Source organism: Paenibacillus sp. Pae15 (genome assembly GCF_024519685.1).
Lineage (GTDB): Bacteria > Bacillota > Bacilli > Paenibacillales > NBRC-103111 > Paenibacillus_G > Paenibacillus_G naphthalenovorans.
Window position 1 is genome coordinate 1 of the sequence record NZ_JALJRM010000030.1, and the last position, 57,671, is coordinate 57,671.

59 protein-coding genes, 1 tRNA gene, 1 rRNA gene, 1 pseudogene and 1 riboswitch (1 of these 63 running past the window's edge) are annotated in these 57,671 nt (G+C 51.0%); of the genes and pseudogenes, 1 reads left to right on the plus strand and 61 read right to left on the minus strand.

What is annotated here, in order from left to right; genetic code table 11:
• The 52 genes and pseudogenes from NR121_RS20390 to NR121_RS20645 form a co-directional block, all read right to left on the minus strand.
• A 16S ribosomal RNA gene (locus NR121_RS20390) occupies positions 1-132 on the minus strand; the annotation flags it as partial.
• 351 nt (positions 133-483) lie between these two features.
• Positions 484-1,980 carry a lysine--tRNA ligase gene (lysS, locus tag NR121_RS20395; protein ID WP_062411112.1) on the minus strand — a complete coding sequence of 499 codons (1,497 nt, stop codon included), beginning with the start codon at positions 1,978-1,980 and terminating at the stop codon, positions 484-486.
• A gap of 86 nt (positions 1,981-2,066) precedes the next feature.
• On the minus strand, positions 2,067-2,543 hold the full coding sequence (greA, locus tag NR121_RS20400) for a transcription elongation factor GreA (protein WP_054819645.1): 477 nt from the start codon (positions 2,541-2,543) through the stop codon (positions 2,067-2,069).
• Between the two features lie 200 nt (positions 2,544-2,743).
• Positions 2,744-3,736 (minus strand): tRNA dihydrouridine synthase DusB, encoded by a 993-nt coding sequence (gene dusB, locus NR121_RS20405; protein ID WP_054819646.1) that lies wholly within the window; start codon positions 3,734-3,736, stop codon positions 2,744-2,746.
• A 41-nt stretch (positions 3,737-3,777) separates the two neighbouring features.
• Positions 3,778-3,987: a helix-turn-helix domain-containing protein gene (locus tag NR121_RS20410; RefSeq protein ID WP_062410356.1), complete on the minus strand. Its 210-nt coding sequence runs from the start codon at positions 3,985-3,987 to the stop codon at positions 3,778-3,780.
• Positions 3,969-4,493, minus strand: a complete 525-nt coding sequence (gene folK, locus NR121_RS20415) for a 2-amino-4-hydroxy-6-hydroxymethyldihydropteridine diphosphokinase (protein WP_062410355.1) — start codon at positions 4,491-4,493, stop codon at positions 3,969-3,971. The genes NR121_RS20410 and folK overlap by 19 nt, the downstream gene beginning before the upstream one ends.
• Positions 4,490-4,864, minus strand: coding sequence for a dihydroneopterin aldolase (gene folB / locus NR121_RS20420; protein WP_054819648.1), 375 nt, complete (start codon positions 4,862-4,864; stop codon positions 4,490-4,492). The genes folK and folB overlap by 4 nt, the downstream gene beginning before the upstream one ends.
• A 40-nt stretch (positions 4,865-4,904) precedes the next feature.
• Positions 4,905-5,669, minus strand: a complete 765-nt coding sequence (gene folP, locus NR121_RS20425; protein ID WP_249929678.1) for a dihydropteroate synthase — start codon at positions 5,667-5,669, stop codon at positions 4,905-4,907.
• Between the two features lie 34 nt (positions 5,670-5,703).
• Complete coding sequence (pabC, locus tag NR121_RS20430) at positions 5,704-6,591, minus strand: aminodeoxychorismate lyase (RefSeq protein ID WP_054819650.1); 888 nt, start codon at positions 6,589-6,591, stop codon at positions 5,704-5,706.
• Positions 6,588-7,169 (minus strand): aminodeoxychorismate/anthranilate synthase component II, encoded by a 582-nt coding sequence (gene pabA, locus NR121_RS20435; RefSeq protein WP_054819651.1) that lies wholly within the window; start codon positions 7,167-7,169, stop codon positions 6,588-6,590. The genes pabC and pabA overlap by 4 nt, the downstream gene beginning before the upstream one ends.
• Entirely contained in the window at positions 7,166-8,728 is a 1,563-nt protein-coding gene (locus tag NR121_RS20440; RefSeq protein WP_174351234.1) for an anthranilate synthase component I family protein, read from the minus strand. The genes pabA and NR121_RS20440 overlap by 4 nt, the downstream gene beginning before the upstream one ends.
• A gap of 112 nt (positions 8,729-8,840) precedes the next feature.
• The gene (gene cysK / locus NR121_RS20445) at positions 8,841-9,779 is read right to left on the minus strand and encodes a cysteine synthase A (protein WP_062410350.1); all 939 of its coding nucleotides are present in this window, start codon (positions 9,777-9,779) and stop codon (positions 8,841-8,843) included.
• Positions 9,780-9,895: 116 nt separating this feature from the next.
• Positions 9,896-10,834: a peptidyl-prolyl cis-trans isomerase gene (locus NR121_RS20450; protein WP_054819652.1), complete on the minus strand. Its 939-nt coding sequence runs from the start codon at positions 10,832-10,834 to the stop codon at positions 9,896-9,898.
• Positions 10,835-10,904: 70 nt separating this feature from the next.
• Complete coding sequence (hslO, locus tag NR121_RS20455) at positions 10,905-11,777, minus strand: Hsp33 family molecular chaperone HslO (protein WP_137671173.1); 873 nt, start codon at positions 11,775-11,777, stop codon at positions 10,905-10,907.
• A gap of 51 nt (positions 11,778-11,828) precedes the next feature.
• Positions 11,829-12,596 carry a type III pantothenate kinase gene (locus NR121_RS20460; protein WP_054819653.1) on the minus strand — a complete coding sequence of 256 codons (768 nt, stop codon included), beginning with the start codon at positions 12,594-12,596 and terminating at the stop codon, positions 11,829-11,831.
• Positions 12,593-13,471 (minus strand): carboxylating nicotinate-nucleotide diphosphorylase, encoded by an 879-nt coding sequence (gene nadC / locus NR121_RS20465; protein ID WP_054819662.1) that lies wholly within the window; start codon positions 13,469-13,471, stop codon positions 12,593-12,595. The genes NR121_RS20460 and nadC overlap by 4 nt, the downstream gene beginning before the upstream one ends.
• Positions 13,464-15,077, minus strand: coding sequence for an L-aspartate oxidase (nadB, locus tag NR121_RS20470; protein ID WP_256831842.1), 1,614 nt, complete (start codon positions 15,075-15,077; stop codon positions 13,464-13,466). Before nadB ends, nadC begins: the two co-directional genes overlap by 8 nt.
• Positions 15,078-15,119: 42 nt before the next feature.
• Positions 15,120-16,058, minus strand: coding sequence for a quinolinate synthase NadA (gene nadA, locus NR121_RS20475; protein WP_256831844.1), 939 nt, complete (start codon positions 16,056-16,058; stop codon positions 15,120-15,122).
• A 288-nt stretch (positions 16,059-16,346) separates the two neighbouring features.
• The gene (gene ftsH, locus NR121_RS20480) at positions 16,347-18,323 is read right to left on the minus strand and encodes an ATP-dependent zinc metalloprotease FtsH (RefSeq protein WP_256831845.1); all 1,977 of its coding nucleotides are present in this window, start codon (positions 18,321-18,323) and stop codon (positions 16,347-16,349) included.
• Between the two features lie 72 nt (positions 18,324-18,395).
• On the minus strand, positions 18,396-18,935 hold the full coding sequence (hpt, locus tag NR121_RS20485) for a hypoxanthine phosphoribosyltransferase (protein WP_054819654.1): 540 nt from the start codon (positions 18,933-18,935) through the stop codon (positions 18,396-18,398).
• A gap of 18 nt (positions 18,936-18,953) precedes the next feature.
• Positions 18,954-20,378 (minus strand): tRNA lysidine(34) synthetase TilS, encoded by a 1,425-nt coding sequence (tilS, locus tag NR121_RS20490; protein ID WP_074729809.1) that lies wholly within the window; start codon positions 20,376-20,378, stop codon positions 18,954-18,956.
• 68 nt (positions 20,379-20,446) lie between these two features.
• Entirely contained in the window at positions 20,447-21,355 is a 909-nt protein-coding gene (locus NR121_RS20495; protein ID WP_054819657.1) for a serine/threonine protein kinase, read from the minus strand.
• Positions 21,339-22,115, minus strand: coding sequence for a vWA domain-containing protein (locus tag NR121_RS20500; RefSeq protein WP_062410343.1), 777 nt, complete (start codon positions 22,113-22,115; stop codon positions 21,339-21,341). Before NR121_RS20500 ends, NR121_RS20495 begins: the two co-directional genes overlap by 17 nt.
• Before the next feature lie 146 nt (positions 22,116-22,261).
• A complete protein-coding gene (gene spoIIE / locus NR121_RS20505; protein ID WP_062410342.1) occupies positions 22,262-24,757 on the minus strand; it encodes a stage II sporulation protein E in 2,496 nt (831 codons plus the stop codon).
• Between the two features lie 346 nt (positions 24,758-25,103).
• Positions 25,104-25,177 (minus strand) — tRNA-Met (locus NR121_RS20510).
• Between the two features lie 143 nt (positions 25,178-25,320).
• Complete coding sequence (locus NR121_RS20515; RefSeq protein ID WP_054819659.1) at positions 25,321-25,797, minus strand: S1 domain-containing RNA-binding protein; 477 nt, start codon at positions 25,795-25,797, stop codon at positions 25,321-25,323.
• 121 nt (positions 25,798-25,918) lie between these two features.
• On the minus strand, positions 25,919-26,248 hold the full coding sequence (locus NR121_RS20520) for an FtsB family cell division protein (RefSeq protein WP_062410341.1): 330 nt from the start codon (positions 26,246-26,248) through the stop codon (positions 25,919-25,921).
• Positions 26,249-26,288: 40 nt separating this feature from the next.
• On the minus strand, positions 26,289-26,870 hold the full coding sequence (yabQ, locus tag NR121_RS20525; RefSeq protein ID WP_062410340.1) for a spore cortex biosynthesis protein YabQ: 582 nt from the start codon (positions 26,868-26,870) through the stop codon (positions 26,289-26,291).
• Positions 26,867-27,151 (minus strand): sporulation protein YabP, encoded by a 285-nt coding sequence (gene yabP, locus NR121_RS20530; RefSeq protein ID WP_062410339.1) that lies wholly within the window; start codon positions 27,149-27,151, stop codon positions 26,867-26,869. Before yabP ends, yabQ begins: the two co-directional genes overlap by 4 nt.
• Before the next feature lie 193 nt (positions 27,152-27,344).
• On the minus strand, positions 27,345-27,623 hold the full coding sequence (locus NR121_RS20535; protein WP_054819661.1) for an RNA-binding S4 domain-containing protein: 279 nt from the start codon (positions 27,621-27,623) through the stop codon (positions 27,345-27,347).
• Positions 27,623-27,895: an HU family DNA-binding protein gene (locus NR121_RS20540; protein ID WP_010501443.1), complete on the minus strand. Its 273-nt coding sequence runs from the start codon at positions 27,893-27,895 to the stop codon at positions 27,623-27,625. The genes NR121_RS20535 and NR121_RS20540 overlap by 1 nt, the downstream gene beginning before the upstream one ends.
• Positions 27,896-27,971: 76 nt before the next feature.
• Positions 27,972-29,474, minus strand: a complete 1,503-nt coding sequence (gene yabN, locus NR121_RS20545; RefSeq protein ID WP_062411110.1) for a bifunctional methyltransferase/pyrophosphohydrolase YabN — start codon at positions 29,472-29,474, stop codon at positions 27,972-27,974.
• A 45-nt stretch (positions 29,475-29,519) separates the two neighbouring features.
• Positions 29,520-31,280 carry a putative polysaccharide biosynthesis protein gene (locus NR121_RS20550; protein WP_256831847.1) on the minus strand — a complete coding sequence of 587 codons (1,761 nt, stop codon included), beginning with the start codon at positions 31,278-31,280 and terminating at the stop codon, positions 29,520-29,522.
• Positions 31,281-31,400: 120 nt separating this feature from the next.
• Entirely contained in the window at positions 31,401-31,943 is a 543-nt protein-coding gene (gene spoVT / locus NR121_RS20555) for a stage V sporulation protein T (RefSeq protein ID WP_054819640.1), read from the minus strand.
• A 235-nt stretch (positions 31,944-32,178) separates the two neighbouring features.
• Positions 32,179-33,270, minus strand: a complete 1,092-nt coding sequence (locus NR121_RS20560) for a peptidylprolyl isomerase (RefSeq protein WP_054819639.1) — start codon at positions 33,268-33,270, stop codon at positions 32,179-32,181.
• The gene (mfd, locus tag NR121_RS20565) at positions 33,257-36,781 is read right to left on the minus strand and encodes a transcription-repair coupling factor (protein ID WP_062410336.1); all 3,525 of its coding nucleotides are present in this window, start codon (positions 36,779-36,781) and stop codon (positions 33,257-33,259) included. Before mfd ends, NR121_RS20560 begins: the two co-directional genes overlap by 14 nt.
• A 104-nt stretch (positions 36,782-36,885) precedes the next feature.
• Positions 36,886-37,116 carry an anti-sigma-F factor Fin gene (gene fin / locus NR121_RS20570; protein WP_062410335.1) on the minus strand — a complete coding sequence of 77 codons (231 nt, stop codon included), beginning with the start codon at positions 37,114-37,116 and terminating at the stop codon, positions 36,886-36,888.
• Between the two features lie 151 nt (positions 37,117-37,267).
• Positions 37,268-37,828 (minus strand): aminoacyl-tRNA hydrolase, encoded by a 561-nt coding sequence (gene pth / locus NR121_RS20575; protein ID WP_054819644.1) that lies wholly within the window; start codon positions 37,826-37,828, stop codon positions 37,268-37,270.
• A 221-nt stretch (positions 37,829-38,049) separates the two neighbouring features.
• Entirely contained in the window at positions 38,050-38,691 is a 642-nt protein-coding gene (locus NR121_RS20580) for a 50S ribosomal protein L25 (RefSeq protein WP_054819638.1), read from the minus strand.
• Between the two features lie 106 nt (positions 38,692-38,797).
• Positions 38,798-40,204: a bifunctional UDP-N-acetylglucosamine diphosphorylase/glucosamine-1-phosphate N-acetyltransferase GlmU gene (gene glmU, locus NR121_RS20585; RefSeq protein ID WP_054819643.1), complete on the minus strand. Its 1,407-nt coding sequence runs from the start codon at positions 40,202-40,204 to the stop codon at positions 38,798-38,800.
• A 134-nt stretch (positions 40,205-40,338) separates the two neighbouring features.
• Positions 40,339-40,623, minus strand: coding sequence for a septation regulator SpoVG (spoVG, locus tag NR121_RS20590; protein WP_054819642.1), 285 nt, complete (start codon positions 40,621-40,623; stop codon positions 40,339-40,341).
• A gap of 122 nt (positions 40,624-40,745) precedes the next feature.
• Positions 40,746-41,135 carry a RidA family protein gene (locus tag NR121_RS20595; protein ID WP_054819637.1) on the minus strand — a complete coding sequence of 130 codons (390 nt, stop codon included), beginning with the start codon at positions 41,133-41,135 and terminating at the stop codon, positions 40,746-40,748.
• A 7-nt stretch (positions 41,136-41,142) separates the two neighbouring features.
• On the minus strand, positions 41,143-41,985 hold the full coding sequence (gene purR, locus NR121_RS20600; RefSeq protein WP_062410332.1) for a pur operon repressor: 843 nt from the start codon (positions 41,983-41,985) through the stop codon (positions 41,143-41,145).
• 135 nt (positions 41,986-42,120) lie between these two features.
• Positions 42,121-42,975 carry a 4-(cytidine 5'-diphospho)-2-C-methyl-D-erythritol kinase gene (ispE, locus tag NR121_RS20605; protein WP_062410331.1) on the minus strand — a complete coding sequence of 285 codons (855 nt, stop codon included), beginning with the start codon at positions 42,973-42,975 and terminating at the stop codon, positions 42,121-42,123.
• A 286-nt stretch (positions 42,976-43,261) separates the two neighbouring features.
• A pseudogene (locus NR121_RS20610) lies at positions 43,262-43,441 on the minus strand (small, acid-soluble spore protein, alpha/beta type); the annotation flags it as partial.
• A gap of 151 nt (positions 43,442-43,592) precedes the next feature.
• Positions 43,593-43,865, minus strand: coding sequence for a biofilm formation stimulator Veg (gene veg / locus NR121_RS20615; protein ID WP_054819635.1), 273 nt, complete (start codon positions 43,863-43,865; stop codon positions 43,593-43,595).
• Positions 43,866-44,086: 221 nt separating this feature from the next.
• On the minus strand, positions 44,087-44,965 hold the full coding sequence (gene yabG, locus NR121_RS20620) for a sporulation peptidase YabG (protein ID WP_062410330.1): 879 nt from the start codon (positions 44,963-44,965) through the stop codon (positions 44,087-44,089).
• A gap of 81 nt (positions 44,966-45,046) precedes the next feature.
• Positions 45,047-45,973, minus strand: coding sequence for a 16S rRNA (adenine(1518)-N(6)/adenine(1519)-N(6))-dimethyltransferase RsmA (gene rsmA / locus NR121_RS20625; RefSeq protein ID WP_054819634.1), 927 nt, complete (start codon positions 45,971-45,973; stop codon positions 45,047-45,049).
• Positions 45,970-46,524, minus strand: coding sequence for a ribonuclease M5 (rnmV, locus tag NR121_RS20630; protein WP_174351228.1), 555 nt, complete (start codon positions 46,522-46,524; stop codon positions 45,970-45,972). Before rnmV ends, rsmA begins: the two co-directional genes overlap by 4 nt.
• A 108-nt stretch (positions 46,525-46,632) precedes the next feature.
• On the minus strand, positions 46,633-47,772 hold the full coding sequence (locus tag NR121_RS20635) for a resuscitation-promoting factor (RefSeq protein ID WP_174351227.1): 1,140 nt from the start codon (positions 47,770-47,772) through the stop codon (positions 46,633-46,635).
• 281 nt (positions 47,773-48,053) lie between these two features.
• Positions 48,054-48,237: riboswitch (cyclic di-AMP (ydaO/yuaA leader) on the minus strand.
• Between the two features lie 224 nt (positions 48,238-48,461).
• On the minus strand, positions 48,462-49,229 hold the full coding sequence (locus NR121_RS20640) for a TatD family hydrolase (RefSeq protein WP_054819633.1): 768 nt from the start codon (positions 49,227-49,229) through the stop codon (positions 48,462-48,464).
• Positions 49,230-49,265: 36 nt separating this feature from the next.
• A complete protein-coding gene (locus tag NR121_RS20645; RefSeq protein WP_256831848.1) occupies positions 49,266-50,552 on the minus strand; it encodes an HD domain-containing protein in 1,287 nt (428 codons plus the stop codon).
• 384 nt (positions 50,553-50,936) lie between these two features.
• Here NR121_RS20645 and NR121_RS20650 point away from each other — a divergent pair, with 384 nt between their 5' ends.
• Positions 50,937-51,191 (plus strand): AbrB/MazE/SpoVT family DNA-binding domain-containing protein, encoded by a 255-nt coding sequence (locus NR121_RS20650; protein WP_010501678.1) that lies wholly within the window; start codon positions 50,937-50,939, stop codon positions 51,189-51,191.
• 458 nt (positions 51,192-51,649) lie between these two features.
• On the opposite strand, the gene rsmI is transcribed toward NR121_RS20650, so the two are convergent.
• The 9 genes from rsmI to NR121_RS20700 form a co-directional block, all read right to left on the minus strand.
• Positions 51,650-52,546 carry a 16S rRNA (cytidine(1402)-2'-O)-methyltransferase gene (rsmI, locus tag NR121_RS20655; protein ID WP_171006035.1) on the minus strand — a complete coding sequence of 299 codons (897 nt, stop codon included), beginning with the start codon at positions 52,544-52,546 and terminating at the stop codon, positions 51,650-51,652.
• Positions 52,537-53,331: a tRNA1(Val) (adenine(37)-N6)-methyltransferase gene (locus NR121_RS20660; RefSeq protein ID WP_054819631.1), complete on the minus strand. Its 795-nt coding sequence runs from the start codon at positions 53,329-53,331 to the stop codon at positions 52,537-52,539. The genes rsmI and NR121_RS20660 overlap by 10 nt, the downstream gene beginning before the upstream one ends.
• Before the next feature lie 62 nt (positions 53,332-53,393).
• Positions 53,394-53,777 carry an initiation-control protein YabA gene (locus NR121_RS20665; RefSeq protein ID WP_054819630.1) on the minus strand — a complete coding sequence of 128 codons (384 nt, stop codon included), beginning with the start codon at positions 53,775-53,777 and terminating at the stop codon, positions 53,394-53,396.
• A 37-nt stretch (positions 53,778-53,814) separates the two neighbouring features.
• Positions 53,815-54,618, minus strand: coding sequence for a PSP1 domain-containing protein (locus tag NR121_RS20670; RefSeq protein ID WP_062410323.1), 804 nt, complete (start codon positions 54,616-54,618; stop codon positions 53,815-53,817).
• A gap of 2 nt (positions 54,619-54,620) precedes the next feature.
• A complete protein-coding gene (gene holB / locus NR121_RS20675; protein ID WP_137671184.1) occupies positions 54,621-55,598 on the minus strand; it encodes a DNA polymerase III subunit delta' in 978 nt (325 codons plus the stop codon).
• A gap of 67 nt (positions 55,599-55,665) precedes the next feature.
• Entirely contained in the window at positions 55,666-56,112 is a 447-nt protein-coding gene (locus NR121_RS20680) for a YaaR family protein (RefSeq protein WP_062410321.1), read from the minus strand.
• A 20-nt stretch (positions 56,113-56,132) separates the two neighbouring features.
• On the minus strand, positions 56,133-56,462 hold the full coding sequence (locus NR121_RS20685; protein WP_062410320.1) for a cyclic-di-AMP receptor: 330 nt from the start codon (positions 56,460-56,462) through the stop codon (positions 56,133-56,135).
• Between the two features lie 119 nt (positions 56,463-56,581).
• The gene (gene tmk, locus NR121_RS20690) at positions 56,582-57,220 is read right to left on the minus strand and encodes a dTMP kinase (RefSeq protein WP_256831850.1); all 639 of its coding nucleotides are present in this window, start codon (positions 57,218-57,220) and stop codon (positions 56,582-56,584) included.
• Between the two features lie 12 nt (positions 57,221-57,232).
• A protein-coding gene (locus tag NR121_RS20700; RefSeq protein WP_306274599.1) for an aminotransferase class I/II-fold pyridoxal phosphate-dependent enzyme crosses the window boundary here: on the minus strand, positions 57,233-57,671 show its end. The gene runs 1,049 nt beyond the window's last position; 439 of the gene's 1,488 nt are visible here — the last part of the coding sequence; the start codon falls outside the window, past its right edge — the gene reads right to left on this strand; it ends in the stop codon at positions 57,233-57,235.

Sequence of the window (57,671 nt, forward strand, 5' to 3'; positions counted from 1 at the left end):
GTTGCCTACGTGTTACTCACCCGTCCGCCGCTCCAGGGGGGTTCCCGTAAGGGAGCACCCCTAGCGCTCGACTTGCATGTATTAGGCACGCCGCCAGCGTTCGTCCTGAGCCAGGATCAAACTCTCCATCAAAGAAAAGCTGATTAGCTCATTATCTACTACTGGCGAGAATCTTTCGATTCTCTATCTTTACACTCACTCGTTGTTCAGTTTTCAAAGGGCAATTTTATGCGCCGTTTTTCGACTCTGTTTTTTCAACCTCGTCGAAAGCGACTTGATTAATATATCATATTCGCCTAGCTGAATGCAAGCATTATTTTTTCGCTGCATCCATTTCGCGGTTGTCTCTATCATCTTCAACAACACGCGCCATAGAAGCTGCAAGAGATAATATAACAAATTGTTCAAACCGATGCAACTGGTAGATTTGCCCGCATAAAAATACCTCCGCAGTACACTGCGGAGGTAACCTCTGAGTTCCTTTTATTCGCCTTGACGCTCCCGCATCAGCGGGAACAGCAGTACGTCGCGGATGGATGGCGCATCGGTCAGCAGCATGACCAATCGGTCGATGCCGATACCTAACCCGCCTGTAGGCGGCATACCGTATTCCAGCGCACGAATAAAATCCTCGTCCATCTCGTGCGCTTCGTCATTACCTTGCTCCCGTTCCGCCAGCTGGGCTTCAAAGCGCTCGCGCTGATCGATCGGATCGTTGAGCTCGGTGAATGCGTTGGCGTGCTCACGGGCAACAATAAACAGCTCGAAACGGTCAGTAAACCGCGGATCCTGATCATTCTTTTTCGCCAGCGGAGAAATCGCCACAGGATGGCCCGTAACAAATGTAGGCTGGATTAAGGTCTGTTCTACGAATGTCTCGAAGAACTGATTTACGATATGGCCGTAGGTCATCATTGGCTCTACCGGCACCTTATGCTCCTTTGCGAGCCTATGGGCTTCCTCATCACTTATATCGGCGCTGAAATCAACGCCTACGACTTCTTTAATCGCCTCTACCATAGAGACTCGTCTCCAAGGAGGAGATAAATCAATTTCCTGGCCTTGGTACGTGATCTTGGTTGTGCCCAATACTTCCTGAGCGATATGCGCAATCATTTCCTCGGTCAGCTTCATGATGTCTTTATAATCCGCATAAGCCTCATACAGCTCGATCATCGTAAATTCCGGGTTGTGCCTTGTAGAAATCCCTTCGTTACGATATACGCGTCCGATTTCATACACCTTCTCCATGCCGCCTACAATCAGCCGCTTCAAATGAAGCTCAATCGCAATTCGCATGTAAAGCTGCATGTCCAGCGCATTATGGTGCGTAATGAAAGGGCGCGCGGCCGCACCGCCGGCAATGGCGTGCAATGTCGGCGTTTCCACTTCCAAATAGCCGCGTGAATCCAAATAACGGCGCATCGATTGAATGATTTTGGACCGTGTAATAAAGGTTTGCTGAACGTCCTGATTCATAATCAGATCGACGTAACGCTGGCGGTAACGGAGCTCGACATCCTTCAAACCGTGGTATTTTTCCGGGAGGGGCAGGAGCGACTTGGAGAGTATCTCCACCGATTTGGCTTTAACAGACAGTTCTCCGGTCTTGGTCTTAAATACCGTCCCCCGGATCCCGATCAAATCACCGATATCCAGCAGATTGTAGGCACGATATTTCGTTTCGCCTACCGCATCGGCACGGACATAAATTTGAATTTTACCCGTAATGTCCTGAAGATGCGCAAAGCCCGCTTTGCCCATTTCCCGCTTCTGCATGATCCGTCCGGCAATGCTCACTTCGGCGGACAGCGCTTCAAGCTCTTCTTGCGTCTTGTCCTCATAAGCTTTGAAGATGTCACCCGCATGATGAGTTCTTTCGAATTTTTGACCAAATGGGTCGATTCCCATGCCGCGCAGCTCGTCCAATTTATTACGGCGGATTTTCAGCAGCTCGTTCAATTCCAATTCCACAGTCATGTTTCCAGCTCCTTGATTCTTGAAATAAACGGAAATACTCATTCGATAGGAAAAAAAGCCTCCCAAGGAAGCTTTTCTATCCCAAATTACTTCTTAATGTCTACGATTTCATATTGGATGACGCCAGCAGGTACGTTTACGTCAACGATAGCCCCTTTGCGTTTGCCAAGAATGGCTTTGCCCACAGGGCTTTCATTGGATATTTTATTCTGGAAGGGATCGGATTCCGCCGTACCTACAATGGAATATTCCACAATGTCTCCGAATTCGAGGTCCTTCAGAATGACGATGGACCCGACGTTCACCGCATCGGTATCGACTTCATCATTGTTAATGATTCGCGCGTTGCGCAGCATTTTCTCCAAAGTAATGATCCGGCCTTCTACAAACGCCTGTTCATTCTTGGCATCCTCGTATTCGGAGTTCTCGCTGATATCCCCATAACCGATTGCTATTTTAATCCGTTCTGCCACCTCGCGGCGCTTAACGGATTTTAGATGCTCCAGTTCTTCTTCGAGCTTCTTCAAACCTTCCTGCGTGAGAATGACTTCCTTTTCGGCCATTGTTATTTATCTCCCGTCGTGTGAAAGATTTTCATATTTCGAGCTCCATCGAGTATGAATTCACTTATAATTACTAAATGAACGCAGCTGCTACTCACGTCCTTGGCCTGCCGCCATTTACTATTGACTGATTATATTTCAACCCCAATCAAATGTCAATGTAAACCAAGCATCCCGTTATCGTCCATTTTCACTTTTGTTTAGTGGGTAATTGCCGTCCGATCCTCAAGTGATTCAGCATAATCCTCCAAAAGCCGGACCATCTCATCCCGCTTCGTCTGCTCCATAATGGCATCTTTGATTCGTGCTCCGCCATGAAGTCCTTTTAGGTACCATGCCAAATGTTTACGCATTTCTTTGACCGCCACCGCTTCGCCCTTTAAAGCAATCAAACGATCCAAATGCAGGACGGCAATGCGGATTTTTTCCTGCGGGCTAGGTTCATCAGGAAGCTCCCCGCGGGTAAGATACTGGATGGTGCGGTACAGCATCCATGGGTTGCCCAAAGCCGCCCGTCCGATCATCACGCCGTCCACACCGGTATGATCCAGCATTCGCTTGGCATCCTCCGGGGTAAAAATATCTCCGTTGCCGATGACTGGAATCGATACGGCCTCTTTCACCTCTTTAATGATATCCCAGTTGGCGTGACCCGTATACATTTGCACCCGGGTTCTCCCGTGTACGGACACCGCAGCACCCCCGCCGTTCTCCACGGCCTTGGCATTCTGTACGGCATAGATATGATCGTCATCCCAACCAATCCGCATTTTTACCGTGAGCGGTTTACTTACCGCCTTCGATACGGTAGAAACCATTTGCTCGATTTTACCGGGATCCAGCAACCATCGCGCCCCCGCGTCACATTTTGTGATTTTGGGGACAGGACAGCCCATGTTGATATCTATAATATCGGCGTTTGTGTTCTGATCGACAAATTTTGCCGCCTCCAGCAGCGTTTCCGTATCTCCACCAAAAATTTGCAAACTGAGCGGTTTTTCGCGCTCATCGACGTACAGCATTTCCATGGTGCGGTGATTGCCGTGCAGAATCGCCTTATCGCTCACCATTTCGGCACATACAAGGCCGGTACCGAACTCTTTGGCGATCAAGCGAAAGGCCGGATTACACACCCCTGCCATAGGGGCCAATACCACGTTGTTCGGTGCAGTAACATTACCTATGGTTAGCATGAGTCTGTCTCCTTTCCAATTGGATTAAGAATAATATGTTTTTAGCCCGTCGGGGAAGACAACTCTTCCGGATCGATACCGAGCGCTTCGGATATTTTGCGAATCATTTTGGGATCGGCTTTGCGGGTTCCACGCTCGATCGAACCGAGTACGGCAATTGATACTTCGAGCTTCTGCGCCAATTCGTTCTGCGTATACCCCTTTAATTTACGAAAAGCGCGGATGCGCTGAGCTAATGCATTTTTTTCCACAATCTGACGCCTTCCTTTCCTTCCATCCGATCAAGCCGCCTGGTCCATTGTTCCGCCCGTACCGGGTCCCGAAGCGACATCACTTCAACGAGCGGCACAAGCACAAAGGCACGTTCCATCATGCGCGGATGCGGCAAAATTAAATCGGGACAGTCTTGAGAACGATCTCCGAACAGCAGCAAATCCAAATCGATCGTTCGGGGCCCCCATCGGATATCCCGCTTGCGGTGCAGCTGCAGCTCGATGTCCAACATGCGTTCAAACAACGGTTGGGGCTCCAGCGTCGTGCTAATCTCCACTACCTGATTTAAAAAAAGGGCCTGGTCCACATACCCGACCGGATCGGTCTCATATAATCCCGATTCACCGGTTACTTGTACTCCTGGGGTGTCCTGCAAGAGCCGCACGGCTTCCCGCAAAAACCTCTCTCTGTCTCCCATGTTGGAGCCCAAACCGATGTAGGCGTATACGGAAGACCCACATGTGCCTGTGTTGTGTGAATTCATTGAATAGGAGCCCGCTTTCTGTGAATTTCAACCGTTACACCGTCAAAAACAATGGCAAAAGGCGGGTGGGGCTTCACCACGCGAACGGTAATTTCATTTATACTAGTATAAGTTTGCAAAAGTTCAGATGCAATATCTTCGGCTAAAGCCTCAATCAGCTTGAATGTCTTCTGCTCGACAATTTGTTTGATGAATTCGTATATTTCAGCATAGTTCACCGTATCTTCAAGCTGATCGGAACGACCGGCCTTATCGAGCGGAAAGTAAAGCTCCGTATCTACATAGAAGCGTTGGCCCAGCTTGTTTTCTTCGGGAAAAACGCCGTGGTGCCCGAAAAAGGACATTCCTTTTAATATCAATCTGTCCTTCATTACCTCTTGCCTCCTCTTATCCGGAGAAGTTCTTTGTTTCTTAACGCTGGCGCAGGATCGCGTCGGTCATCAACGCTACCCGTTTCATGGCCTGTACATCGTGAACCCGCATGATGCGGCATCCCTGGGCAATGCCCAGCGCAACCGTTGCCGCCGTACCTTCGACCACATCCCCCGGAGGAAGATTCAGCGTATGGCGGATCATGCTTTTGCGGGATGTGCCGAGCAGTACCGGATAGCCCAAAGCTACGATCCGGTCCAAATAGTTCATCAGCTGCAAATTTTGTTCATATGATTTGGCAAAACCGATACCCGGATCAAGAATAATTTGATCCTCGCGGATTCCTGCGGCTTGTGCCCTCTCAACCGTTAGACGCAAGTCATCTATGACATCTTGGATAAAGTTAGCATATACCGCTTCGGTGCGATTATGCATTAGAATGATCGGACATCCGTATTCAACGGCAACTTCAGCCATCGCGGCATCCTTTTGCAAACCCCAAATATCGTTGATGATGTTAGCCCCCGCTTCCAAAGCCCGTCTGGCTGTTTCCGCCTTGTACGTATCGATGGAAATCGGTGCGGTAATGCCCGCTTGCCTGATCGCTTTAATCACCGGGATCACCCGGCGCAGCTCCTCTTCCAGAGGTACGGGATCAAACCCGGGCCGCGTGGACTCACCGCCGATATCGAGGATGTCTGCACCTTCCTGAAGCATGTGCTCTGCGCGGGCCACCGCTGCGGACGGATCGATGTAGCGCCCGCCGTCCGAGAATGAATCCGGGGTGACGTTCAATATTCCCATAATCCATGTGCGGTCATTCTGATCACGATCGTTTTTAAACACGGTCATTCCTCCTTGCCGCCGCTTTCCTGTAGACTTGAAGCAGCTGCTGTGTTATCGGCCCGGCTGTTCCCAGGCCCACACGATGAGCCGCGCCGGTTTCGTCGAACAATGTCGTGACAGGAACAAGCTCTTGTACGGAATTGGTCACGAACACCTCATCGGCTTCAAGCAGATCAGCCCAATCGTACAGGCCTTCCGATACGTCTATTCCTTCACGTTGGGCTGCAGCCATGACAAATCGCCTGGTAATCCCCGGCAGCAGTCCGGTTTCCACCGCAGGTGTATACAGCCCCCCATGCCGTACGAAAAATATATTGCTCACGATGCCCTCGCACAGGCGGCCTCGCGTGTCCAGAAATAATCCCTCCGCCCCGGCCGCCCAAGGATATCGTTTCATTTCTTTTTTGGCCAACACGTTATTCATATAATGCAGCGATTTTAGCCTGACCACACCTTCCGGCGTATTGCGCCGCAGCCGGAGCAGCTGCAGCGCTTTCCCCTCATGATAAACAGCCGGATCCATAGGAGGCAGAGGCTTTACATAAAGTACTTCTTCCGGCTTTTCGTAGGTCCCTGAGGGCAAGCCGAGCGCTCCCATCCCGGCCGTTACCGTCAAACGAAAATAAGCATCGGGAAGCTGATTCACTTCCAGAAGTCTGGAAATCCTTCGGCTCCACGCTTCCAAATCCGGTTCATAGTCTATATCAAGCTCCCTGCAGCCTGAAGCCAGACGCTCCAAGTGCCATTCCAGTAAAAAGGGATGGCCTCCGTATGTTCGAAACGTCTCGAACAAACCCAGGCCGTAAAGAAAGCCGTGGTCGTATACGGAGACCACAGCCTGGCTTTCTTCTATGCATTCGCCGTTTACATCGATAATCACGCCTGGCCCACTGCCGTTTCTTTCAAAAAGTTCCGAAGCATTTGGTGCCCGTGGTCTGTAATAATCGATTCCGGATGAAATTGCACCCCTTCAATCGGGTATTCTTTATGGCGGAGCCCCATAATCTCGCCTTCCGCCGTGTGTGCACTGATTTCCAGGCAGTCCGGCAGTGTTTCCTTCTTGACGATCAGCGAATGATAACGCGTCGCGGTAAAAGGAGAGGGAAGGCCCTTGAATACCCCTTTGCCGTCATGGTAGATGGCCGACGTTTTACCGTGCATCAGCCGCTGTGCACGAATCACATCTCCGCCGAACACTTGTCCGATCGATTGATGGCCGAGGCAGACGCCGAGTATCGGAATTTTCCCTTTGAAATGCTCGATCAGACTAAGACTGATCCCCGCTTCATTCGGTGTGCAGGGTCCCGGGGAAATGAGAATATGGTCCGGCTTCAGCGCCTCTATACCTGCAAGATCGATCTCGTCGTTGCGGCGCACCTCTACCTTTTCTCCCAGCTCGCCTAAGTATTGAACCAGATTGTACGTAAACGAATCATAATTATCGATAACTAATATCATGGTTTCGCCCTCCCTTGGTTTATTGGTTTCCGTTCGCTGTATTGAATCGCCTTCCACATGGCTTTCGCTTTATTGATGGATTCCGTGTACTCTTTTTCCGGGACGGAGTCGATCACAATCCCTGCTCCGGCCTGTACGTAGCCGATGCCTCCGGCAGCAACCAACGTTCGGATGACGATATTAAATTCCATATCCCCGTTGTAGTCAATCCAGCCGATCGAACCGGTATAGGGCCCTCTCCTCACAGGTTCAAGCTCTTCTATAATTTCCATCGTCCGGATTTTCGGTGCGCCTGTAATCGTGCCGCCCGGGAAGGTTGCGGCAATAACGTCAAAGGCGTCCCGCCCCTCCGCCAACCGTCCCTCTACTTGAGACACGATGTGCATGACATGAGAGTAATATTCGATGACCATAAAATCTTTAACCCGTACGGTACCGAAAGCGGATATTCGCCCAACGTCGTTGCGCTCCAAGTCGACCAGCATAATATGCTCCGCCCGTTCCTTCTCATTGTGGATCAGCTCATCCGCCAGCCGCCGGTCTTCTTCAGCGGTAGCTCCCCTTGGACGGGTTCCTGCGATGGGACGGGTACGAACTGTTCCCCTGTCCAGCTGTACAAGAAGCTCCGGAGAGCCGGAAACGAGATGAAAATCGCCGAAACGAAGCATGCCCATATAAGGAGAAGGATTCACAAGCCGGAGCCATTCGTAAATCTCCTCCGGCGCCGCTTCCAGCTTCTTATGTTGGCGCACCGACAAATTGACCTGAAAGACGTCTCCCGCACCGATATAATCGCGAATGCGGCGGACGGCACGGATATAATCTTCTTTGGGAAAATCCGCCGTAAGCCCGGGAATGGCCTCAACGTCTACCTGAAGATCGTCCTCTTCCATTGTACGCCTCCGCTCGTCAAGCCTCTCCAGCGCCTCCGGATTTGAATTTAAGGATATAATTCGGTCCCATACGCGTTTCATATGCTCCGCCGCTTGCTCCGCCTCAAGATAGCGGCGGAGAAGCCATTCGGCCTCTCCCCTGTGCTCAGCGGGACAGTAGGTGTTCACCGAGCAGTACAGCATCTGCTCCTCATGATCGATGATCCACAGCTCGTCTACCCGCATAAAGGCGTAATCGGGTATAGGCAAATCGGCTTTGGCACGCGCCGGCAGCCGTTCAATCGTGCGAACAACATCATATCCCCAGAAGCCGAGACAGCCGCCTACCCACTTGGGGGCGCCTTCGACGACAGGCGAGTGAAAGGGCGCCATCCATCGCTTCACGAGCTCCAGCGGAGCACCGTACCATCGCGATTCGCTGCCATCCTCCCCGATCACCGTCGCGGCTCCCTCCGTTCCACGGATGGAAGAAGCCGGCTTTAGGCCGAAAAAGCTGTAACGGCCCCCTTTGCCGCTCTCCAGCACAAAGGATTCCGGCCCCGCCTGTTCCCAGGCCTCCGCCCAAGACAAGGGCCGCGTTTCATCCAAAGGAAAGCTCCTGATATAAGGAAGCACGGAGTGGCTGCGTGCCCATTGCTGCCACTGCTCATATGAAGTCAAAATCATTGCCATCCGGCCCCCTTTCCATCGTCTCAATAAGATATTGGGATTAGTATACTTGAAAAGCCAAATAAAAAAAAGCCCGCTCAGCCAAGCCGAGCAGGCGTATGATGCCCTTTTAGTCTTCGAATTGATACAGCGGTGTAGACAGATAGCGCTCACCGTTACTTGGAATAACCGCTACGACACGCTTGCCCGCGCCAAGCTCCTTCGCCACTTTCAGTGCGGCGAAAATCGCTGCCCCGGAGGAGATACCACCCAGAATGCCTTCTTCTTTGGCCACACGGCGGGACGTTTCGAACGCTTCTTCGTTCTCAACCGTAATCACTCCGTCGTACACTTCCGTATTCAGGATATCAGGCACGAATCCGGCCCCGATACCTTGAATCTTGTGCGGACCCGGCTTGCCTCCGGACAATACAGGAGATGCCGCAGGCTCAACGGCATAAATCTTAATGTTCGGGAAGTTTTCCTTCAGAACGCTGCCGGCGCCTGTAATCGTTCCTCCCGTTCCGATCCCTGCGATAAAGGCATCCAGCTTACCGTCGTGGGATTTGATCGCTTCCACGATTTCCGGACCCGTTGTTTCGCGGTGGATTTTGACGTTCGCTTGATTCTTAAATTGCTGTGGCATAAAGTAGCCAGGGTTCTCGGCAACAATCTCTTCCGCGCGCTTAATCGCACCCTTCATGCCTTCTGCTCCAGGTGTCAGTACCAGTTGAGCGCCGTAAGCCCGGAGCAGGTTGCGTCTTTCAATAGACATGGTTTCAGGCATAACCAGAATCGCTTTGTACCCTTTGGCCGCAGCGACCATCGCCAAACCGATACCCGTGTTGCCGCTGGTCGGCTCCACAATGGTATCCCCCGGCTTAATGAGCCCCTCTTGCTCTGCTACATTGATCATGCTAATGGCAATCCGGTCCTTTACACTTGCACCCGGGTTTTGGAATTCGAGCTTAACGTAAATTTCCGCGCTTCCTTCCGGTACGACGCGGTTCAATTTCACAAGCGGCGTATCCCCGATTAATTCAGTTACATTTTGTACTAGTTTGGCCATTCCGTTCTCCTCCTCAAGTTCGCATCAAATATCCGAGTATTTTGCTAGGTATTATGTCTTTATCTTATCAACCCTTAAGGAGGTTGTCAATACACATTTTTTGAGGATTCGATCTTTTAAAATGACTCGCGAATCGTCACATTCCACTTCTTCCGTAGGTTCTCCAGCGTTTCCTTTAAAGGCGGAGCTTCGCGTAAAGCAAGCTCCTTGCGCACTTGTTCGCGCAGGACTTCCGGGCTGCCCTTTGACTGCTCCTTCCGATCCGCCACACGAACAATCACATACCGCCCATCGGCCTCCACCGGTTTGCTGACTTCTCCCGGTTTTAGCGAAATGGCCGCTTTCATTACAGCCGGATGGATGAACGGATCGTCATCATCGAGCCACCCTAAATCTCCTCCGCTATCCCGCGTGGCATCGTCAAGCGAACGCTCCCTGGCCACTTGGGCAAAGCTCTGGCCCTTGGCCAAGTCGTCCAGCGCTCTTTGCGCCTGTTCCCGATTCGCGGATACAATATGCTGCAGCTTAAGCTGTACACGCGGCTTAAACTCTTCTTGATGAGCAAGCATGTAAGCTTCTACTTCTTGATCCGTAATGACGATGCCTTGAATCGTAATTTTGTCGCCCAGCAATTTATTGTATACATCCTTCTTTAAAGCCTCGGGGGTAAATCCCAACTGCTCTTTCATCAATTCGTAAAACTGGCTTTCACTGTCATAGCCTTGCTGCATTCGTTCCAGTTCCTGCTGAATCTCGCTTTCGCTCACCACAATCCCCTGCGTCTCAGCTTCGGCACGTATAACTTCCTGATCTATCATTTGGTTCAGCTGCTGATTTCCATACTTTTGGATCAGCTGCTCCTCTACTTCTCCGATGGTGATGTTCTTGGTTCCGACTGTGGCGACAATGCGTGTCTCTCCGCCATTCTGAGATTGGTCCGGATGTTTGTCTGAATCGGGTGGTTGTAAGGTTTGGGCCATCAGTACGGAGGAGAGGATAACAACAGCGGTCAGCAAAACAACGATCAATCCCCATAACACCTTAACGTTTCGCATATCCTATCCCCTCGTATTGTCGCTCTCTATATAGTCGGACAGAGCGCCTCCGCCCGATCGTTCTCCTGGCTTACAAGGCCTGAATCAGGACTTTCAAATCATCTTCGCCGAAATGATACTTTTCATTGCAAAAATGGCACACCACTTCCGCCTGCCCATCCTCTTCCAGCATTTGCTCTATCTCATAGCGCCCCATACTGATCAGGGTCTGCTTTACACGTTCACGCGAGCATTTGCACTGGAATCGGACATCATCTCTGCGTTCAAGCACTTTGGCCCCGGGAAGCAAGGTTTCCAGAATGGATTCCAATGAATCTCCCCGGTCCAGCAGCTTAGTAATGGGGGGAAGAGTGCCAAGCTCTTTCTCGATTTGATCGATTTCCTCGTCTTTAAGCCCTGGAAGCAGTTGGATGATGAAGCCGCCTGCCGTTTTTACGGTATAGTCGACATCCACAAGCACCCCTAAAGCGACAGCCGACGGGGTCTGTTCCGATTTAACAAAATAATAGGTGAAATCTTCAGCCAATTCCCCGGAAACAATCGGTACGCTTCCGCGGTAAGGCTCTTTCAAGCCAAGATCTTTGGTTATATACAAAAAACCATCGGTACCGACGGCCCCGGCCACATCAAGCTTGCCGATGGAATTCAGCGGCAAATCAACACCCGGATTGTCTACATACCCGCGCACTTCACCTTTGGCATTCGCATCCGCGACGATCTGGCCGATGGGGCCGCCGCCTTTCACTTGCACCGTCAGCTTTTCTTCACCCTTCAGCATCACACCCATCATGAGAGCTGCCGTTGCCGTGCGCCCCAATGCCGCTGTAGCGGTAGGCGTTGTAAGATGCCTCCGCCGGAGCTCTTCTACAATCCCGGTCGTTTTCACGGCAAACGCCCGTACTTTTCCTTCATACGCCGTTGCCCTGATCAAATAATCCTGCATAATGCCGCTCCTTCTCTATCTACCAAATATGGCTTTGTTACACATAAAAATTTACCCGACATTCCGTTCATAAATGATTTGCAGCCCCTGCAGTGTAAGCAAAGGGTCCACCAGCTCAATGGTACGGGATTCGCTTGAAATTAACTCCGCCAAGCCGCCGGTCGCAATAACCTTCGGCTCTGAACCGAATTCCTGCCTGATCCGGTCCACGATGCCATCCACCTGACCTGCAAAGCCGTAAATAATGCCCGCCTGCATGGAAGCAACGGTGTTTCTTCCTACCACGCTTTTGGGTTTGGTCAGCTCAATCCGGGGCAACTTGGCCGCTCGCTGATACAGGGCTTCGGTCGAAATTCCAATCCCTGGCGCAACGGCGCCTCCGACATATTGTCCGCCTTCATCAATATAATCAAACGTGGTGGCCGTTCCAAAATCGACCACAATACAGGGGGAACCATACAGCTCGATGGCTGCCACGGCATTCACAATCCGGTCCGCTCCCACCTCTTTTGGATTCTCATAGCGGATATTCAGACCGGTCTTGATCCCCGGCCCTACGACCAGAGGCGTTTTCTTTAAATATTTTAAACATAATTGCTCCAGCACAAACATAAGCGGCGGTACGACCGAAGAAATGATAATCCCTTCTACCTGCTCCAGGCGAATATCCGCATGGCGGAACAGATTCACCATCATCATTCCGTATTCGTCCGTGGTGGCCGACCGATTCGTGCTGAGCCGCCAGTGATGCAGCAGCTGCCTGCCCTCGTAAATACCGACTACGATATTCGTGTTGCCCACGTCCACCACCAGAATCATGCACGATCCTCCTTCTTCCCCTTCTGTTCATTCAAATCCAGGCTGATATCCAGTGACTGGACAGAGTAAGTCAGCCTGCCCACGGAAATCACATCGACGCCGGTCTCAGCGATCTCACGCACATTGTCCAACGATACATTTCCTGACGCTTCTACAATGATATGCGGAGCCCGTTGTTTAATGAACAGCACCGCTTCCCTCATTTGTTCCGGCCCCATATTATCCAACATGATGATATCCGGCTCCGCGCCTAACGCTTCGTTCAGCTGCACGAAATTCTCCACTTCGACTTCAATCTTCATCGTGTGGGGAATGCGGGCCCGGGCGGATTGAATCGCCTTCGCGATGCCTCCGGCACCCTTGATATGATTGTCCTTGATCATCACCGCGTCGTATAAACCGAACCGGTGGTTATGCCCTCCGCCGACGCGAACCGCATATTTCTCCAGCATGCGGTGGCCCGGAGTCGTTTTGCGCGTATCGACCAGCCGCGAGGGACGCCCTTCCAGCCGTTCGACAAACTGGTTTGTTCGGGTGGCAATACCCGACATGCGCTGCAACAAATTGAGCGCTAGCCGTTCCCCCAGCAGAATGCTGCGGGTACTTCCGCTAACCTCCGCAATGACGGTTCCTTTGGAGACGGCGTCCCCATCGCTCGCTTTAGCCTCAAACCGAAGCTGAGGATCAACCAGAGCAAAAACCGCCTTCGCGACGGGAAGGCCTGCCACAATACCGTTATCCTTCACATGAATGATCCCTTTGGACATTGAATCGGAAGGGATGGTGGTCATCGTCGTGACATCGCCCATGCCGATGTCTTCTTCCAGCCATCGCTTAAGACTTTCATTCAGAACGGTTTGATTCAACTCAAACATCATCGCTTCTCCCTTCCTTGATTCCGTTCACGCGGTTGAACACGGTATGCTTGCGCCATACCAGGTCGTCCCTTTCAGGGAAATCTTCTCTGTAGTGTCCCCCGCGGCTTTCCTCCCTAATCAATGCAGCCTGGGTTGTGAGCAGCCCGCATATGAGGAGATTGGCAAACTCGTACTCCTCCCGCTTGGACAGGCAGCTGTCCAAAAAGGACAGGTGACGCTTAAGCTCTTCGTAACCCTTAGCCAATCCTTTCGCATGCCGCTTTAGACCTGCATAGCGAAGCATCAGCTTCTGAAGCTTCAGCTTCTTCTCCACCACCGGCTGAATCGCGTTATCTTTTAAGGGCCGCTGCTCCCGGACGGGCGGTACCGTTTCTAAAGGAGACAGCTGATCAATCCGTTCTACGATCCGCCGCCCGAAAACAATCGCCTCGGACAAGGAGTTGCTGGCAAGCCGATTGCCACCGTGAACACCGGTTGAGGATACCTCCCCGCATGCGAACAACCGCTTCACGGTGGTTTCTCCGTATAAGTCCGTCGCTACTCCGCCCATCATGTAATGGGCCGCCGGCGCAACCGGAATCCAGTCCGATGACAAGTCCAACCCGTAATTCAGACAGAAATCATAGATGGTCGGAAAACGGTTCTTCACGGTTTCATGTGATTCGTGGGTAAAGTCGATGTAAACGAATGTGGACTTCGTCTCCTCCATCTCACTGACAATGGCACGTGCGACAATGTCCCGCGGAGCCAGCTCCAATTGGGGATGGTACCGCTCCATAAAACGCTCTCCTTTGATGTTGCGAAGTACCGCGCCTTCTCCCCTTACGGCCTCCGAGATCAAAAACCTCGGCGCCCCCGGGTAGCATAATGCCGTCGGATGGAATTGTATAAATTCTACGTCGCGTATGTCCGCTCCTGCACGATAAGCGATGGCAATGCCATCGCCTGTGGCAATCTCGGGGTTCGTCGTGTAACGAAACAGCTGTCCGGCCCCGCCGGTGCAAAGAATCGTCGCATTGGCGCCTACGAACACCTTTTGTCCGTCCGGCCTTTGCACCAACGCACCGTAACACGTTCCGTCATCGGTGATCAAATCGATAACAAAATGATCATCCCAGATCTCAATGTTCTTCTCCTGCTTCGTTTTCTCCGAAAGGGCTCGTACGATCTCAGCGCCGGTTGCGTCGCCCTGAGCGTGCAGAATACGCCGTTGGCTGTGCGCCCCTTCCTTAGTTAAGGCAAAACGGCCGTCCTCCATATCGAACTCGGTACCCATACGGATCAAATCCGTAACGCCTGCAGGACCTTCATGAACCAGCACGTCCACCGCGGCCGAAGAACACAGCCCCGCTCCGGCAATGAGCGTATCCTGCCGGTGATAGGCAGGAGAATCCTCATCCGATATAACCGCCGCGATTCCCCCTTGAGCATACCGGGTATTGCTGTCCAGCAGCGATTTTTTCGTCACCATCAATACCTTATGCTTTTCCGATGCTTTCAGAGCGGTAAAAAGACCGGCGATTCCTGCGCCGATCACGATGACATCCGTATAAACATGAGGAAGCTTCTCCAAATCAAAATTAACCAAGTACCGCGGTATCATTGATTCCCAACCCCACCCGTCCAAGAAGAGAAGTAGCGCATGCTACTTGACCTGCAACATGCGCTCCAAGGATGCTCTGGCCTGATCGGCCACGTGTTGTGGCACATAAATTTGGGGGCTGTTCGTCTCCAAACATTTGACCACCTTTTTCAAATTGTTGACTTTCATATTAGGACAAACCAAATACTTCGTGGCAAAATGGAATTTCTTGTTCGGACTGTCCATTCGCAGCTGGTAACCGGTTCCATCCTCTGTGCCGACGATAAATTCCTGGCAGTCGGATTCTTTGCAGTATTTAATGATCGCCGTTGTGCTGCCGACAAAATCGCCAAGCTTTACGACCTCCGGACGGCATTCCGGATGAACCACAAATTGAGCATTCGGATACTGCGCTTTCATTTCCTCTACATCTTTGACGGTCAACATGTCATGTGTGTTGCAATATCCTTCCCAAATAATCATTTTTTTGTCCGTAAATTTGGAAACGTAATCCCCCAGATTTTTATCCGGAACCCAGATGATTTCATCGGAATCGACCGAATTGATCACCTTGATCGCATTCGCCGACGTACAGCAAATATCCGTCTCCGCTTTAACCTCGGCCGATGTGTTGATATACGCAACGACCTTGGCATTCGGATGCTTTTTCTTCAACTCCCGAAGGCCATCCACATTGACCATGTCCGCCATCGGACAGCCGGCCCTTTCATCGGGAATGAGCACTGTTTTGTTCGGAGCCAGAATCTTTGCGCTCTCTCCCATAAAATGCACGCCGCAAAATACAATAACGTCGGCATCGGTAGATGCGGCCTTCTGCGCCAATAAGAAAGAATCGCCCCGAAAATCAGCCACTTCCTGGATTTCATCCCGTTGATAATAATGAGCAAGAATAATGGCATTACGCTCTTTTTTCAACTGGGCGATTCGTTCCTTCAGCTCTTGCTGCTGCTCCTTTTTTCGCTCCAATGCTAATGCTTCCATGAGGTACCATCCTTTTCTCAGCCCCTGCAGCCGGTATGAAAAATTCATTCATTGACTAGAGCAGTCTGGTGAAAATGTTCACAAAGCTTATAAAGATTTACACCTAATTTACACAACTGATAAAGCTATGTCAATGTTTAAATCACCTGAAAAACCCGGAAAAAATCCACAATTCCGGAACCCCTGTTCATCCGTACCCGGTCATAAGTCCAGTTTCGCAAAAAGCCGTCATGGACCCCTGTGAAATACAAAAACCGGTGCTGTTTCCAGCACCGGTTTAGCGTATGGTTATTTATCTTTATCTGGGTCTTTGGAATATATTTTATCCAAATCCGATTGACTTTCTTTGCTTTCCTGCGAGGGCTGACTTTGGATGTTCACTTTCACTTCCTCGGATTTGGCTTCAGAGGAACCGTCTTTCTCCAAAGGCGGCAGCGAACCTTTTTCGATCAGCTCTTTAATTTGATCCTTCTCAAGGGTTTCCCTCTCGATCAAGGTTTCCGCTACAAGACGAACCTGGTCTTTATATTGGGTAAGAATTTCTTTGGCCCGTTCATAGCAAGCGCGGATCATCGCTTGCATCTCCTGGTCAATTTCATAAGCAATCGCATCGCTATAGTTTTGCTCGTGCCCAAAATCGCGGCCCAGGAAGACCTGACCCTGCGATGTGCCGAACTGCATCGGACCAAGCTTGTCGCTCATTCCGAATTCCGTAATCATGCGGCGAATAATGCCGGTAGCTCGTTGGAAGTCGCTATAAGCGCCGGTTCCGATTTCTCCGATGAACAGCTCCTCGGATACCCGGCCTGCCAGAAGTCCGGTGACTTTATCGAGCAGCTCGGACTTCGTCTGCATCATTTTGTCTTCGCCTTCCTTCGGCAGCATCATCACGTAACCGCCTGCGCGGCCGCGCGGAATGATCGTGACCTTATGCACCACATCGGCATTCTCCACATGAAGACCTACAATGGTGTGGCCCGCCTCGTGGTAAGCGACCATTCTCTTCTCCCGCTCGCTGATCAGCCGGCTTTTCTTCTGCGTCCCGACGATGACACGGTCGAAAGCCTCCTCGATCTCAGACATCGAGATATCCTTCCGGTTGCGGCGGGCTGCGATCAGCGCTGCCTCATTAAGCAGATTCTCAAGATCCGCACCGGTAAATCCGGTCGTATAGCGGGACAGTTGATCCAGCTTCACGTCCTTATTCAGCGGTTTGTTGCGGGCGTGTACCTTCAGGACGGCTTCACGGCCTTTCAAATCCGGACGATCTACTGTAATCTGGCGGTCGAAACGACCCGGACGGAGAAGGGCCGGATCGAGAATATCCGGACGGTTTGTCGCAGCGATAATAATAATCCCTTCGTTTGCGCCAAAACCGTCCATCTCAACCAACAGCTGATTGAGCGTCTGCTCGCGTTCGTCATGCCCACCGCCCAAACCGGCTCCGCGCTGGCGACCCACGGCATCGATCTCATCTATAAAAATAATACAAGGGGCGTTCTTTTTTGCATTCTCGAACAAATCGCGCACGCGGGATGCACCGACACCGACGAACATTTCGACGAAATCGGAACCGCTGATGCTAAAGAACGGCACACCGGCTTCACCGGCCACAGCTCTGGCAAGCAGCGTCTTCCCTGTACCCGGAGGCCCGTTCAACAGAACCCCTTTCGGAATGCGGGCACCCACTGCCGCAAATTTGCGGGGATCCTTCAGAAATTCCACCACTTCTACCAATTCTTGCTTCTCTTCATCGGCTCCGGCGACGTCCTCGAAAGTGACGCGTTTTTTCTCTTCATTATAAAGCCTTGCTTTGCTCTTGCCGAAGTTCATCACCTTACCGCCGCCACCTTGGGCTTGATTCAGCAAGAAGAAGAACAGAATGAAGATGATCACGAACGGGATGATGGAGGTGAGGAAACTGATCCAAACATTGTCCCCTTCCATTCTCTCGATGTAAACGTTCCCCGGGGGAATGTCGCTGGATTCAATCAAACGGAAGATTTGTGGGTCATACGGCGCACGGGATTCGAAATTTTTATTATTCGACGATGGCGCATTTTTATATGTCCCCCGAACTAAATACGTTTGAGCATCGTACTTGACGATGATCGATTCGACATTCTTTTCCGTTAAGGTCTGTCGGAGTTGATCGTAGCTGATGATGTCTTGTTGCTCATTCTGAGTGCTGATAAAATGAACGATTCCGACGGTAACCAAAAAAATGAGCAGATAAAAGCCTGTATTGCGAATAATGCGATTCATTCCCTACCTCCTCTCAGGCAAACGGCAACTTTGTATATTGTACCACAGCAAGTCTTGGCTTCTCAAGAAATGCTAATGGGAGTACACTTCCGGCTTCAATATGCCTACATACGGCAGATTCCGGTACTTCTCGCCGTAGTCCAGACCATAGCCCACCACGAACGCATCCGGAATAACATAACCTTTATAGTCTGCATCCAAATCCACCGTTCTACGCGCAGGCTTATCAAATAAAGCGGCGACCGTGATCGATTTCGCATTGCGTCTTTCCAACACATCGATCAGATAGCTTAACGTCAACCCGCTGTCGATAATATCCTCAACAATGATTACGTGACGGCCTTCTACAGAGATGTCGAGATCCTTGATGATTTTGACTACACCCGACGATTTGGTAGAGGCTCCGTAGCTGGACACCGCCATGAAATCGATTTCGAGCGGTATCGTTATCTGTTTTACCAAGTCAGCCATGAAAATGAAAGCACCCTTGAGCACGCAGATGACGAGAGGGTTGCGCCCTTCGAAATCGCGGCTGATCAATTCGCCCATTTCCTTCACTTTGTCTTGAATTTGCTGCTCAGAGTATAGTACTTCTTGGACGTCGTTTTGCAAAAGAGATCCTCCTACTTCTTAAGTAAAATCAATATCAAGCTTCATACATACCACGTGTTTCGTTTCTTTGCCGGCCAACGCATGCCCTGACCGCCGAACTCCGGGCAGCCATAGAATGCGCCCTTTGGCATCCGTTACAATCGGGATCTTCTCCCTCAAGCTCAACGGGAGCTTGCCGTCAATGAACATATCCTTTACCTTTTTCGATCCATTTAGTCCCAGAGGACGCATACGATCTCCGGGACGACGGCTTCGAAAAATGACAGGGAAGGCCAGTTCATCCACATCGAAGCAAGCCGAATACATATCTCTTGTCTGCGGCTTTTCCGTCGTCCCTATAAGCCATCGAAACTCCGCCCGAACCCCCGTCTCGGGGATCAGCAGCTCCGGCTGGTTCTTCTTGATCTCGTAGACATAAGGTAAAGGTGATAACACCATCGTATGTACAGCGATTTGATCATATTCCCTGCTGAGCGTAATGTTTTGTCCGATGACTCGCCTGAAATTCGTCGGCTGCTTACTAAGCGCGGCTATCCGCATCTGCTCGATTTTCAGGAAATCGATGGATTCCGGATCGGAAGCAAGATAACTTAATATTAGTTTAATCAAACGCCTTTGTAAAGCAACATGTACCCCGCTAAACCACTCCGCACTCCAGAACCAGGCATCGTTCTTCCGGCTTACATGAGCCTTGTAGAGCCTGAGCGTTTCCGCCTCCAGGTAATCGTCCTCTCCGGCCATCATTTCAGCCAGTCGGTTTAAAGCGGAAGGAAGCTGGTCATTGTAGCGGGAAAGAAAAGGCAGCACATCCAATCGTATTTGATTGCGAAAATATTTGGTCTGCAGATTGCTGCTGTCTGTGCAGTAAGGTAAGCCCTGCGCGGAACAGTAATGCAGCAGCTCTGATTTGTATATACGCAGTAAGGGACGAATAAGTTCCACATCATTTTTTTCTTTGCGCCTGATAGGGATACCGGCCAAGCCGGATGGCCCTGTTCCCCGCAGCATACGCATCATAACGGTTTCCGCCTGATCGTCCGCATGGTGCGCAAGCGCGATGCGCCGAGCCTGATAGCGTGCAGCCGTATCCAGCAAGAAAGCATAGCGTTTTTCCCTGGCGGCCGCTTGTGTATTCAGCCCTGTTTCTTCTATATAACGCGGCATATCGATATAGGTGGAAGCCAAAGGAAGGCCAAGGCGCTGTGCCAGTTCACTCACGAGCTCCGCTTCCCGATCGGATTCCAACCCCCGAAAGCCATGGTTTACATGGGCTACGACGAGCCTCCATCCGTATCGATCGGACAACGCAAACAAAAGATGAAGCAGCGCTACGGAATCGGGCCCTCCCGATACCGCTACGACAACCCCATCTCCCGGTTCAATCAGCGTTTCGTCTCGTATGTACCGCTCTATCTTAGCGGATAATGATTGTGCCGTCTCCATCCCTATGTCCCTCTCATTTCCCCAATAGCCCGTTTCTTCTTGTTATCCCGCTCTCTTATGTATTGCCCCTATGGCCAAACCAAATACAACGTTGCGCCGAATACAATTAATGAGGCGGCAAAGCACAGCTTAATCCAATCCCCATTTACCGGCTTTTTATGGACGGTTCCATTTCCCAGACTGCGGGCCCGCCAATCGGCCAGCATCTGCTTTGAGCTGTCGTACCGTCCCGTAAGCGCTTTGCGGAGCAAGGGGGCTGCCTGCGCCAATGGGGGACACCCCTGCAAAAGCTCAATCAGCCATTCTACGTTCCGGGTTTGCGGCAGGATGGATGTCACGCTTTGAAACCTCTCCCGGTCGGTCACTTGGAGGAGCAGCACTGCAAAAGAAAATAAATCATATCCTTCATCCGCCGTTCGCGATCCGTTGTTCCAAAACCCCCGGTCATACACTTCCGTAAACTGTTTAACCGACCGGCCTTTGGCCGTCACCCCTCCGAAGTCGATCAGTTCCACTTCTCCGTACCCGGTAATGATCATGTTCTCCGCCTTCAGATCTCCGAAGACAAAGCCGCTTGAGTGAAGCTCCGATAACTTGCGCAGCAAATTCAAGCCAATCAGAGGAATCCAATCGGTTCCATATTGTTTAATAAACTCTGTAAGAGACTTTCCTTTGATATAACGCATCACACAGAAAGGATAATCCATACCCTCCTGTGAAAAATCATCCGCTTCCACGAGCATATCCTGAAAGGAAGTCGATGATTTCGTTAACGCCTTGAGCGCATTCACTTCCGATTGATGATCCGCCGGATCAAAGCCTATTTTGAGCGCGTAAAGCCGCTTGCGCCGGCTCACGAGAAACACCTTTCCGTTCGCCCCCTCGCCAAGCAGCCGCTCGACCCGGTACTGGTTTTTGTTCCACTTGCCCTGAATCCAGGCTCCCACAGGTACTGCGGGTTCAAACAACGTAGTCACGGAGTATCCCTTCCTCGTTTGTTATCACAGTTCCGCTCGTTATAGAGAGGCTCCCGGCTGTATAACCCGCGTTCTCTTTGTTATCATCGGCATTCCGGTTCATAGATTGAACCACTTTCAGCAGTGCGGGACCTGTGGGTGTCGTTCCCTTCATGTTTAATTTATAAAACAACCGGTTCAGATTTGCAAGCTCGTTGGTCCAATCCAAATCCATGACAATCTCTTGGTCCCCCGATACGTTCCCCGGAAAATGGAAAACGGCAATCCGGCTTTGGCCGATTCGGGACTGCAAGCTAAGCTGGAGATCCGCTATGGCTTCTTTTACGGCCTGAAGCTTGGGCTTCATGCTGGCGCTCGCATCGATCAACAGCGCGACCTGCAGGCTCGTCGTCTCCGTTAAATCGTCGATGACCCGGACGACCTCGGAGCGCTGTTCCGGCGGCAGCGCTTCAAGCCTGGAATGTCCCAGGATGCTGCGAAGCTCTTGTCCTACGACCTGCTGAATCGTTTGCGCAACTGTCTTGCGCGTCATCATTTGCACCGTCGGGGACAGCTGTGAAGGCTGAACCATGCGGCTCATCCCGCCACCCGCCTTGGCAATTTCCGCGATTTCCGCCGCAGCCGAATCGTCTGTATCGCCGGCATGCAGCACGCCAACCACATGAACAATAATCCCTTCCGCCTTGGCATGGGCCGCCGCTACAACCGGACTGATTCCAACATTCGAACAACCGTCTGTGATGAGAATAATCTGCTTCATCTTTCTGTCCTCCTTCTACTCTATTACATATCTTTACCAGTAGGGAGGATTCTAAACTTGGTTTCCGACAAAAAGGAACATCCCTGTTCATTGGCACAGCAATCCGCCATACCTAAAGAACGGATGTCCCTTAGAAAATCTATCTATTAACTAACCGTCTTCGGACGTTCGACGCGCTGCATTCCCGGCCAGGAGAAGGTAGCCCATTCCGGTTGGAATTTATCAATCCGTGCCACAACCACCGTCATATCATCATAGATATCTCCGTGATGGTACCTTACCACACGCTCGAGCAAAACATCCGCAAATTCCTGCGGGCTGTCCGCCTCGATTTCCGAGATCATTCGCTTCATCCACATTTCTTTGTTGACGGCGTGGCCGGGCGCATCGTAAATGCCGTCGGTCACCATAATCAAAATATCCCCATGCTTCAAAGACACGCTCACGAGATCGATGTCCATGTCCTGCACAATGCCTACAGGCAAATTGTTCGCCGTAACGGCAATCACATCATTCCCCCGTTTGATGAAACTTGGCGTGGAGCCAATCTTCATAAATGTCGTATTCGCGCTGTACTGATCGATCAAGGCCACATCCACTGTCGCAAATACCTCATCCGACGAGCGCAGCATCAGAATGGAATTGAGTGATTTGATCGCCAGCTTCTCGTCCATGCCGGATTGCAGCAACTGCTGCAAAATCGAGAGCGCCGTGCTGCTCTCCGCCCGCGCCCGCTCGCCATTGCCCATTCCGTCACTGAGCGCCACCGCAAATTTGCCGTTGCCCAGCTCTACCGTGCTAAAGCTGTCTCCGGACAGCAAATCCCCTCCTTTCGCCGCTCCGGCGATCCCCGTCTCCACTTCGTATTCCTTGGCTGACCCGAGCAGTACGGCGCTGTACCCTCCTTTTTGCTCGAGCAGCTGCTCGTTCTTGACTGCAATGTTTTCCCCGAGAATATCCGAAAGCAGGGGAGCAATAATTTTACGACATTCATCAAATCCTTTCGTATATTGATGGATAATTTCAATCTCCACGTTCCCTTCATCCAGACTGATGATATCGATGCTGTGAATGGACAGGCCCAGTTCTTCCAATGCGCTGCGGATCTGCTCCTCCTGCATGAAGAGTTCTTGTCCTTCCCGCTTGATTTCCTTGGCCAGATCTTCCATGACCTGAGAAACGCCCGATAGCTGTTCCGCCACAAGCTGACGGCTGTCGATGATTTGCTTTTTCCAATGCTGGTCATTCTTATACTGGCCATACTGTTGTTTCATCACCTCCAGCACCTGATCCGGTTTAATGCACAGCTTTTTCCATTCGGGTAGGATGTCTTTGCGTGTCATGTTCTCGCGCAGCTCTACCTCGGTCATCATGTCGGTCATAAATTTATACGTTTGATAAAATTTGCCGTCCCAGCACTGCTGTCGTTTCCAGCACGATGCACATGATTTTTCGGCCACGGAATTCATGAAGTGCCCGACTTCTTCCTCTTTGTGCAGCGGCTGGGCATCCACCGTAATTTGCTTGAAGCTGCGCGACAGCTGGCGGAATACTTCGGAGAACTGTTCAACGCGGTTTGCCGTTACATCGCGGACCCTGCGGGCATAATCATGCTGTGACTTTAAATTCTCTTGGGTCCCCGGCACATATTTGGCCAACGTCTGTATCACTCCCTTGGGAGTCAGCAGGAACAACGCCACCGCCGCGACCGATTCCCAGGTTGAGTTTAGCACCTGAGCTTGGGTCCCCAGATAAACGGATAAGATGGAGGAACCAAGCAGCATGCCAAGCGCTACCGCCAGCCTGCCGCCTTCCCGGAGCAAGCCCGCCAGCATCCCGGCAAAAGCGAGCAGGCTCATCTGGTAGATTGCACTGGAGCTGGCCAAGCTAAGAATGAGTCCGGAGATCACTCCCACCGAAGCCCCCAAAGGCGCTCCCCCGACAAGCGCGAACAGGAGGATCAAATACCGGGACAGCACATGCTCCAGCGTTACCGGACCAATTAACCAGCCGACCGTCCCCGTCATGACGGACGCAAGCAGAATAATAAGACAGATCACCTCTTCATTTTTTAAACTGTAATTTTTTCTGGATAAGGTAAATACCGGTACGGCCTGCAAAAAGATATGAGTCAAAATCAAGCTGAGCATCGATTCGATGGCCGTCATCATTAAGGTATACCACGTGAGCTCAGCGGAAGCGAGGTGTGAAAACAACTGCACAAAGAAGATGGATGCAAACACGATGACCGGCGCGTATGAAATGTCCGATCGTTCGAACCGTTCCACTCCTCTTTGTATGAGAAGAAACACGATCATGGAGGCCGCAAGATAGCCCGCATTCATAGGCTCTACAGAGAACAGGCTGCCGGCTGTCAGGAACAGGCCGGACCAAAAGAGCAGCTCCCGCCTCAAGAAATACATCACGGCAAAATAAGCGACGGCAAACGGCGCAAGCTGTTCCAGAATCATTGCGCGGCCCAGCAGGAACGCCATCACAAGAAGCAGAATGGACCATCTCTTACCGACAAGCGACTGGACAAGCCTGTTTTCTACGGTGACTCTGGAAACGGACTTCATCGAGCGCTGCATCCACCCGGACCATGCCGTTCCCGCTTTGGAAAAAATTTGACGTTTGTGCATAATATGATTACACCACCCATAAACTATTAGTGGTACCTAGTATACGTGGTGCGTTGTGGAAAGTTTGTCAGAATGAGTTGGTAGATTCAAAGTTTTTTCCGACAAAAAGAAGTCTGTCCGCGAATTTCGTTCAGGCGTTGTCCTACCTGTATTTGTTAGGGCTTTCAAAATGGTTTGGAGAAGAAATTCAGTCTTGTTCCCCTTTGTGTTCGCCGCGGACAAGCACTCTTTGCGTTACAACCTGTCGATTCGGGGAGCTGAAATGGAATATCCGACAAATATTGGAATATTGCACAAAAAAAAGAACCGCTCCCACAGTTTCTATGGAAGCGGTTCTGAGCACTTATAGCGGCGGAGGGGATCGAACCCCCGACCTTACGGGTATGAACCGTACGCTCTAGCCAGCTGAGCTACGCCGCCGCAACAAGCATGAGTATATAATAGCCGGCAAGGGCTTGTCAAGTCCCGATGCGCGAAATATTCGACCCGTAAAATATTTCCTCCGTATGCAAAAAAGCCGTTCGGACTTGGCCAGTCGAACAGCTTCGAAATATCGTTTCCTGCTAGTCTCGGCGTGCGCCGCGACCGCCGCGCTTACCCTCGGTGTTCTTCTTAAGGGAAGAAATGCGGTCTTCGCTGTCTTTCAGGAAGCGAGCCATTTTATCTTCAAAGGAAAGCCTGGTTGCGGGAGGTTTACCACCACGGCCTCCACGATCCCCACGGTCTCCTCGGTTAAAGCCTCCGCGGTCTCCTCCTTGTCTTTCAAAACGAGCGGGCCTTGTCGGCGGAGCAGCATCTACCGGACGATCCACCGTTTGCTTGATGGATAAACCGATTTTGCCGTCTTTGTCGACATTAATCACTTTCACGGTAACGATATCGTTCAGCTTGAGATGATCGTTGACATCCTTGACATAGTTGTCCGCAATCTCCGAGATGTGTACAAGGCCGGTAACCCCCTCGGAAAGCTCGACGAACGCCCCAAAGTGAGTAATGCCTGTTACTTTTCCTTGCAGCTTGCTGCCCACTTCAATTGCCATAAAGTAAACTGATCCTCCCTTAAATAGTTAGCAATGCAAAAAAAACAATAATGAAGCTACGCAGATTATAACTTATGGAGAAAATACGGTCAACACAAGGCGTAGACCATCATTTGCTAGGTTATTTCTGTGGCGGCTTCGGGGTATAAAACAACGTTTCTCCTTGCTTTACATAATGAAGCTCTTTACGGATTTTTTGCTCTACGTATTCCGGGTCATTGAGCCTTTCGATTTCGCGCTGCAGGCTGTCATAGACCTGCTGCGTCTTGGTCAGTTCCTGCTCAAGGGCGCTAACCTTCTCTTTCCGGTCACTGATTTTGTCAGCCTGGTTCCAAAGGGTAATGCCGGCCCAACTCAAAAAGCATGCCAGCACCAGCATCACAAAACGGCGTCGGCGATACGAGCCTTTGTTTTGCGGCTCACTATGTTTTGCTTTAGAAGCTGCCTGCATGAACCTTGTATCCTCCCAGGTTACGATAAGAGCGAAACTCTTATCTGAATTTTTGCAGCCAGGCTGCGACAGTTGTTATCATTTGCTTCATCCATGCGGGAACCGGAATTCGGGCGCGAATCCATCGGCCAATCGGCCTCACCAGCCATACAAGCAATTTCCGCACAGGATAGCATAATTGTATCACAGTTTTATAAAGGAAAATAGCCACCGCGAGCAAAAATCCTAAAAAGATGATCAAAAACCGGTATAATCCGATCGCCGGCTTGACAATAAACACCCGGATCAACTGCTTTCCAATGCGAACGGCGGCCAGCACAATGCGGATCAATAACCGAATCACCCAGATGACCGCACGGCTAAACACCAAAAAATATAAAACGATGCCGATGCCAAGACCAAGAAAAATAAACGGGCGAACCTCGCCCCAGTTGCTCTCATAAAGAAGCCTGAACACGATCAGCGTGCCGATGAACCAATACAGGAGATCCAGGACGGCTTTCATCCAAGAGGGTACTTTCAGCTGGCCAGCAAGCACCCGGTACATGTCGAACAGCACTCCCAGCGCGAGCCCTCCTGCAGACATCATGCCCAGCGTCACAAATTGAATCTGCAGCGTCACTTAAACAGTTTACCGAAAAATCCCTTGGTTTTCCCCTGGGAGTTTGCATCCACATACGCCAGCTCGTTGACATACCCTTCAATCGCGACCAGGCCCTGCTCGAGACTTAAATTTTTGATATGTAAATTTTGGCCTTTGATCATCAGATAGCCGCACTCGGTTTCCAGCAAAAACTCCTCGCTGTCGAAGCTTTCCACATTCAGCACTCCGGATACTTCCAGCAGCTTGCGGTTGAGCATTTTAATCTCCTGGCGCTTTACCTTCCCCGGCAATTCTGCCATGGCACGTCCCCCTCCTCATCACTTTGGCCTGCCCAAAGCATGCTTACTATAAACGTATGGGGGTCGTCCGAGGTTTAGAACTCCCAATCGGAATCCGATGCGCCATCCTGCAGGATCCGCCTGTGACCGGAAATTACCGCCAGACTAAAAAGAGACCGAGCATCCGCTCAGTCTCTTCTTGATCGAAATCGGATCACAACAAAAAGTCCGAATCACGTTTGTTCATTTCTTCTTTCAGCAGCGTGTACATCTTGGCCGCGTCTTCCTTGCGGGTTGACTCGGACAGCAGTTCCACGCGAACGGTGACCAGCTTCTGCCCGAATTGAATCGTCAGTTCGTCGCCTACCTTCACCGTGCTGCTGGGTTTGGCTTCCCTTCCGTTAATCCAGACGCGGCCCTGTTCGGATACGTCCTTAGCGACCGTACGGCGCTTAATTAAACGGGAGAGCTTGAGAAACTTGTCAAGCCGCATTATTTCACCGCTTCTTTAAGCTTGTTGCCTGCTTTAAAGGCTGGAACCTTGGATTCTGGAATTGTAATCTCTTTACCGGTTTGCGGGTTGCGGCCCGTGCGTCCGGAACGTTTGCGAGTTTCAAATGTGCCGAAACCAATTAACTGAACCTTGTCACCATTCGACAAAGCTTCTGTTACTTCGCCAAGAAAACTGTTTAATACAGATTCCACGTCTTTTTTTGTAAGGCCGCTTTTTTCAGCGATGTTGTTGATCAAATCGGTTTTGTTCATGAGTAAATATCCTCCTCTTTGAATGACGCTAAGCTTATGTATTCTTTGCTTGCATAGGAAATTCCTGCAAAGATGCTTATTTTTTTAGAACTTTTTTTGCTTCCTGCCAAAGAGATTCCATCTCCTGCAAATCAGTTTGGTCAAATGTCTTGCCCTTTAAACGCAGCTGCGATTCAATATAGCTGAATCTGTCGAAAAATTTTCGGTTGGCGTCGGCCATGGCTTCCTCGGGATCCACCTTCAAAAAACGTGCAAGATTCACGACGGCAAACAGCAAGTCACCAATCTCCTCCTGCTGCTCCGCTTTACCGAACCGTTCGATCGCTTCCTTCACTTCGACCAACTCCGATTCCACAATCGGCAGCACCTCTTCCAAAGCGCTCCAATCAAAGCCAACGCCGGCGGCTTTCTTCTGAAGCTTATACGCCTTCATCAGCCCCGGCAGATCGCGCGGCACGCCCGACAGCACCGATTGCTCGTCAGGGTTTATGCCTTTACGGCGTTTTTCTTCGTCTTTGATCTGCTGCCAGTTGCTTAGCGCTTCGTCCGCATCCTCCGCCTGCATGGAGCCGAATACGTGAGGATGACGGCGGATCAGCTTTTCGTTGAGCTCCTGAATCACATCGAATACGGTGAAGGAGCCGGCCTCCGCTTCAATTTGCGAATGCAACATGATTTGCAGCAGCAAGTCGCCTAATTCTTCGCACATATGATCTGGATCGTCGTCGTCGATCGTTTCCAGTACTTCGTAGGCCTCTTCAATCAAGTTTTTGCGCAGCGACTTGTGCGTTTGCTCCCGGTCCCACGGACACCCTTCCGGGCTTCGCAGAATGTGCACGATTTCGTGCAGGCGGGAGAAGGTGCGGCTGCGCACATCGTCCCGATCCGTCCGCGGCACCCACACCAATGACAAGTTGCCGTAACCTTCTACACGGTCAAGCTCATACAAAGGCACCTCACGAACGCGCTCCTCCCCTGTCACGCCAAGCGAATGGCCAACGGTTACCGGATAGTCGTCCGGGTACAGTTCCATCAGCGTCAGCTTCACATCCGAGGCCGTATAGACATCATACACTTGTCCGATCAAGGTATGCAGCTGCGGATTCAGGGAGCTTGCCTGAAGCGAGGTACCGTCAAGCAGCTGAAAGCCCTCGATGGGATCAAAGCCGAGCCTCAGAAAGGCCTGATCGAGAAAGCTCTCGCCGCCCATGAACCCGAGCAGCACGCCTTCGGCCGGACAACGCTCGCGAAGCAGCTGCACCGTCCGCTCGGCGACCATCGGATGTCCGGGGACGGCGTACAGCACTTCCCCCGCCCCTGGAGTCTTCGCCCGGGCGATCAGCGTAGAGGCGATCGTTTCGTACACCGTGTCGAACGCCTCATTGGCTTCATATACGGCGTCGAACGTCTCATAGCGCAGCCCGTGGTGATCAAGCATCGAGACCATCGGATGCTCCTTGGTGCGCAGATACAGCGCTCCGCCCGTCGTGCCGGTGGATTCGAGCTTTCTCCAGACGCCGAGCGTCAGTTGATTCGGGTCGCCGGTTCCGAGGCCGACAACGGTAATTTGCGGTTGCATAGACATGCGCAAGCGCCTCCTTAGGTTTTGATGCGGCGCTCCGCTCTAGGGGAGCAGCCGGAGTCTGCGCAGCAGCGCTAGGGGCTTGCCCCCAAGCTTGGGCACCTGAGCCAGCTCCGCGGCGCTCACCGCGCCCAGACGCAGCAGCGCGAACGCGAAAGCCAGCGCCCCCAGCGCGACGCCGCTAAGCGCGATGATCGCGGCCATGCCCCGCTCGGGCAGGGCCACAGGCAGCCGTGCAAGCAGCGGCGGAGCGCCGTGCGTCACGGCCAGCAGGCCGAGCGTCATAAAGCCGACCGCCAGCAGCGGCTTTATGACGGCGCGGCCGCCCGGGGCCGTGATGCCGGCGGCGCGCAGCGCGTGCGCGAGCGTGAGGCCGCCGGCGAGCGCGTAGGCGGCCACCGCGGCTGCCGCGGCGCCGGCGATGCCGAAGCGCGGCACAAGCAGCACGTTCGCCGCGACCTTCACGCCGGCGGCAAGCAGCAGATACAGCGCCGGCGCACGCACGGCGCCAAGCCCTTGCAGCACGCTGCCGGCGACAATATTGATCACCGAGAACAGCGCGGTGAACGAAAGGATCGCCATCGCCGCCGTACCATCGGCGCTTTTGAAGAACATCACGTTCAGCGGCTCCGCCAGCACGGCCAGACCGAACGAGGCGGCGAGCCCGATCATCCAGGTGAACCGCAGCGATATCTCCGCCCTGCTGCGCACCGCCGCCAGATCTCCCCGCTGTCTGGCTTCCGCCATCGCCGGCACCAAAGCCGCCGACATGGAAGACGCAATCATGGCAACCAGTTGCACCAGAGGCAGGCCGTGATGATAAAGCCCGAATTGATAAAGCGCCCCGGTTTCGTCATAGCCTGAAATTCGAAGGAGCCTGGGCAGCGTGAAGGAATCCACAAGTGTCAAAATCGGAACCGCAATGGCGCCGAGGCAGAGCGGAATCGCGTAGACCGTCAACCGTTTCATCAGCGCCCAATCCCGCTTCCATTGCCAAGCGCCGAAGAGGGAAGAACCGCCGACCGCGCCCGTACTCCCCAGCGTTTCGCGATCCCTCCGCCAAAAAAACAGCATGACCGCCAAACCCGCCATCGCACCTGTCACAGAACCGAACGTGGCGCCTGCGGCAATCCATTCCGGTCCATAACCCAGATGCATGAGCACGATAAGCAGGATCAGCATCGTACCCACCCGCACCGTTTGTTCGGCAACCTGCGACCAAGCGGTCGGAACCATATTTTGAAATCCTTGATAGTAGCCGCGCAGGCAGGACATGACCGGTACGATCAACAGTGCAAACGACACGCTGCGAATCGCCTCGACGGTTTGCGAAGCACCTATCCATCGCGCGATCGTATCGGCTCCGGAATACAGCAGCAGGAAGAAACAAATTCCCGTCGCCATCAGCGCAACCAAGGCCACACGTAGCACACGGCGCGCTTCGTCGAAGCGGCGGGCGGCCGCATACTCAGATACAAATTTCGATATCACCAGCGGAAAACCGGCCGTCGCCAAAAACAAAATTAAAATATAGAGCGGATAAACCGCGTTATAAATGCCGAATACCGCATCGCCGGCCAAATTCTGAAGCGGAATTTTCTGCAGCGTTCCGATCAGCTTGGAGATGACAGCGGCCATCCCCAACAAAGCAGCGCCTTTTAGCAGCGCCGAGCCCGCGCGTCCCCCATCGGTCCGCCCCTCCGGCCCGAACGCCTTGTCCGTCTCCTTTCCTCCGATGCTCTCCCTCTCCTTCTTGCCGTACCGCACTAAAGCTTGGCTTAGCGTCCGTCTTAACGCCAACATTATATCGCACTTACCGCCCATTTTCCAAAACCAAGCAAAAAAGCTTCCCGATATCCCTTCAAGAGGATGCCATCAGGAAGCCCTGCTTTTGCTTTCTTGCGGTTGATCTTCAGCCGCACATTATTGTTCCATTTGCTTGGCGAGGAAGCCCGCAGCCGTTTCCGCCATTTTGAGCTCCATTTGGCCCATTTTCACACTTTCATCCTTGCTGACCAGAATCACCGCTCCGATCGGGTCTCCGCCCGCCACAATCGGAGCAATCACATACGAGCTGTAAGTTTCGTTTACATCCTTGGAAATTTCATATGACCCGCTGCTGCTTTCTATCGAAGCCTTGCGGTTTTCCATGCATTGTTCAACGAGAGAACCGATCGGCTTGTCCAAATATTCCTTCTTGGAACCGCCGGCTACGGCAATCATGGTATCGCGGTCCGATATCATCGTAATGTGGCCTGTACTTTCATATAAGGACTCGGCATATTCTTTTGCAAAATCACCCAGTTCACCGATAGGAGAGTATTTCTTAAGAATCACTTCTCCGTCGCGGTCTACAAAGATTTCGAGAGGATCCCCTTCCCGAATCCGCAGCGTACGGCGAATCTCCTTGGGGATGACGACCCTGCCAAGATCGTCTATACGACGAACGATTCCAGTTGCTTTCATAATTCTAGATGCCTCGCTTTCCTGAGAGTTAGATACAGACTGGACTCTAATTTATGCCAATGGAGGGAATTGAACTAACCTTAGTATTCTTCGATTCCCAAGTGGTTATGCATGATACCTGGCGCTTGATCCTTGCGGTCATCGGTTCATTATGTAAGAATGTCCGCCGCTGTTTACATTATGTCCAAAAAAATGAAAACAAAACAGGGCCTCCTTACGGGTGCCCTGGTAAATCTTACTTGCCGTTTTCCGTCTTTGGAGCATCGGATTGAGGAGCGTCCGGTTGCGGAGCTTGCGTACCCGGCGTTTCTGCGGGCTTAGACTCTTCCGGCTTAGGCAGATTGTTCGTCTCAATAAGCCCAGGAAGCTCTTTCTCCATAAATTCATGCACCTTGTTTTGCGCCGCTTCAGAGCGTAAGTCCGGCTTTACTTCATCAAACGTTTTGGTTTTGCGGGATTCAACCTTCATGATATGGTAACCGAATGTCGTTTCTACCGGATCGCTGATCTGGCCGATCGGAAGCTCGATAGCAGCCTGTTTGAATTCAGGCACCCATTGAGAAAGAGGCATATCCGTATAGGTCCCCCCCTTATCCTTGGAGCCCGGATCTTCCGAATATTCCTTGGCCAGCGCGGCAAAGTCGCCGCCCTGCGTCAGCTTGTCCTTTACTTCTTTCGCCCGCTTTAAGGCTTCTTCCTTCGTACGGGTCTCTTTCCCCGTCGCCGGATCATTAATGCCGATGAGAATATGGCTGACCGTAGCGATATCGTAGGTGTTCTTGTCCTGCGCCAGCTTCTGGTCATAAGCCGCTTTGAGATCCGCATCCGGAATCTTGCTCTCTTCCGATACGAAAACTTGAATGCTCTGATGTACGAATTCATCCAAGTCCTTTTCCGTAATGTTGTTATCCTTCAGCAGCTTTTCCATGCCGCCTTCCTGCATGCCCATAAAGCTTTTAAGCTGTTCAAGCTGCTGCTGCGACTGCTTGTCGGCTTCCGCTTTCGCTTTGTCGTCCGCACGGGACGCCAGAATCTTGAACGCAACCAATTGATTCATCATGTCATGCTGAAACGCCGGCTCATCTTTATACTGCGCATACTGCTGGTTAAAAAGCAAATTGACGTTCATAAATGTTTCAAATTCCCCGCGTGTCACCTGGCCGCCGTCTTTGTACGTGACAAGCACTTCATCAGGATTGCCTTCCGGCGCCGCGGTGGAGCCGCCCTCGTCTTTCTTTCCGCATCCTGCCGTTACACCAATAATCAATATGAGTGCGAAAAGAGCCAAAAGCCCTTTTTGCAACGGGTTCCCTTTATTTTGCCACATTCTGCAGCTCTCCCTTCGATTTCAAAACACGCTTGTATTGTACCAGAAACCTTTCCAGCAAATCGATGGATTCTTCTGGTTTTAACCCTTTGCCCTTCAGCTCGATAATGATTTGCTGCCCGCCGATCAGTTTGATCCGATTCTCGAATTCGCCTGACAATTGGTGCAGCTTCTGCCCGTCCAAATTGTCGTTTTGTCCAGGGTGAATCCGAAGCTCGTAATCCAAACCTTTCTGCGAGATCGTTTCGATCCCATACATCGCGCCGTAGACCTTCAGGCGGGCCGCCTTGAGCAGATTGACCACCGCCTGCGGCAAATCGCCGAACCGGTCCACGAGTTCATCCTCCAGCTCCATCGCTTCATCCAAGGTTTGCACAGCCGCCACTTTTTTGTAAATTTCAATTTTCTGCACGCTGTCATAAATGTAATCGCCGGGAATATAGGCATCCAACTGAATATCAAGCTGCGTTGACCAAACCTTTTCCTCGGGCGTCGTTTCGCCGCCCATTTCCTTCTTCCGCTTATTAATTTCTTCTCCTAGCATCTGGGAATACAGGTCGAATCCAACCGATGCGATAAAGCCGTGCTGTTCGGCACCGAGCAAATTACCGGCGCCGCGAATGGAAAGATCTCTCATGGCAATTTTAAACCCGGAACCCAGCTCCGTAAACTCCTTGATGGCTTGAAGACGTTTTTCCGCCACCTCCGTCAGCACTTTGTCCCGCTGATAAGTAAAATAGGCGTAGGCGATCCGGTTGGAACGTCCGACCCGACCGCGCAGCTGGTACAGCTGCGAAAGCCCCATCTTATCGGCATCATGGACAATGAGCGTGTTCACGTTTGGAATGTCGACTCCGGTTTCAATGATGCTCGTGCTGACAAGAACGTCATATTCTCCGTCAAGAAAATCCAGGATGGTCTTCTCCAGCTCCTGCTCCGACATTTGGCCGTGAGCTACGGTCACCCGCGCATCGGGAACGAGCATCGAGATTTGTTCAGCCATTTGGGTAATTCCCTGTACACGGTTGTACAAATAGTATACCTGGCCTTCACGGGCAAGCTCCCGCTCGATCGCCTCACGTACCAAAGAAGCGCTGTACTCTACGACGTAGGTCTGTACCGGGAAACGGTTCTCCGGGGGCGTCTCAATGACCGACAAGTCCCTTACCCCAAGCATCGACATATGGAGCGTGCGCGGGATCGGCGTCGCTGTCAAGGTCAGCACGTCCACGTTCGTTTTGAGCCGCTTCAGCTTTTCCTTGTGCGAAACACCGAAGCGCTGCTCCTCGTCGACGATAAGCAGCCCCAAATCTTTAAATTGGATATCCTTGGACAGCAGCCTGTGGGTGCCGATCACGATGTCCACGGTACCGTTCTTTATGCCCTTCATCGTCTCCGTTTGTTCCTTCTTGGAACGGAATCGGCTCAATACGTGAATGTTAAACGGATAACCCGAGAAGCGTTCCCTGAACGTCTCGTAATGCTGCTGGGCCAGAATGGTCGTCGGTACCAGAACCGCCACTTGCTTCCCGTCGATCGCCGCTTTGAACGCTGCGCGGATCGCCACCTCCGTCTTGCCGTAGCCAACGTCGCCGCACAGCAGCCGATCCATCGGCCGGGGCTTCTCCATATCCCTCTTGATCTCCTCAATGGCACGGAGCTGGTCTGCTGTTTCCTCGTACGGGAACATCCCTTCGAACTCCTGCTGATAGGCGCTGTCTTTGGAGAATGCGTATCCGGGAGTCGCCTGGCGTTCGGCATAAAGCTTGATCAGATCGTCCGCAATATCCTGCACGGATGCCCTTGCCTTGCTCTTGACCCGGTTCCAGTCGGTCCCGCCCAGCTTATACACTTTCGGCTCTTTGCCTTCCTCGGCGCCTACGTACTTCTGGACATGGTCGATTTGATCAATCGGTACCGACAGCTTGTCGCCGCCGGCATACATAATGTGCAGATAATCTTTATGAATCCCGCCAACCTCAAGCGTTCCGATGCCTACGAATTTCCCGATCCCGTGGTTGACATGGACGACATAATCCCCAACCTTAAGCTCCTGGTAGCTTTTGATGCGTTCGGCGTTCTCAATCTTTTTGTCTACCTTGCGGGCCTTGCGCTGCTTTTGGGTGAACATTTCGGCTTCGGTAATGACGACAAGATGAATGCTGGGCAGCTCAAAACCGGTCTGCAGGCTGCCGTCCACAATCTGCGGCTCTTCAATGTGATAATCGGCCAGCACCCGCTTGATTCGCTCAATCCGTTCAGCCCCGCTGGCCACCATCATCACCTGGGCGCCGGATTTTTTCCAGCGTTCCATTTCGCTTTTGAGCAGATTCATCTGGCCGTGGAAGTTTTGCATCAACCGGCACATGAAATTGACGATATTCTGCGGCGTCACCTGCTGTACCTGACGTAGGAACAGCGACATGTACAGCGTTGGATAAGCTTTGCGAAGAAGCAGCGTCTCATAAGGCTTGGACAAGGCCAGCGCCGGGATGCATTCGCCGTCCTGCAGCGACGAGGTCGTCCATTCGGCCTCATCCTTCTCAAGCTGCTTTGCCGTCTCCAGCAGCCTCGAGGGTTCGTCTACAATGATAATCGAATCCTTCGGCATGTAATCCAGCAGCGTTTGCCGTTCCGGAAACAGGAGGGAGACATATTTGAATATCCCTTGAAAGTGCTGTCCTTCCCGAAGCAGCTCGATTTCGTGTCCCATGCCTTCAAGCAGCTTGTCTTTGGCGGCCCGGTCCGTCATTTTGCCGATCTGCTCCTGAAGCAGCTCGTAGGCATGCTGCGCCGCCGATTGTAACCGGTTACGATCGGCCACGATCTCGCGGCAGGGCAGAATGGTCAGTTCGTTCACTTTATCGATGGACCTCTGGTCTCCCGCATCGAACGAACGAATGGAGTCGACTTCAATATCGAACAGCTCGATCCGATACGGATGAGGCGATGTGAGGGGATACAAATCGAGAATTCCCCCGCGAACGCTCATCTCTCCCTTGTTTTCAACCCGCTCCACCCGTTCATATCCCAGCTCGACCATGCGGCTTACCAGCTGGTCCAGCTCCACGGTCTGCCCCACTTCAATGCGGAACTGAGCCTGAACGATGGAATCCCGGCTTGGAAGCAGCCTACGCATCCCCGCATAAGGCACTACGACGATGCCGCGGAAATCTCCAGCCAGACGGGACAGCGCATCCACTCGCTGTGCCAGCATCTCGGGGCTCGCGATTGCCGCCTCAGCGGCAAGCAACTCCTGGGCAGGGAACAAAAGCACCCGGTCCCCAGGCAGCAGTTCGGCTAAATCCTCGTACATTTTTTGTGCAGAAAACATATTGTGCGTCACGACAAATAAAGGCCGCTCCAGCTCCTCATAAAGCGAAGCGAGCATAACCTGACGCGAGGAACCAGTTAATCCGGCGATTAACTGCTCCCTCATCCCCGTGCGAATGCCGGCAACCACGGATTGAAAATCAAGATCCGCGGCGAACGCCCGAATTAAAGCCTGCAAAACAGGACACCCCTCTCAACCGCGTAACACTAAAAAGCCTATAGCGCACTCGCTTTAGGCCCGATTCATGTACATCATGCCGGACAGCCGGACGCGAATAGCCCCTACTGCAGAGGATTCGCGAGGAGCGAGAGCTCCGGATTGGCCTCCAGCGCTTCTTTGCAATAATCGCAAACCACCTTGACGGTGACATCCCCATTTGGGTTATACGATATTATATCTCTCCGCTCTTCAGGGGTCAAGAAATGAAAGCCCAACTGATACTCGCTCACTTCTTCCTGACGAATCTCCCCGATGGATGTTTGGCAATGACGGCATATGTATTTCACGGTCATGCGGCCTTCCTCCTCTCCGCTTTGCCGGGCAAAGCGCTTCTCTACGGACAACGGTCACCGGTACAATCGGCAATCCGCTGACATCATACTTAGTATGACCAAGAATGGAGGATTTTAGCCTGGGGTCGCTGGAGCTTGAATGCTTAACAACCTAACCGTTAAATTTCGCCATCGTCTTCTCGAATGTGTGCTCCAATACATATTCCATGGCCTCGCAGGTTCTATCCAGCACCTGAGGCATGCTTTGCCATTCTTCTTTGCTAAAAGGACTTAATACGTAATCGGCAATATCCCGGCCGGGTGCCGGACGCGAAATGCCCATTCGGATTCGATTGAATTTCTGGGAGCCCAGATGCTGTATGATGGATTTGATTCCGTTGTGGCCCCCTGCACTGCCCTGATACCTCAAACGGATACTCCCGTACGGCGTATCCAAATCGTCATATACCACAATCAGGTCGTCCGGGGACGCCTTGTAGAAATCCATAAATGCCCGCACGGACTCTCCCGACAGATTCATATACGTCTGCGGTTTAAGGAGAACGACCTTCTCCCCGGCCACCATTCCTTCTCCCATCAGGCCCTTGCATTTGTTCTGCGAGATTTGGATTCCGTGCTTGTCGGCGAATCGGTCCAGCGCCATAAAGCCGATGTTGTGCCGCGTCATTTCGTATTGCCGCCCCGGATTGCCGAGGCCTACGAACCATTTCAAGCCAACTGCTCCTTTCAAAACCATCCATGTAACTCCTACGAGTTAATCATACCCGAAAAAGCGCCCCAAGCCAACTTTCACATGACCCCGTTCATCAACCTTTTCCCCGAATCGGTAGAAGCTCCTGTCATTCGAGCATAATGGAAAAGCGTGTCGATCGACTCGCCCATCAACACGCTTCCTCTAAAAAACATACGGACCGTACGTCCGAACGTTCAACATTATACCGTTTTGTCGGCTTCCTCTTCTTCTTTCTCGAAAGCTCCCTCGACCTTGGCTGCAGGCTCGTCGGCGGCCGGCTCCTCCTCGGCTTCCTTCTGAGGCAGAAGAATCGTTGCAAGCACATCGTTCTCATCGGCTTTTACTTCGACGTCGGCAGGCAGTTTTAACTGGGACACGAGGATATTCTCGCCAACGTCCAAACCGGATATATCTACTTCTACTTCACTCGGGATATGCTGCGGCAAGCAGCGGATCTCAATCTCATGATGCTGGATTTGCAGAATACCGCCGGCCTTGACGCCAACGGGGTCTCCGATAAATTCAAGGCGGACCGTCGTGGTGACGGGCTCGTCCATATTGATTTGATGGAAATCGACATGCAGCGGCTGACGGGTGAACACATCGCGCTGCACTTCATTGATCATCACCGGCTGTTTGCCGAATCCCGGAACATCCATCTCGATAATGCCGTTCGGATTCGTTTTCAACAGGGTAAACAGTTCTTTTTGATCGATGGCGATTGGCGTTTGCGTCACTTTTTTTCCGTAAACGATACCGGGTACTTTTCCTTGCGCACGCAGCCGGTTGAGATCACCCTTCGTTCGGCCTGTACGAGCTTCCGCTTTCAATGTTGCTGCCATAGTTAAACCTCCTTCAATCTGGGCAAACCCAAGCTTCTACTAATTTACCCATTTGAAGGAGGTTCGAAACATAGAAAGGGAAATACGTCCTGCCGATGAAGTTCGATTACGGACGGTTCTTCTTCAGCTGCTCTTTCTTGGCCGCAAATTTGGCGTGAAGCTTCTCGGCGTAACCCGGCTTGTTTACCTGCCGCTCTCTGGCAATGGCAAGATCCCCCGCTTCGACATCATCGGTGATGGTCGAGCCTGCAACGACGTAAGCGCCTTTGCCGATTTTGACCGGAGCCACAAGATTGACGTTGCTGCCGATAAAGGCGTCGTCCTCCACCTCGGTCAGCTGTTTGTTATAGCCGTCATAGTTTACGGTAATCGCGCCGCAGCCAAAGTTCACATTCCGTCCAATCACCGCGTCCCCGACGTAACTCAAATGAGATACCTTGACTCCGTCAGCCAGTCTGGCATTCTTAATCTCAACAAAGTCCCCGATTTTCACGTCTTCGCCCAAATTCGAACCCGGTCGTAAGTAAGCGTAAGGCCCGACGGTCGTTCCGGCGCCGATCACCGCTTCCTGCAGCACCGAATGCTTGACCGTGATGCCGTTGGCGAGGGTGCTGTCTGTGATATCGGCCTGAGGCCCAATGACACAGTCCTCCCCGATCACTGTTTTGCCCCTAAGGATCGTACCCGGTAAAATGACGGTGTCCGCACCGATTTGCACATCCGCTTCGATATACGTATTCGAAGGGTCAATGATCGTAACCCCTCCGAGCATATGGCGCCGGTTAATGATCTGACGCATGTCCGCTTCCGCCTGCGACAGAGCCAGCCGATCGTTGACACCGATGGACTCCCGGATATCCTTCATCACGCAGCCTTCGATTTTTTCACCACGACTGACCAGAATACTGATCACATCGGTGAGATAGTATTCATTCTGGGCATTGTCATTCTTAACTGAGGCGAGAGCGTCGAACAGTTTCCGGTTATCGAAGCAATAGGTGCCTGTGTTGATTTCCTGAACCCTGCGCTGCTCGTCATTGCAATCCTTCTCTTCGACAATTCCGCTGACATGCCCCTGTGCATCCCGAATGATTCGGCCGTATCCGCGAGGCTCGTCGATCACCGCTGTCAAAATGGTAGCGGCCGTCCCCTTCTCCTGATGAGTCCGAATCATGTCCTGCAGCGTTTCTGCAGAAACCAGCGGCGTATCTCCACAGATGACGATGGTGATCCCGTCTTCGCCCTCAAGCAGCGGTTTGGCCTGCAGGACGGCGTGACCTGTTCCGAGCTGCTTCTCTTGCAATGCATATTCCACGCGATTCCCCAAATACGCTTGAACCGCTTCGGCGCCGTGGCCTACGACGACTACCGTACGCGAAGTATTTATATGTTCCAGTGTGGTGACCACATGACCGACCATAGGCTTTCCGCACACCGGGTGCAGCACTTTATATAGCTTTGATTTCATCCTCTTGCCCTGCCCTGCGGCGAGCACGACTCCCATGATGTTCAAGCTTTCCATCCCCTTCGTTCAAGTTAATCATTCTATGTTAGTATACGGGTCGGGGTCTTCAAAATGCAATCTCCGTACACCCGTTTCATGAGGAAAAAGAAAAAAGAGCCCACAGGCTCTTTAAGAACATCGGTTTATGCCCCTTCTTCAATTACTTCTTCATCCGCTGCGGCCCGTTCATATTCTGTCAGTACCGCCGATTGAATCTTCTCACGAGTGGAAGAGGAAATCGGATGCGCGATATCCCTGAATTCCCCATCCGGCGTCCTCTTGCTCGGCATAGCTACGAACATGCCGTTGTTACCGTCAATCACACGAATGTCATGAACTACAAATTCGTTATCGATGGTAATGGAAGCAATGGCTTTCATTCTGCCCTCGGAGTTTACCCGACGAAGTCTGACGTCAGTTATTTGCACCTCTAGTTCACCACCTTTTTCCATCTTGTTGGCTTGAGGTATAAATTCCACATTTTAGGGCAAATTCCTGCTTTCCATTCAAAATTTTTCCGCTTTTTTATAAATAATTTGTCTTTTTAAAATTATTCGACATTTAACGCTGCAATAAGCTCGATTTCGACAAAAACATCCTTCGGAAGCCGCGCCACTTCTACCGTCGAGCGAGCCGGCTTATGGTCTCCGAAATACGAAGCGTAGATTTCATTGATCTGGGCAAATTGATTCATATCTTTGATGAAAACGGTTGCCTTAACGACATCCCGGAAAGTCGCTCCGGCTGCCGCAAGCACTGCGCTTAAATTGCGGAATACTTGATGGGTCTGCTCTTCTACGCCTCCGGGCACCAATTGGCCGTCCGATCCGAGCGGAATCTGGCCTGAAGTAAATAGAAGCGATCCGACCCGAACCGCTTGCGAGTAAGGACCGATAGCGGCTGGCGCCTGGTCTGTTGAAATGATACTTATGTTCGTCATTGATTGATCACTCCTCATCAAAGGTATCGCCTTCACGAAAATAGTTGCCCGGCTCGACTGTGATTTGTTTTGTCTTCGGATCTACCGCGGACAGCTTGGCCAAAGAAACGTAATCTTCCACCAGATGCTCCTCCACTTCACCCGACTCTACAAAAACGCCCACGCCCTTCACCGTAGCTTTAAACTCCTGCAGCAGATCCATCATACCGTGAATCGTACCGCCGACCCTCATGAAGTCATCGATTATTAATACTTTGGATTCTTCCTTGAGCGCTCGCCGCGATAAGGACATCGTTTGAATCCGCTTGTTCGACCCCGAGACATAGTTGATGCTTACGGCTGAACCCTCGGTTACTTTATTGTCCCGGCGTACGATGACGACCGGCAAATTTAAATATGTGGCCGTCGAGTAGGCCAATGGAATACCCTTGGTTTCCACAGTCATGACCACGTCGATGTCTTTGCCCGCAAAAACGGATGCGAACATTTTGCCCACTTCGTTCAAGACCATCGGCTGTCCCATGATGTCGGACATGTATAAATATCCGCCTGGCAGTATTCTCTCCGGCTGCTCAAGCTGTCTGCACAGCTGGTTGATAAACTGCAGGGAATGGTCTCTTGATACTTTCGGGATGAACTTGACACCCCCTGCCGCGCCTGCAAGCGTCTGCAGTTCCCCAAGACCTTCTTCTTCAAACACTTCCTTAATGATGGCCAAGTCTTCGCTAATAGAAGATTTGGCGGAGTTGTAGCGGTCAGCGAAAGTCGTCAAAGGAATCAACGTATGGGGGCGAATTAGCAAGTATTGGGTCATTTCCACCAATCTTGCGCTTCTTTTCATTTTTTTCACTGGTGCACCCCCTAATTTACCACGCATGTTATAATAAAATCCGAATAATATAATGAAAATATAACATTTTTATACGTATTTATACAAGCACATCGCGAAAAATATAATGACACCAAAGTGACATTATCATCTTGTTCAAGTCAGCAGTCTTACAGCATAAACATCTTTGCAAAAGCCTCTTAGCCCGTTATAAATGCGAGGAACCTTGGCTTCTTTCGAAACCAGTCCAAAAACGGTAGGACCGCTCCCCGACATCAATACGCCGTCAGCCCCCAGTTTAGCCATTACTTCTTTCAGCTGCCGCACCTCCGGGTAAAGCTCCAGCGTAATTTCCTCCAGCACATTGCCGAGCTCCCCGCACAGCTGTTCGAACCGCTTCTCCCGGATCGCCTCAAGCACTCCCGCAGTGGAAGGATGCTTCCGGATGGCGCCGACCTGCAACTTGCCGTATATTTCCGATGTAGACACGTTGATCGGGGGCTTAGCCAGAATAACCCAACACTGCGGGGGTGATTCGATCGGCTCCAGCTTTTCGCCGCGTCCCCGTGCAATCGCTGTTCCTCCGGTTACACAGAATGGCACATCCGAACCGAGCTCTTCCCCGAGCTTCTGCAGTTCTTTCATCCCTATGCCAAGCCTCCACAACCGATTCAGCCCACGCAAGGTAGCCGCGGCATCGCTGCTCCCGCCGGCAAGTCCCGCAGCTACCGGGATTTTCTTATCCAAATGAATATATACTCCTTGCTTAACGTCATATCGCTCTTTGATCAGACGAGCGGCTTGAAAAGCGAGATTTTTTTCATCCAGCGGTATGTACCCGGCTTGACTCGATATGATGATCGTGTCGCGCGGCAGCTCCTGCATTTCGATCCGGTCCGCCAGATCGACCATGGTCATAACCATCTCCACTTCATGATAGCCATCTTCACGCTTATATAATACATCCAGGGACAAATTGATTTTTGCCGGGGCTTTCTCGAATACCTTCATAGGACACCTTCTTTACAACTGTCTGTCTATACGGGCTTACCGTTCTTCTCCTAATACTATACCAAAAACGGCACAAAAAAAAGCTAAAGCGGCCTCTTGGCTGCTCTAGCTTTCTTTAATGGTGCAATTACGGCCTGGAGTACGGGGAATACACCGGCGTCTGTACAGTTGGCTGCACGCCGCCGTACCTTGGCGCTAGGGATTCCTGAAACGGCGACGCTATCGCCCCCTGCGCGGGAATCGTACCTTGTCCGGGAGCCATCCCTACGTTTCCAACCGGGATCGGGTTCTGCTTTTGCAACGTTCCCTCCGCAATTTGGATTGCCCGCTTTACCATATTGCCCGCATCCTTCGTTCTTATGCCGCCCCAGCCTTCTCGCTGTACGGTTTCGTAGAAGCCGAGATCTTTGGCAAGTTCATATTTGAAAGCATCGGACATAACCCCTCTGCGATTTCTGCGCCCCATAACCTTACCTCCTTCGCTGTTGATTTGAAGTTAGTAAAAGCTAGTATGCGCCGATTCCAGGAAATCATGCAACTTTATCGACGGCAGCACCGTCTTATGAAGTACACAAGCAAAAACGGCTGACCGCTCGAGCAAGCCAACCGTTTATGTATTATTGTTGTATTGTAATCCGCACTTCTCCGTCATCGCCTTGCACTGTCACTTCAACCGATTCCGTCAAAATGTCTGCGTAGCTGTAAGAAACGCGCTTGAAGGTCTGGTGTTCCTGATCCAGCTTCACAATAAATACGGAAGGATAGGTTTCCTCCAATACACCGGATCTTTCGATGGTCTTGCGGCGACCGCCATTTGCTTTTAACATGATCTTTTGTCCGACATGAGGTTCCAAACTGCGTTTGATATCCAACAGCGTATTTTTAGCCATTGATCACTACCACCTCTTTCCTATTTAATTATAACGCAACAAAGGTAGTATGTCAATTTAAGCTGAATATTATATCAGCCATACAAACGTGTTGTCAATGACTTTTTTTCCTTGGTTTCTGCAGAAAAACATAAATCACCTTTACTTTCATTCACAGAATTGTCAAAAATTATTCTGGATGGATTGGAGAATTGAAAAAGAAAAAAAGCACCTTTCGGCGCTTAAGTCTGATTTGCGTGTTGAATTTTGGGCACGCCCCGGCGATAGCTGCCTCGTGATTCTATGCCGCCGAGCCCCTCCAAACCACTGTGTGTGAGCCCAATGACATCTACGATATTCACCGTATCGCGAATGGGCGTAAAAGCCACTTTAGCCGCGATGCACAACGGGTCAAGAGCATGAATCAGCACACGGGCGGGGGAACTGGCATAATTGGCTCCGGCTTGCAGCAGCGCTTCAAAATGGGATTGGCACGCACCGGCGATAATCGTCAATGCGTCACGGTTTTTTTCATATTGCCTTGCTGCGTGCACCGCATTCACGAAATTATGCGAATTTTTGTAACTGCTAAGCGAGGTAATGTCCCCTCTACTCCGGTGCTTCAGAAGGCCGTCATGTCCGGTCACCACTACAATATCGGGCTGGATTTGGGGCAGCAGGCGGTAGAGCGCATCGGCCATATGGGCTTCCGTCACATAGAATCCTTCGGCCGGTACCCGGAGCTCTCCGTATAAGACCATGCATTTGCGCAGATAAACTGGATCGCCATCCAGATGCAGCACTTTACCCGGCACGTCAAAATAAGTCGGACGTGACTTGGGCGCCGCACCCGGAGCTGTGCTGCTATCCCCCGCGTTCGGGCTTGCTTGAGATTGCGATGCATTCGTGCGCCTCATGGCATCCAACCATTTCGGACGGATCAAACCCAAATATTGAAAAGGATCGAGCTGAGGCATGGGTTCCAAATCCGGAAGCGGAGCATCGGCCAAAAGCCGCAGCTCTACTCCGCGGAGCACCGCCTGCTGCTGCCTGATTTCTTGGATTTTGAAAACTATGTCACCGCCATACGACTTACGAGTGACGAGGTCTCCCTGTTTCATGGCTGCATCGCCTCCTCGTCTATCGTATGGCGGATATAGGCAAATGGTGCAGGTGAATTGCCTATAACCCCTATGGAGGAGTTAACGGGAACTTAACGCTCTGGCAAGGTTCCGGCTCAGTACGGCATATTCTTCCATAGACAATGTTTCCCCGCGGCGGGAGGGCTCGATGCCTGATTGTTGCAGGATGACTTCCAGCTCGCTTTTCGTTTCTTTGGAGAAATATTTCGCCGCTAGATTGTTATATATCGTTTTGCGCCGCTGCACGAAGCTGGCTTGGACCACGTCAAAGAAAAAGGCCTCGTCTTCCACATCCACAGGAGGCGTCTGTCTTACTTTCAACCGAATGACCGCCGAATCCACATTCGGCTGAGGGATAAACACGGTGCGCGGGACGATCGTTACGACTTCGGGGATACAATAATACTGTACCGCAATACTGAGACTGCCGTAATCTTTACCTCCCGGCTTCGCAGCCATCCGGTCGGCCACTTCCTTCTGAATCATGACGACGATATTCTCCAGGGGCAGCTTTTCTTCGAGCAGCTTCATAATAATGGGAGTGGTCACATAGTAAGGGAGGTTGGCGACAACGCTAACTTGCGAGACGCCCTGAAAATGCTGCTCGAACAGCTCCTTCAGATCAACCTTCAGCACATCGCCGTGGACAACGGTCGTATGAGGATAAGGGGATAATGTCTCCTCAAGCATCGGCAGTAGTCTTTGGTCGATCTCAATGGCCACTACCCGTCCTGCCGCCTTGCCCAGCTGCTGCGTTAGGGCTCCGATCCCGGGACCGATTTCCAGCGCCCCTTTTTGAGGGGTCAAGTCCGCTGCAGAAACGATTTTATGCAAAATATTGTAATCAATAAGAAAGTTTTGACCTAAGCTTTTCTTCAAGGTAAAGCCGAACTTCTGCATCAGCTCTTTGGTTTTTTTCGGCGAGGCGATGTCCTCCACAGACGCTTGTCCCGCATCCGCCGTATCTGTAAAGCGATTGGTACTCATAACGCTGCACCCTCTTCTTCATCCAAATGCCGCCGCGCCGCCTCGAATTCTTCTTTTGTAATTTGAAACATGCGGCAGCGATGATAAAACTGTTTTCCGTTACAATAACCGATACCAAGCCGCTTGCCCATCTCAAGCCTTCTGGCGGCAGCCGCCGGGTGAACGATCAGACCGGCCTCCAGCAGATCGTTCCAGCCGATTTCCGTACCTTGGGCCATATAATCCGTGCGTACATTCACAAGCGCGGAACGAATCGCTTCCACCGATGCGTTCTCCACCCCAATGTCGCCGCGGCTGGTGGCCGCCTCCTGCGTCAGGAACGCATGCTTGCAGCCGGGGACTTCCTTGGCGATGATTTTACGTATCCTCTCCCCTGCATGATCAGGGTCCGTGAAAATGATTACGCCTCTGCGTTCCTGCGCCAACCGGATACGCTCCAGCACCTCTTTATTGATTGCGGAACCGCCGGTTTCGATCGTTTCCGCTTCGACGGCCCGTTTAATCGCAACCGTATCGTCTTTGCCTTCAACAACAATAATCTCTTTGATCATGGAATTCGTCCGTACCTACTTTCGCAACAAGAGAAAAGAAGAGGGACGTTAGCCGTACCTCTTCTTCATCTGTTCTATATATGATGAGTCTGCCCTAATTGCCCATCCTTAATCAGCCGACGGCTTCTTTGGACCGATGATATATACGGTTGCGCCATGTTTTGTTCCGAAGCGCAAAGCATAATCATGGCTGTCGAAATAAACGTCGATTTTATTTCCTTTGACTGCGCTGCCGGTGTCTTCCGCTCTGCGGAAGCCCAGACCTTCAATATAAACCCACCAGCCTATCGGAATGACCTTTGGATCGACTGCAATCGTGCGACCTTCCGTTACTCTCGTACCTGATGCCGTGATTCCATACTGCGGATGATCCGGATCCTTGCCTGTCGAGGCCGGTCCCGCGCTATACGCAGTGAGCTTCACGTTATTGATGACCTGTTTAACGTCGAACTTCACGCCGTTTCTGGTCACCTGTTCCAAGGTTGGCGAAGACGAAGAGAGTGTTACTACGGGATTCTTCGTTCCCACCGCAATAATTTTTTGCACACTTTGGGTTTGAATCTTTTCGTCAACGATTTGTTCGGATACGAGCACACCGTCTTCATAGACTTTTTCTTTCTTCTTGAGCAGAACGCCCTCTTGTCCTTCTTGAATAACCTGTTCTTTGCCTCTGATCAGCTTCGGCTCCGTCTTTTTTACCGTTTCGAAAGCGATCGGTTCTTTGATTTCCTCAACATTTTTCTTGACACGGACGATCTTGACTTCACTATTTTCGTTTATTGCCGCATTCAAAGCGGGAGTCACTTTATCAAGTTCACTGAGCTTGATCTTCTGATCGTCAAATAGCTGTTTGACCGTCTTTCCTGTCGTATATACGGTCTTGGTTTGCCCACCGTCTGTCAATTGTACCGGTTTGGCTTTCTCGATAATAATTCGATCTCCCGATTCCACCGAATCATCCAGAGAATGCGACACACGGTCGTGTTCACCGACAGAGATGCCTTGCTCATCCAGTATATGCTGCAGAACTGATTCTCTAGTTTGGAAAGTTTGCTCTTTTCCGTCTACAACAACCGATACGCTTTTGATTGACGTACCGTAATACATGATTAAAAACATGAAAGTCATAGCGAATAATATGAGTGCAATGATCGATATCATACGCAAGTTTTCATGCTTCCATCGCAATGCGAAGGACAAGCTGGATGATCGTCTTTCATGGGTTTGTTCAGGTGTCACAACGCCCACTTGTTCGGTCCTCCTTAAAGCCCCGCCATCCGAGTGTTATGCATGATTAGATCTGACGCGACTATGGTAAAGTATATTCTTCTCCAATTACCAACGTTTGCTTCAACGGCTATCAGAACCGTACTTGCCTAAGGCCACCTCCTGGAATCTTATTTTTTATGAACCGGCTTGGATCGTTATCCCAATGACGGGGGAATACAAAAAAAAGTCAGCGGAGAAGAGGAACCTTCCCGTGACTTTTCTCATTTTCCTCAAAATGAAAAGTTAAGCCGACGACAATCGTTACCTCTCTCTTAACGCTTACGAGGTTAGCTGACGGATTCGGACTTGAGAGTCGCCCTACTCGGAAGCAGCTGCCTGCCCCAAGATTCACCCCTATAAACACCACGTTCATCAACAGCGTAGCGCTGTGACATCCGCGATGCGGTTCCCCCGTTCCCTTACGGAACTCAGCGATGTTGGAATTTTGGCAATCGTATGAAGTTAATATTGAGTGTACGATGTGAAGGCTGGAATTGTAAAGTATACAAACTTTGAAAAAAATCTCGGATTTTACTCAATTATCATTGTTTTTTATTAATTTTTAAACCAAAACCATCTTTTTCTCCATTAGTCACAGTTTTTTGTTTTGTTTTCTTCGATTATCTTGTTTTGTATAAAAAAAGACATGTGTTCTTTTGTGTGAAAATTCACTTTATACCGAAAATGGATATGGCATTCCTCGAGGTAATCCCGGCCAATTCTTCCAGTGAAATGCCCTTGATTTGGGCTGCCGTCTCAGCTACAAGACGAACGTAAGACGATTCATTCCGCTTGCCCCGATACGGATGAGGAGCAAGGTAAGGCGCGTCCGTTTCAATAAGCAGCCGATCGAGAGGAACTTTTTCCAGCACCTCCTTGGGCTGTTTTGCATTCTTAAACGTGACCGGTCCTCCAAACGAGATATAGAAATTCATGTCAAGGCACATTTTGGCTGTTTCCCAGCTCCCGGAGTAACAATGCATCACACCGCCAACCTCCGCCGCCTTTTCTTCGCGCAAAATTTGCACAACATCGTGATGCGCATCCCGGTTATGGATGACAATCGGCATGCCGAGCTTACGTGCGAGCCGGATTTGCTCACGAAACACACGGGCTTGTACATCCTTTGGAGACGTATCCCAATAGTAATCCAGCCCGATTTCTCCTATAGCTACCACCTTCTCATGGCGGCAAAGCGATTCGATCCATTCCAAATCGTCCGGGGTCATATCCTTTGCGTCTGTCGGATGCCAACCCACGGTCGAATAGATAAAGTCATACTGTTCTGCCAAAGCGATGGAGCTGGGAATGGTTTCCCTGTTAAATCCGACATTGATCATGTGACTAATTCCGTTCTCTCTTGCTCTTTGAATCACTTCGTGTCGATCTTCATCGAATGCCTGTACGTTTAGATGCACATGCGTGTCGATCAGCATATGAACATACCCCTTTCTTCGCCATTGCGACAATGTTCAGGACAGACCTAACAGGATGCGAACATCAGCGTCCAGTTCCTGCAGATGGTTCAACAGCAGCTCATGAGGGTAATACAAATGGTATTTCCCCATATGAATACCGCTGATCGAGCGGACAATCTCCGATTTGCAGGAGATCTCCGATAATGTGTTTTTGGAATCCAGCAGCAAGATAGGCAGCTTCTCATCCTGCTCTCCGGGACGGTACACATCATACGACAGATCCGACGGGAAATCAATTTTCAGGTAATAATCCGGATCGATTCCAAAGCTTTGCAGCAAGCTTCCCAGGCGTTCCATCAGTTGAGTGTCGATACGCTCGAGCGTTATATATTTGAACAAACGCCGCTGCAAAAACCGGGAGCACAGATCGGAGAGAATCGGGTCTTTCTCCAGGGACCACTGCATCAAGACGGTTTGCATGAACGCTTCGTCCAAGAAGTAATATTCGTCTACCGTCAACTGCTGCTGAAACAGCTTATGCAGCGGAGCAATCATAAACTGGAACCGGTATCCCTCCTCATAAAGCTTTTTGGCTCTTTGGAAAATACTGTGGAGCACCACTTCCGCGCTGCGGGTTACCGGATGAAAATAAACCTGCCAATACATTTGATATCGTGACATCAAATAATCTTCCACAGCATGCATGCCGCTCTCTTTGACTACAATATGTCCCTGGTACGGGCGCATGACCCGAAGAATCCGATCTAAATCAAAGGTACCGTAATTCACCCCGGTAAAATAAGCGTCCCGAATCAAATAATCCATCCGGTCGGCGTCCAGCTGGCTGGATACAAGACTGACGACGATTTCTCTGTGATACGTTTTGGAGATGACGTCAGCCACTTGCTGAGGGAATGCCGGAGATACGCGCCGCAGCACTTGATTGACTTCCGTATCCCCCAGAACAATGCGGCACGACCATTCTTCATGGTGGCTCCCGAACGTCTTTTCAATGGAATGGGAGAACGGACCGTGTCCAACATCATGCAGCAAAGCAGCGCACAGGCACAGCAGTCGTTCCTCTTTGGGCCAATCCTCATACTGATTCCGTTCAAACTGGGATATAATCCTGCGTGTGACTTCATAAACACCAAGCGAATGAGAAAACCGGCTGTGTTCTGCACCGTGAAAGGTCAAAAAGCATGTGCCAAGCTGACGGATACGACGCAGCCTTTGAAATTCTTTTGTATTGATCAGATCCCAAATCGTTTGGTCTTGCACATAAATATACTTATGTACCGGATCCTTGAACACCTTTTCTTCTTTCATCGGCGTGCTCATAGCTTTCCTCCTTGATCAATGAACTATTATTCGACAAACAAATCAGTATATTTGATAATTTTGTCGAATTATGTCGATTTTACTTTCCAATCCTTACTTTTTTTTCTATGTAAACGGTGAAATAAAATAATGAAAAATCGTATTTTTTGTGACAATACACTTTGCAAAAATGTGTGATATCTCACATTTTACTCGATTTTTTCTTTAAGATATAACAAATACAGAGTCATATTCCATAAAATAACATGAAATTGACTCAATTTTTAGTTGACTATTTTTGGAATGGTTGGTATCATATTCGTAAAGAATTATGTCGAATCATGACGATTAATTTTCTTCCAAAATGCTTCTTACTTATACTTCTTGGAGAGGGGAATTTTTATTATGATGAAATCTACAGGTATCGTAAGAAAAGTTGATGAGCTGGGTCGTGTCGTTATTCCTATCGAACTTCGCAGAACGTTAGGCATTGGCGAAAAAGATGCTCTTGAAATTTACGTAGACGGAGAGCGCATTATGTTGAAGAAATATGAGCCGGCCTGTATCTTCTGCGGCAATGCTGAGAACGTCTCTTATTTCAAAGGGAAAATTGTCTGTCATGAATGTTTATCTGAAATGCCAATACCTGTGACAAAATAAAAAAAATAAGGTATAATGAAGATAGCAATTTTATCTAAGGTAATTCTAACCTTTTTCATATCTCCTCTATAACCCCGATTCGTGGTTTCCTCGAATTAGGGTTCTTTTTTTAATCAACCCCCTAAATCCCCCTTCCAAGGGGGACCCCATGGGCGGCTGCCCCTGGACCCCGCTCGGCGCCTTGATGGACGTTTGAGCGGGAGGAGCGCTAACGTTCGGAATCACCTCTTGGATGAGGTGATCGGGCACACGCTTGATTGCGGCGTTCTTCCGTTGGAGTGCATGTGCGGACTTTGGGTGTTTTTTGGAGCGACTGACCGCCGTGGGGACGCATCCGGGGCAAGCCTCAACAGCTCTTGTTCGGGCAAAGTGAGCTCGCTGCCAAGGCAGCATCGCAAGATCAAAGGCAAGGTCAACCACAACAACAAAACCCACAAACCAAAAAGCAAAACCAAAAATCAGTTGCCCTGGTGAAGCAGATTGTATAGCTCGCGCTTGGGGACGCCGCGGTCTTGGGCGGCGCGTCTCAGCGCTTCCTTATGGTCGAAGCCCTCAGCCTCGTACCGCGCTACATGCTCCTGCGGCGTCAAGCCAGTCCACCATGCGGCATCATCATCCGACTCAGCAGAGCTTTCGCCGTTGCTGCCGCGAATAACAAGGCAATACTCGCCTTGGGGCGGGTGCTCGTCCAAATGAGCCAAGCATTCCCGGATCGTACCGCGGACGGCTTCCTCATACTTTTTGGTTAGTTCCCGGATAAGACAAATTTCATGGTCCTCGCCAAGGATTTCCGACATGGCGGTTAACGTTTTTACCAGCCGATGAGGCGATTCATAGCAGAGTACCGTGCCCGGCTCACGCTTTAGCGCTTTAAGCTCCTTTTCCAGCGGCTTCTTGTCTCGCGGCAGAAAACCGACAAAGGTAAAGCGCTCAGTCGGTAACCCGGACATGATGAGCGCGGAGAGAGCCGCATTAGCACCGGGAACCGGGATAACGTCGATTTCAGCGTCAATCGCAAGCCTTACCAAATCTGCCCCGGGATCGCAAATGGCCGGAAGCCCTGCATCACTGACCAGCGCGATGGAATCGCCCGCCTGCATTAGCCGCACCAGCTCCGGTCCGCTCGCATGCTTATTGTGTTCGTGGTAGCTGACCATCCGCGTAGCAATGTCGAAATGCGTAAGCAGCTTACGGGTTTGCCGGGTATCTTCAGCGGCAATCCATTGAACTTCCCGCAGTACGCGAACCGCCCGGTACGTCATATCCTCCAGATTTCCGATCGGCGTCCCAACCAAATACAGTTTTCCGCGCTGCTCTCCAGCATCATGGTAACTCTTTTGAATGTTCAAGTTGATCTATTCCTTCTATTATATATGTTCTCTGTATAAGCAAGTTTATCTCGACGGCCATAGTACACTTCGAACAGTTCGTCGGTGTATTCCTTTTCGTTCTTGTACACAATCAGCGGCGGAAGCATGCGCACTTCCGGCTTGCCATCACGCAGCGCTTCGATCAGCACCATGTTGGCCTCCGCGTTTGCCCGCGGATGAACAAAACGTATGCGTTTGGGTTCCAACCGGTATTTTCGCATAGTGCAGCAAATATCAACCAACCGGCTTGGCCTATGCACCATCGCTACCCGACCGCCGCTGCGAACGAGCCGGCTGCTTACCCGCACGACATCATCCAGTGTGCAGTACACCTCGTGCCGGGCTGCGGCGACATGAGCATTCACATTCTGTTCCCCATTGGGAACGGGCAGATAAGGCGGATTCACGGTCACCAGATCAAATTGCCCATGGCCAAGCTGATCAGGGGCATCACGCAAATCACCATGGATCATCGTAATTTGTTTTTCCAATCCGTTGAGCAGCACATTCCGTTTCCCCATATCGGCCAGACGCTCTTGAATCTCCACCCCGATAATCGATCCACGGGTTCGCGTCGTCAGCAGCAGCGGTATAACCCCATTGCCTGAACACAGATCGACAATGCTGCCCGTATGCGGAACAGAACAAAACCTCGCCAACAGAACGGCATCCATGGAGAAGCTGAATACTTCATCGCTTTGAATGATTTTCAGTTGTTGGGTTAATAAATCGTCGACCCTTTCATATTCATATACCGGTACTTGTTCCAACACAAAATTCCTCTTTCCTTCAAAAAAACCGTAGAGAAGTCCATCCTCCCTACGGTTCGCTTTTATTTATTCAAAAATGACATGCAAAACAGACAATCGCCTTCCGTTCGCAAATGCCCGTAATTCACGTTACAAATGTGGAATCCTTCATGATAGATGCGGGCCAGATTGTCATAGCCTTCACCGGTAGGCTCCTTGACTAAAACGGAGGCGGCCGCAGGATCCGTACTTGCGTCAGCGACTTTACCTACCGCCAGAAGAGCAGGAGTGATCGGCTCCGTCTCTTTCTTTAACAGCTTGCGCAGCTGCTGATTCTCAATGCTCAGCCGCTTGTTTTCCTCAAGCAGCTCAATAATTTGCCGCTTCAAAGATCCGAGCTCGGAATGCACAACACCCGTTTGCTCTTCCAACTGTTCGATTTGTACGAATATATCCCTTTTATTCACTCTTTCTTCACCTCAAGCCGCGGAAGCAGCGAATAGCTTAGAGCTGCTCCACCACATCATCCAAAGGAAGATCCATCACTTTTTTGAGTTCAAAAATCTGTACTTTAGCCATACGTTCGGATACATTTAAGGAGATCAGCCTTCCGTTTCCGAACGATGTAATCACTTCACTGCCGACACGGGGCAGGTCGTCCTTGGCACTTTCATAATTATCATGCTCATATTTCAAGCAGCACATTAATCGTCCGCAAAGACCGGATATTTTCGTCGGGTTGAGCGATAAGTTTTGATCTTTAGCCATTTTGATCGATACCGGCTCAAAATCCCCCAAGAAAGAAGAGCAGCACAGGATGCGTCCGCATGGTCCGATGCCGCCCAGCATTTTGGCTTCGTCCCTGACACCGATCTGGCGAAGCTCGATGCGTGTCCGGAAAATCCCGGCCAAATCCTTCACCAGCTCTCGGAAATCAACTCGTCCTTCCGCCGTAAAATAAAAAATTATTTTGTTTCGGTCAAATGTATATTCAACATCCACCAGTTTCATACGAAGCTGATGATCCTTAATCTTTTCCTGGCAAATAGTAAATGCATTATTGGCCGCCTGCTTGTTATCCTCTACCAGCTTGGCATCCTGATGGTCAGCGATGCGGATAACCTTCTTCAGCGGAAGAACCACATCGGACTCTCCAACCGTCCTGCGACCGATCACAACCTTACCGTATTCAACACCGCGAGCCGTTTCTACGATCACGGCGCTATCTTGGTCGACCGGAAGATCACTTGGGTCAAAGTAATAAATTTTACCCGCTTTTTTGAAGCGAACACCTACTACGGAGAACAATCCTACACCCCCTTAAGCTTCATAAATATATTTTCCAGCGCCAGCTGGGGATTGGCATGAAACCGCAATCGTTTCTGCGTCTCTACCGCCTGCTCGAGACAGTAGATCCAATGCTCGATCGGGTAAGACAAAGCTTGCTTCGACATCCAATCGGCCTGATCGGAATAAATCAGTCCGTCCCTATTGCCCAAGCTAAGCTGTACCATATCCTTGAGCCACAAAATAAGCATATCCATAAATTTTGGCAGTTGTTCGGAAAATTCGCCCTTCGTCAGCTTCTGCTGTGCGGTCAGCAGAGCGGCGGGCAACCGGGTCAAACTTTCCCTTACTAATTGTATCACTAGATTTCGAAGTTCTGCAAACCCATTTCCTTGAATCAACCCGCGAGCCGCTTCCGTTCCCGCCGCCATATGCACAGCGGCTTGCACCAGGACAGCCGGGTGCCCTTCTTGAAGCAGCGCCTTTTGCATTTCACTCCGGCCGATTGGCACAAAGGGAATCCATTGTGATCTGGAGCGGATTGTCGGAAGCAGGGCTTGTCCGTTATCCGTGATCAGAATGGCCACAACCTGGGATGCGGGTTCTTCCAAAAATTTAAGCAAGCTGTTCGCAGCCTGAACCGTCATTTTTTCGGCTTCCTCAATAATATACATCTTGATTCCGGAAGCCGAGGCACGGTAAGCGAATTGCTTTTGAAGCTCCCGGATTTGCTCAATCTTAATTGAGGCCCCCTCCGGCTTCACCTCGTGCAAATCAGGATGATTTCCATGCAGTACCTTGCGGCAGTCCAAGCATTCACCGCAGGCATCATCGGGCAGCACCTTACAATAAATTGCTTGCGCAAAAGCTTTGGCCATCGCCCTTCGTCCCGTTCCGGACGGCCCCGTGAAAATATAGGCATGCGATATTTTATCCGTTCGAAGACTGTTTTGTAAAATACGTTTTACACGTTCCTGTCCTGCTATGGATTGAAAAGACATGACTGTCTCTATTCCTTTCCGTTATAAGAAAACCTCTATCAAGGCCATTATGATGAGCAGCCCCGATCTAAAAAGACAAATTGATCAGGATGCCGCGAATTTCACCGACTTTGCGGAGCAACTCAATACGTCCTTGCTCACTATCCAGCATCTCCTCGGCCAATCCAAGCAGTTCCCGATCAATTTCCTCCAGAAGCTTATACCGTTTACCTCTGCCTCGCCGATCCCACCCTCGCGTCTCACGGAGCTGTACGCCGCGGCGCGCGGTTTCCTCAAGAAACTGCTTGACCAGCAGCTTATACTGCCGCAGCTCGCGGACGGTCATCGATTTGGCAAGCCGCTGCCCCTGGTGTTCAATTTGCTGCAAAATACGTTGAAGCTGCTCCCGGGTAGCTCTTTGGTCCTGCTGCTGCATCATATCGCTAAACGACTTTTGCTGAAGCTGCTGAGACGAATTGTTCTCGCTTCGTATAATTTCTTTACCGAAAGGCCGCCAGCCCGGGTTAATTTTCACATCGTCCGCATCCTTTTTCCTTAAAAATGCTCAAATTGTTCGACCGGAAGCACGAATACCGCGGCTCCGCCCACCTGAACTTCGACCGGGAAAGGAATGTATGAATCCGTTGTTCCTCCCATCGGAGATACCGGGGTGACCACCTGTTCCCTGATCTTGCAGTTCTCTTTAATGATCTGCAGCGCTTCATTCACCCGTTCGTCTTCCGTACCGATGATGAACGTCGTGTTTCCCGCACGTAAGAATCCGCCTGTACTTGCCAATTTCGTAGCGCGAAAGCCTTCTTTAATCAATGCGTTGGACAAGCGATTGCTGTCTTTGTCCTGCACAACGGCTATAACCAATTTCATACATCCAGCCTCCTTTGCCAAATGAATGATCCGCGTCCCTACATTTATAATTAGACAAGAGGTTGAACAATTCCTTCTATTATATAATATAGGCTCGATTTTATATTATTTCAGTTTTATTATACTCTTCTGGGGAGATATTGGTTCACGATTTGTTTCAGCTCGCGGAGTACGGCATCCAGCTCTTGCTCTGCATCCAATCTTATCATCCGATCCGGAAATCGCTCCAGCAGCTGCAGATAACCTTCCCTGACCTTATGGTGAAAAGACATGGATTCCAAATCAAGCCGGTTGATCTCCCGCCCTTGATCTGCATGAATCCGGGCAAGCCCCGTTTCCGGACTCACATCCATGAATAAAGTAAGGTCCGGCATCCACTCTTCGATCGCGAATCGATTAATCGCCAGCACATCATCTATTCCGAGCCCCCGGGCATACCCTTGGTAAGCCAAACTGCTGTCGATAAACCGGTCGCATATGACCACCTTACCTGCTTGGAGAGCCGGAATGACCTTTTCTGTCAAATGCTGACGTCGTGCCGCCGCATAAAGCAGCGCCTCGGTACGGGCATCCATAGCCGTGTGGCTTTTGTCCAATATCACCGCTCGGATATGTTCCGCGATAGGAATTCCCCCCGGTTCACGAGTCGATACCACCTCATAGCCATGCTCCGCTGCCTGATCTATAATCACGCCGATCGCCGAGGTTTTCCCGGCCCCCTCGCCGCCTTCCACCGTTATAAAAAAACCTTGTCTCACGTTCCCGTCTCCTTATTCCCCAGCTTGATATACCGGCACTCTTCCGGATTTTGCCACATCATACCCGTGAAACCGGGAACCGAAAACCGTAAGCCGCTCCAAGTAGGCCGCCACTTGTTTCGTAATCCTCTCTCCCGGATACAACACCGGAATACCCGGAGGGTAGGGAACGATCATTTCCGCCGCTCTACGGCCTGCACATTCGGCCACCGGCAGCATGTCAACCTCACAAGAATGATGATGTTCCTGTCCCCAACCGAAAGACACAGGCTCAGAGATGCTCCCCTCCAATACCTCGCTCTCCGCATTGGTACAAACCAATTCCGATGAAGGAGAGTCTCCTGCGGCCTTGTTGATGTCGGCGAGCGCTTCTATAAGACGCTCCCCGTCGCGGAGCGTACTGGCTATACTGAATACACATAGCACATGCTCCGGGTCGGCCAATTCAGGA

Coding starts and splice junctions, on each gene's coding strand:
- nadA (WP_256831844.1), bottom strand. CDS start 16,058: ATGGAAGCATTAGCATTGGAGCGAAAAAAGGAGCAGCAGCAAGAGCTG.
- NR121_RS20500 (WP_062410343.1), bottom strand. CDS start 22,115: ATGAAGCAGATTATTCTCATCACAGACGGTTGTTCGAATGTTGGAATC.
- veg (WP_054819635.1), bottom strand. CDS start 43,865: ATGGCTAAAAATACGCTGTTGGATATCAAACGCAGTTTGGAACCTCAT.
- yabP (WP_062410339.1), bottom strand. CDS start 27,151: ATGGCAGAATTGCCGGGGAAGGTAAAGCGCCAGGAGATTAAAATGCTC.
- NR121_RS20535 (WP_054819661.1), bottom strand. CDS start 27,623: ATGCGGCTTGACAAGTTTCTCAAGCTCTCCCGTTTAATTAAGCGCCGT.
- nadB (WP_256831842.1), bottom strand. CDS start 15,077: ATGATACCGCGGTACTTGGTTAATTTTGATTTGGAGAAGCTTCCTCAT.
- NR121_RS20515 (WP_054819659.1), bottom strand. CDS start 25,797: ATGGCAATTGAAGTGGGCAGCAAGCTGCAAGGAAAAGTAACAGGCATT.
- NR121_RS20550 (WP_256831847.1), bottom strand. CDS start 31,280: ATGTTGGCGTTAAGACGGACGCTAAGCCAAGCTTTAGTGCGGTACGGC.
- ftsH (WP_256831845.1), bottom strand. CDS start 18,323: ATGAATCGCATTATTCGCAATACAGGCTTTTATCTGCTCATTTTTTTG.
- lysS (WP_062411112.1), bottom strand. CDS start 1,980: ATGACTGTGGAATTGGAATTGAACGAGCTGCTGAAAATCCGCCGTAAT.
- NR121_RS20540 (WP_010501443.1), bottom strand. CDS start 27,895: ATGAACAAAACCGATTTGATCAACAACATCGCTGAAAAAAGCGGCCTT.
- spoIIE (WP_062410342.1), bottom strand. CDS start 24,757: ATGCACAAACGTCAAATTTTTTCCAAAGCGGGAACGGCATGGTCCGGG.
- NR121_RS20440 (WP_174351234.1), bottom strand. CDS start 8,728: ATGATTTTGACTTCATATGAGCAGTGGCAGCAATGGGCACGCAGCCAC.
- greA (WP_054819645.1), bottom strand. CDS start 2,543: ATGGCCGAAAAGGAAGTCATTCTCACGCAGGAAGGTTTGAAGAAGCTC.
- hslO (WP_137671173.1), bottom strand. CDS start 11,777: ATGCAGGATTATTTGATCAGGGCAACGGCGTATGAAGGAAAAGTACGG.
- folP (WP_249929678.1), bottom strand. CDS start 5,669: ATGGGAATATTGAACGTCACCCCGGATTCATTCTCGGACGGCGGGCGC.
- NR121_RS20640 (WP_054819633.1), bottom strand. CDS start 49,229: ATGCTGATCGACACGCATGTGCATCTAAACGTACAGGCATTCGATGAA.
- NR121_RS20520 (WP_062410341.1), bottom strand. CDS start 26,248: ATGCAGGCAGCTTCTAAAGCAAAACATAGTGAGCCGCAAAACAAAGGC.
- NR121_RS20650 (WP_010501678.1), top strand. CDS start 50,937: ATGATGAAATCTACAGGTATCGTAAGAAAAGTTGATGAGCTGGGTCGT.
- dusB (WP_054819646.1), bottom strand. CDS start 3,736: ATGCTAACCATAGGTAATGTTACTGCACCGAACAACGTGGTATTGGCC.
- holB (WP_137671184.1), bottom strand. CDS start 55,598: ATGTCTTTTCAATCCATAGCAGGACAGGAACGTGTAAAACGTATTTTA.
- NR121_RS20450 (WP_054819652.1), bottom strand. CDS start 10,834: ATGCGAAACGTTAAGGTGTTATGGGGATTGATCGTTGTTTTGCTGACC.
- yabG (WP_062410330.1), bottom strand. CDS start 44,965: ATGAAACAGGGAGACCTCGTCACTCGTAAGTCGTATGGCGGTGACATA.
- tilS (WP_074729809.1), bottom strand. CDS start 20,378: ATGGAGACGGCACAATCATTATCCGCTAAGATAGAGCGGTACATACGA.
- NR121_RS20645 (WP_256831848.1), bottom strand. CDS start 50,552: ATGAGCACGCCGATGAAAGAAGAAAAGGTGTTCAAGGATCCGGTACAT.
- ispE (WP_062410331.1), bottom strand. CDS start 42,975: ATGAAGGTATTCGAGAAAGCCCCGGCAAAAATCAATTTGTCCCTGGAT.
- nadC (WP_054819662.1), bottom strand. CDS start 13,471: ATGTTTGAGTTGAATCAAACCGTTCTGAATGAAAGTCTTAAGCGATGG.
- NR121_RS20460 (WP_054819653.1), bottom strand. CDS start 12,596: ATGATTCTGGTGGTGGACGTGGGCAACACGAATATCGTAGTCGGTATT.
- yabN (WP_062411110.1), bottom strand. CDS start 29,474: ATGCAACCGCAAATTACCGTTGTCGGCCTCGGAACCGGCGACCCGAAT.
- NR121_RS20595 (WP_054819637.1), bottom strand. CDS start 41,135: ATGACGAACATAAGTATCATTTCAACAGACCAGGCGCCAGCCGCTATC.
- folB (WP_054819648.1), bottom strand. CDS start 4,864: ATGAAGGACAGATTGATATTAAAAGGAATGTCCTTTTTCGGGCACCAC.
- folK (WP_062410355.1), bottom strand. CDS start 4,493: ATGAATTCACACAACACAGGCACATGTGGGTCTTCCGTATACGCCTAC.
- spoVT (WP_054819640.1), bottom strand. CDS start 31,943: ATGAAAGCAACTGGAATCGTTCGTCGTATAGACGATCTTGGCAGGGTC.
- fin (WP_062410335.1), bottom strand. CDS start 37,116: ATGACCGTGAAATACATATGCCGTCATTGCCAAACATCCATCGGGGAG.
- rnmV (WP_174351228.1), bottom strand. CDS start 46,524: ATGATCAAAGAGATTATTGTTGTTGAAGGCAAAGACGATACGGTTGCG.
- NR121_RS20580 (WP_054819638.1), bottom strand. CDS start 38,691: ATGGCAGCAACATTGAAAGCGGAAGCTCGTACAGGCCGAACGAAGGGT.
- NR121_RS20685 (WP_062410320.1), bottom strand. CDS start 56,462: ATGAAATTGGTTATAGCCGTTGTGCAGGACAAAGACAGCAATCGCTTG.
- pabA (WP_054819651.1), bottom strand. CDS start 7,169: ATGATATTAGTTATCGATAATTATGATTCGTTTACGTACAATCTGGTT.
- rsmA (WP_054819634.1), bottom strand. CDS start 45,973: ATGAGTACCAATCGCTTTACAGATACGGCGGATGCGGGACAAGCGTCT.
- NR121_RS20560 (WP_054819639.1), bottom strand. CDS start 33,270: ATGTGGCAAAATAAAGGGAACCCGTTGCAAAAAGGGCTTTTGGCTCTT.
- cysK (WP_062410350.1), bottom strand. CDS start 9,779: ATGGCCAAACTAGTACAAAATGTAACTGAATTAATCGGGGATACGCCG.